Raw genomic sequence first — 50,781 nt, forward strand, 5'->3', positions numbered from 1 at the left:
GCCTTCGCAGTTCGGGACTTTCACCCTATAGATTGCACCCATGCCGAGCACACCAAAAAAGGTAGTCGAGCGACTACCTTTTTAACTTGCTTTATGCTCAAGTCTTAACCGATCAGCGACCATCGCGATAAATTCTGAGTTTGTCGGTTTCGCTTTTGACATGCTGACGGTATGGCCGAATAAAGATGAGATAGATTCCAAATTGCCTCGACTCCATGCCACTTCAATCGCATGACGAATCGCTCGCTCAACGCGACTAGCTGTCGTATTATATTTTTTAGCGATATCTGGATAAAGCACTTTCGTAATTGATCCGAGCAACTCGACATCGTTGTATACCATCGCAATTGCTTCACGCAAATATAAGTATCCTTTAATATGTGCAGGAACGCCGATTTCGTGAATAATGTTCGTAATACTTGCATCTAAATTTTTTGGTTTTCCTCCGTCACGAATTGGCGAAAGAAGCGGTCGTTTGAATACGGCTGGCTTTTTCCCACATACGTGACGAATTTGATTGACTAAATGTTCAATGTCAAACGGTTTTAAAATGAAGTAAGAAGCCCCAAGTTCAACCGCTTTTTTCGTCACATCTTCTTGCCCAAATGCTGTGAGCATGATTACGTTCGGTAATGGTTGTTTCATCATGCGTAGCTTTTCTAACACAGCCAAACCGTCTAAATGCGGCATAATAATGTCAAGAACAAGAACATCAGGATCGCGATCGCGCAACAATTGCAAGCAATCTTGCCCGTTATATGCAACGCCAATGACTTCCATATCTTCTTGGCTTGTAATGTATTCTTCAAGCAAATGCACTAATTCTCGGTTATCATCTACAATACAAACTTTTATTGTACTCACGAAATCCTTCCTCCCTAAAGCAATGATCTTTTGTCACATACGTGCTTAATTCGCCACAACGGACAAAAATCCTTTTTCTTTTGCAAAATTAGTCAAATAATTTATATTTTTCATAAAACATTCGTGCATGTTGTTTCTTTCATTTTACACTACATGTTTACGTCATGTCATGATAAAATATGACAAATTGTGTGAGAAAACAAAAAGCAAGCTAATATTAGCTCGCTTTTTGTTCGTTTCGATCATAAATGTTAATTCCAGCTTCATGTAGCATCCATTCGATATGCACACCGTAGCCAGATGTCGGATCGTTAACAAATACGTGCGTCACAGCTCCGACAAGTTTTCCATCTTGAATAATCGGGCTGCCGCTCATCCCTTGTACAATTCCACCTGTTTTTTCTAACAGTCTTGGATCAGTTACTTTGATCACCATTCCTTTTGTAGCAGGGAATTTTTGCGGTGTGACACTAACAATTTCAACATCAAACGCTTCTACCCGATCTTGTTCAACAACAGTTAATATTTTTGCGGGTCCTTTTTTTACATCTGTCGACAAGGCAATCGGCATTGGCTTATCAAAAATACCGTTTTGAATCGGCTGTGAAAGCTTGCCGAAAATACCGAACGGGCTGTTTGTTTTAATGTCACCAATCACTTGTTTATCGCTTGAAAATCTCGCTAATTTTTCGCCTGGACTTCCATTTCTTCCTTTATCGATGGCCGTTACCGTCGATTTGACGATCGTTCCATCACGAACGACGATCGGCTTTCTCGTATCCATATCAGAGATGACATGTCCGAGTGCCCCGTATATATTTGATTTCGGATCGAAAAACGTCATTGTCCCAATTCCTGCTGCTGAATCACGGATGTATAACCCGATACGATACGCCCGATCGTTTTTATCTTTCAACGGAGTGAGTGTGGTTTCAAACGTCTGATGGTCACGAGCAACGGTTAATCGTAAAGGTTTCCCCGTTTTTCCCGCTTCTTCAATGAATGGAGAAACATCTGTCATTTTTTCGATTTTTTGTCCGTTAATGTGAGTAATCGCATCCCCCACTCGAATGCCAGCCGTTTCACCTGGAGATTGTTTTCCTTGTTCCGTCTCCACTAAATGGTGACCGACAACGAGAACCCCAACCGTATTTAACTTGACTCCAATCGATTGACCGCCAGGAACAACTTTAAAATCTGGTAATACTTTCACATTTACTTGTTTAACCGGAAATCCTGCCATTTGTAAAATGACATCACTTTCCCCAACATGCTCTCCGGTAATTGCTAACTTTTCCTTTGGATGAACAGAAACAGCGTTTGTCGTTATCGTTTGAACAGAACCAAATACAGGTACATGCGCCGTTTGTCCTTGAAATAACACAAGTTGTTTCGGAATGTTTACATATTTTCGAAATGGTGTTGCCATACTTAGAACGATAAAAGAAACAAGGAGAAAAGCACCTATTCCTTTTCTTAATTTGTCAAAATCCAAAGTCTTCACTCTCCTCGTTCCTACGTACACACCGAATCCTACATTATTTAATGTTGCCTGAAACAAATGAAATATAACCGAATAAAACGAAAAAACAATGCCAATGTCGGTATTTATATTGTTTCGTTTTTAATTTTTTCCGCTAATTGTAACAACTCACGCGCATGCTGTTTCGTTAGTTCTGTAATTTCTACTCCAGAAATCATACGGCTAATTTCGTTAATTTTTTCTTCTTCATTTAACGCTTCCACCGTTGTTTTTGTCCGTCCATCCCTCGTTTCTTTTGCAATAAATAAATGAGTATCCGCCATCGCTGCCACTTGTGGTAAGTGCGAAATACATAATACTTGCGAATGACGTGCAACGCGATAAATTTTTTCTGCAATGGCTTGAGCGACACGACCACTTACACCTGTATCGACTTCATCAAAAATAATGGACGTGACACCTTGATGTTTAGAAAAAATACTTTTTAAAGCAAGCATCATGCGCGACAATTCTCCACCTGATGCAACTTTGGCAAGCGGCTTTAACGGCTCTCCTGGATTTGTCGAAATGTAAAACTCAACTTCATCCATTCCGTTCACCTGCAACTTGACAGGTGTTCCATCGAGCAGCGGATCATCGTACGATCCTTGACGTTTCCGAAAGACGACATCAAACGTCGTTTTTTCCATGTATAAATCTTTTAGTTCTTGATGAATGTCATCGATGAGTTGTTTCGCATATTTCATACGCAATTCACTTATATGTTTCGCTTCAACTAACAAATCCGCAGTAATAGATTGAAGTTCGGTCTGCAATTTATGGATATGATCATCGCGGTTTTGAATCGTTTCAATTTCTTCTTCCACTTTCGCCGCATATTCTAAAATGTCACGTACCGTTTGACCGTATTTCCGTTTCAAGTGATTAATTTCGTTTAAGCGACTTTCAATTTCATCAAGCCGAAGTGGATCATATTCTAACTGATCTAACTGTGTACGTAGTTGGTGAGCGACTTCTTCTAACAAATAATAGCAATTCGATACAACTTCTTGAGCTTGTTTCACTGATGCATCGATATCACTCACATGGTCTAAATGGTTCATCGCTAATCCAATCCAATCAAGGCCGCGTTGCTCCCCGTAAAGCGCCTCATAGCTGCTTTGTAACGCCTCGTATACTTTTTGAAAGTTGACAATTTTTCGGCGCTCTTCCATTAGCCGTTCATCTTCATCTATTTGCAACTCTGCTTTTTGAATTTCATCTAGCTGAAAAGTTAATAAATCTAAACGATGTGCCATTTGTTGCTCATTTTCATTTAACTTTTGCAATTGACGCCTGATTCGTTCGTATGTGGCATATAACACACCGTATTCTTTCAATGCATCGCGAATACGGGTGCCTCCATATTCGTCTAATAAGTGCAAGTGTTTACTTTCATCGAGCAACTCTTGATGTTCATGTTGTCCGTGGATATCAACGAGCGTGGAGCCAATTTCACGCAATGTCGCAATCGTGACTAATTTCCCGTTTACACGACAGACACTCTTTCCATTTATTGTTAGTTCTCGGCGAAGCACAATCATCCCATCGCTTATATCAATGCCGAGTTCGGCACATTTGCTGTAACATGGATGATCGTCTTGTTCAAGCAAAAAAAGACCTTCAATTTCTGCTTTTGCTTCCCCGTATCGAACAAATTCTGCCGAACCGCGTCCGCCAATTAACAAATGAATAGCATCAATAATAATTGATTTTCCCGCTCCCGTTTCTCCAGTTAAAACAGTTAATCCTTTTTCAAACGAAAGCGAAAGAGATTCAATAATGGCAAAATTTTTAATGGATAACTCTGCTAACATCTTCCGCTCACACCTTTATTACAGCATGTCCAACAATCGTTTTGAAATAACTTCTGTATCTTCTGGCGTGCGGCAAATAATTAAACACGTATCATCCCCACAAATCGTTCCAACAATTTCATCCCATTCTAAATGATCAAGTAGTACACCGATGGCATGTGCATTTCCTGGCAACGTCTTCATGACAAGCAAATGACCGGCGCCATCAATTTTCACAAACGCATCCATAAGTGCTCGTTTTAACTTTTGAAGCGGATTAAATCGTTGATCCGCAGGTAAGCTATATTTATAACGTCCATCTATCATTGGCACTTTCACTAAATGCAATTCTTTAATGTCGCGAGACACCGTTGCTTGTGTGACGTTAAAACCTTCTTTGCGCAACATATCAACAAGTTCATCTTGTGTTTCAATATCATGGTTTGAAATAATTTCACGAATTTTAATATGACGTTGTCCTTTATTCAACGAAAACACCTCTTTCGTGTGTATAACATATGCATATTTATACTTCTATGTTACCGAACGATAGACGGGCAAACAAGAGGGAATAACCGATCGTTATTCCCCCACATGCTCTTTATTTTCTTTCAGTTCATCATGCGCCCGAGCAACTACTTCTTCTGGAGAAAACGTCAAGCGATTTTCTCCTACTTCTTTGCCTTCCCAACGTAAATGAAGTAAAAATTCAATATTTCCGTCACCACCTGTGATCGGCGAGTGGGTTAGTCCAATAATGTCGTATCCTTCTTGTTGGGCGAATGCCGTAATCGTTTCAAGGACGTGTATGTGCACACGTGCATCGCGGACAATTCCTTTTTTTCCGACAAACTCTTTTCCCGCTTCAAATTGCGGTTTGACTAAAGCAACTACATCGCTATGCGGCACTAAAATGTTTTTTAAGACAGGCAAAATTAATTTTAATGAAATAAATGACACGTCGATTGTTGCAAAATTCGGCAAACCGAGCTGAAAATCACTCGGTTTCACATAACGGAAGTTTGTCCGCTCCATGACTACAACACGCTCATCTTGACGCAGTTTCCACGCAAGCTGATTGTATCCCACATCAAGAGCGTATGACAACTTCACACCGTTTTGCAACGCACAGTCTGTAAACCCGCCTGTCGATGCACCAATATCAACCATAATCTTATCTTTTACTTCAAGCGAAAATACGTGTAACGCTTTTTCAAGTTTCAGTCCCCCTCGACTCACATACGGTAGTGCATTTCCTTTCACCGTAAGCGGAATGTCAACCGGCACTTTTTCTCCTGGTTTGTCGAGTCGCATTTCGTTCGAATATACGAGGCCAGCCATAATTGTCCGTTTCGCCTTTTCGCGCGTTTCAGCCAACCCACGTTCCACAAGCAATACATCTAAACGTTCTTTCTTCCCTTTCATCTCTCATGCCCTTTTTCTTTTTTTCGGAGTTAATAAACAAATCCGTTCCATTACATGTTCGGTTGTCAACCCAATTTCTTCAAGAAGTTGTGACACGCCACCATGTTCAATAAAACGGTCCGGAATGCCCATTCGATCGATAATCGCTCCATGATATCCATGATCATGAGCAAATTCAAGTACCGCGCTACCAAATCCACCTTGCAACACCGCTTCTTCAATTGTGAGTAACGGCATATTTTTTTGTAGCAGCGTGTGCAACATTTGTTCATCTAGTGGCTTAATAAAACGGGCGTTGACAACTTGTATAGAAATGCCTTCATTTGCAAGGCGTTCAGCAGCTTGAAGCGCCATCGGAATCGTTGTACCGAACGTTAAAATGGTAGCGTCTGTTCCTTCACGCAACACTTCCCATGTACCGATCGGGATTTTTTTCAATTGCTTATCCATCGGCACACCGAGACCGTTGCCGCGCGGAAAACGCATCGCAATCGGACCGTCATCATATTGAATAGCGGTATATACCATATGTTGACCTTCATTTTCATCTTTTGGCATCATTAATACAATGTTTGGAATGTGACGTAAAAAGGCGATGTCAAACACTCCTTGATGCGTTTCACCATCCGCACCAACGAGCCCTGCGCGATCGATTCCAAGAAACACGTTTAAGTTTTGACGACAAATGTCATGAACAACTTGGTCGTACGCCCGTTGTAAAAAGGTTGAATAAATTGCTAAAAACGGTTTCATTCCTTGCGTCGCTAAACCAGCAGCCATCGTTGCGGCATGTTGCTCGGCAATACCGACGTCATACATGCGCTCAGGAAACTCACTTGCAAATCCTTCTAATTTGGATCCAACAGGCATCGCTGGCGTAATTGCAACAATGCGACGATCCTCGCGCGCTAATTTACGCACCGTTTCACTCACAAGCGCACTCCAAGATGGAGCTGATTGCTTTGTTTGAATGAAATCACCTGTTTCAATTTTATACGGTCCTGTTCCGTGCCACGTTCCGACTTTGTCGCTTTCCGCCGGATGATATCCTTTTCCTTTTTTCGTTATGACATGAACAAGAACAGGCCCTTTCGTCTTTTTCGCATAATGTAAGTTTTCAAATAAATCTTCAAAGTTATGGCCATCTACCGGCCCAAAGTACGTAAAGCCTAACTCTTCAAAAAATACGCCTGAAACAAGCAAATATTTAATGCTATCTTTGACACGTTCCGCTGTTGTAGCAAGCTTTCCACCGACAGCCGGGATTTTCTTTAACAACATTTCTAATTCATCTTTTACCCAATGATACTTCCCTGCTGTCCGTAGTCGCCCGAGCACATTGTGCAGCGCTCCAACGTTTGGAGCAATCGACATTTCGTTATCATTTAAAATGACGATCATATCCTTTTTCTCATGTCCGATATGGTTTAATGCTTCTAGCGCCATTCCGCCGGTGAGTGCGCCGTCTCCAATAATCGGAACGATATATTCGTCCGTTCCTTTTAAGTCGCGCGCAATCGCCATGCCCATCGCAGCAGATAACGATGTCGAACTATGCCCCGTTTCCCATACGTCATGTTCACTTTCGCTCCGTTTTGGAAAACCGCACAATCCTTTATATTGTCGCAACGTATCAAACTGACTAGCACGACCGGTTAAAATTTTATGGACGTACGACTGATGCCCAACATCCCAAATGAGTTTATCTTTTGGACTGTCAAACACTTTATGCAGAGCAATTGTCAATTCAACGACTCCAAGATTCGGGCCAATATGTCCACCTGTTTTTGATAGCTTTTCAATTAAAAATTGTCGAATTTGCTCGCTCAATTGAACAAGCTGTTCATTTGACATTTGCCTTAAAAATTTCGGGTTTTGAATCGCTGTAACATCCAACGCGATCACTCTCTTTCATGTAAGCTAAAACAACCGATATCATACAGTTTTTATGTATTTTAATTATACAGATAAACATGTTTGTACGCAAAAAAGAGCCGCTTACACGAACGTGTGAACGGCTAACATTTCTTTTCCACTATACCACATGTTGCTTATTTCCTCAACGCTATTAATGATCACGTGTTTCGACAATATTACAAATATAATGTAATAAGGATGCATCCACCCCAACTTCGTCAAGAAGTTTGCGCGCCTCTTTCATATGATCATAAAGTTTTTTCTTTGCCCCATCAAGCGTCAAAAGAGAAGGGTACGTCGATTTATCATTTTCGATGTCGCTACCTACTTTTTTCCCGATTTTTTGTTCGTCTCCCTCAATGTCTAAAATGTCATCGCGAATTTGAAACGCTAAACCGAGATGGTCGGCAAATAATGTTAATAGCGTTAATTGTTTTTCTGTTGCTTCACCTAATATTGCACCTGCTCGGACGCTGTATTGCAACAACTTTCCTGTTTTATGACGGTGAATGTATTCTAATTGTTGCAAATGAATCATTTTTCCTTCTCCTTCAAGGTCGGCTACTTGTCCGCCAACCATCCCTTCAGGTCCAGCTGCTTTCGCTAATTCAGAAATGAGACGAACTTTTACGTCGGGTGAAATCGCTTCAGCATCCGCAACGACTTGAAAGGCGTATGTCAGTAACGCGTCGCCTGCTAAAATAGCATTGGCTTCACCAAATACTTTATGATTTGTCGGTTTACCACGCCGTAAATCATCGTTATCCATACTTGGCAAATCATCATGAATGAGTGAATACGTATGAATCATTTCAAGCCCACAGGCAACCGCTATACCGATATCAACTTGTTTACGAAACGCATGTAACGTCGCAAGCAATAAAAGAGGGCGAATGCGTTTGCCACCTGCTTGCAACGAATATAACATCGCTTCTTTGATCGTCTCAGGTGCCCGCAATGACTCAATGTATACGGGGAGTTGCTGTTCAATTTGCTCTTTATATTGTCGCAATAACCATTCCACGCCTATTCCTCCTGCACCGTAAACGGTTCAAGCTGTCCATCTTCTCGTAAAATAAATTCCATTTGTTTCTCTACTTGTTGTAGTTTGTCGTGACAAAACTTCGACAATTTCATCCCCTCTTGGAAAAAGTGAATCGCTTCCTCAAGCGGAACGTCCCCTTCTTCTAACTTTTGCACAATTTCTTCGAGTTTGCTCATCGCTTCTTCAAACGTCATACGTTTTCCTCCTCAATATCAGAAACAATACAATGTGCGCGTCCGTCTTGAAAACGGATATGAACGCGATCTCCTGCTTGCAATTGTGTTACTGTCTTAACGAGCTTGTTTTGCTCATCGTATGCAAGACTATAGCCACGTTCCATAATTTTCAATGGACTAAGTGCGTCGAGCTTTGCCATCATTGTTGCGAGCGACCATTTTTTTTGTTTGATCACATCGCTCATATTGCGAACGATGGTTTGTTCTAACATGCGAACACGGTCAGTCGCTTTTTCGATTCGTGATTGCGGATGGTGGGCCAACAATGTCAGCTGAAGTTGCTGAAGTTTGTTTTCTTGTCGTTTTAACATATCGTTCGTTTGCCGTTGCAATCGATCAACAAGCATATCTAGTTGTTGCTCTTTTTGTTCGTAAAGCCGTTTCGGATAGCGAAACGCATACGATGAACGTAACGATTGAAGCCGTTTTTGTTCTATATTCATTCGTTCTTTCATTGCTCGAATGAGACGTGCTTGTTGATCAGACACACGCGAAAGCAAATCTGCGACATGCGGCACTGCAAGCTCTGCTGCACCCGTCGGCGTCGGTGCACGCAAGTCCGCAACAAAATCAGCAATCGTGTAGTCTGTTTCATGCCCGACAGCAGAAATAATCGGAACGCGCGAGGAAAAAATTGCCCGCGCCACAATTTCTTCATTAAACGCCCAAAGCTCTTCAATCGAACCACCACCGCGTCCAACGATGAGCACATCAATATGTCCCATGTCATTTGCTTTTTGAATCGATTGAACGATCGATAACGGAGCTTGCTCCCCTTGAACGAGCGTCGGAAATAAAATAACTTTCGCTAGCGGATAGCGGCGCCGGATCGTCGTTAAAATATCGCGAATCGCTGCACCCGTCGGCGATGTCACAACGCCAATATGTTGCGGAAATTTTGGAATTGGCTTTTTATGCTCTTTATTAAATAGCCCTTCTTGCTCCAGTTTCTTTTTTAATTGCTCATACGCTAAATAAAGCGCGCCGACACCATCCGGCTGCATCTCTTTGACATATACTTGATACGTCCCGCTCGGCTCGTATACAGAAATTTCACCGCGTACAAGTATAGTCATTCCGTTTTCTGGCTTAAATGTCAGCTGGCGATTATATCCTGCAAACATAACTGCTTGAATGCGCGCTTGCTCATCTTTTAAAGTAAAGTACATATGTCCACGCGAATGATATGTAAAGTTGGAAATTTCCCCTTTAATCCATAAATCTTGCAAATGGGGATCGACTTCAAATTTCCGCTTAATGTACTTCGTTAACGCTGCAACGGTTACATACCTCATTTCTGTCACAAAAACAACCTCGCTTATTTATGTTGTTCACGCGCTGCTTGTACTGTATTGTGCAACAACATCGTAATTGTCATTGGTCCAACACCTTTTGGCACAGGAGTAATGTAGCTTGCTATTTGTTTTACATCATCAAAATCGACATCTCCACATAACTTTCCGTTTTCTAATCGATTCACGCCAACGTCGATCACAATTGCTCCTTCTTTCACATATTGTGACGTAATAAGCTTCGGTTTGCCGACCGCAACAATTAAAATATCTGCTTGACGTGTGATCGCTTCTAAATCGTTTGTGCGCGAGTGACAATACGTTACCGTCGCATGTTCGCGTAAAAATAGTTGACCAACCGGTTTACCAACAATGTTACTGCGTCCAACGACAACGACATGTTTTCCTGCAATATCAACTTGCAAAGATTGAACCATATATAAAATGCCATACGGTGTACAAGGTAAAAACGTTTGTTGTCCTGTCATCATTCGTCCAATGTTAAGCGGATGGAAACCATCGACATCTTTTTCAGGCGCGATCGCTTCAATCACATGTAGCTCATTAATTTGCGGCGGTAGCGGCAATTGAACTAAAATACCATGTACTGAACGATCTTCATTTAAACGAGCAATTTGCTCTAACAAAAACGCTTCGGATATGTCGTTTGGAAAAGTAAGTAAAATCGAACGGATGCCAATCTCTTCACATGCTTTTTGTTTCGCTTTTACGTACGATTGTGAAGCGGGATGATCTCCAACGAGGATGACCGCTAATGCGGGCTCAATGCCTTGTTGTTTTAACTGCTCGACTTCTTTTGCTAATTGTGCGCGTTTTTCTTTCGCTAGTTCAAAACCGTTAATGATTTGTGCTGCCATAAATCCTTCTCCCCCTTATTTGTTTAAGACAATGTTTCTTTTATTTTCGCAAGTACGCCGTTAATAAAGCGACTTGATTTTTCATCACCAAATACTTTGGCTAATTCAATGGCTTCGTCCATACTTACACTCAACGGAATATCATCCATATATTTCATTTCAAATACAGCCATACGTAAAATGGAACGATCGACGTTGGCAACACGCTCTAACGTCCATTTTTCTAAATGTTGGCGCAATAAATCATCAATTTCTTTTTGGTGGTTAACTACGCCAAAAACAAGCATCCCCATAAACGGATCTGTTTCTTCTTCAATGACGTTGGCAACCGCTTCGTGTGGTTCAATGCCTCCCACGTCAATTTGAAACAATGCTTGCAACGCTTTTTCTCTTGCTGTATGCCGTTTCATGACCAAAACCCTTTCTATTCATATTGTCGAAAATTATATCATGATCATACCATATTTCGACGAAAGAGAACACTCACCCATCGAAAAAGGGCGATCTCATAAACGAGATTGCCCTTTTTCGTTACTCGACTTCCGTCTCTACTTTCGGTGTTTCAAATTGAACGCCAACAATATGAACGTTTACTTCAGCTGTTTCTAATCCTGTCATCGTCAACAACGCTTGGCGAACGTTTTCTTGAATTTTTTGAGAAACAGATGGAATGGATACGCCAAAGTTCATCACACAATAAATGTCAATGACAATGCCGCGGTCCGTTAAGTCCACTTTCACACCTTTACCGTGATTTTTTTTTCCTAGCCGCTCAACGACACCTGCAGCAAAATTACCGCGCATTTGCGCTACGCCTTCAATTTCAGAAGCCGCAATGCCTGCGATCACTTCAATCACTTCCGGTGCAATTTCTACTTTACCTAAACTGTTATGGCCATTTTCCATTTCTAATACGTGTTCAGACATAACAAATCCCCCTCCTTCATCATTAAGAGTTCATTACATCGTATGTTTCTAAAAACTTTGTATTAAAGTTTCCTTCGACAAATTTTTCATGTTCAAGCAATTTTAAATGAAATGGAATCGTTGTATGAACCCCTTCGATCACAAATTCACTCAGAGCGCGTTTCATACGTGCGATCGCTTCTTCGCGCGTCGGTGCATGAACGATCAACTTCGCAATCATCGAATCATAATATGGCGGAATCGTATAACCTGGATAAGCAGCAGAATCGACTCGCACCCCAAATCCTCCTGGTGGTAAATACATTTGTATTTTCCCAGCCGATGGCATAAAGTTTTTCGCGGGATTTTCTGCATTGATTCGGCATTCGATAGACCAGCCGTTGAACGTCACATCTTCTTGTTTCAACGTTAATTTCTCACCAGATGCTACGCGAATTTGCTCTTTAATTAAATCTACACCTGTCACCATTTCCGTCACCGGATGTTCCACTTGAATGCGCGTGTTCATCTCCATAAAATAAAACTGACGGTTGCGGTAGTCGTAAATAAATTCGACCGTTCCTGCTCCTGTATATTGAACGGCTTGCGCTGCTTTGACAGCTGCTTCTCCCATTTTTCGACGCATTTCTCCATCAAGTACAGGAGATGGTGTTTCTTCTAATAGTTTTTGTAAACGGCGTTGGATTGTACAATCGCGCTCACCAAGATGAATGACATTTCCGTATGAATCTGCTAGCACTTGAATTTCTACGTGACGGAAATCCTCGATGTATTTTTCAATATACACCCCCGGATTTCCAAACGCTGTTGCTGCTTCTTGTTGCGTGATCGTAATTCCTTTAATGAGCTCTTGTTCATTCCGAGCGACTCGAATGCCTTTTCCACCGCCACCCGCAGTTGCCTTAATAATAACAGGATACCCGATTTCGTTCGCTAGCGCAATTGCTTCATCAATGCTTTCAATAATTCCTTGTGAACCGGGAACGATCGGAACCCCAGCTTGTCTCATCGTCTCACGCGCAACATCTTTTGTACCCATTTTTGTAATTGCTTCTGGACTTGGTCCGACAAACGTAACGTTACATTCTCGGCATAGTTCAGCAAAATCAGCGTTTTCAGCTAAAAACCCGTAACCTGGATGAATAGCATCACATTGAGTTAAAGTTGCCACGCTCATGATGTTTGTGAAATTTAAATAGCTGTCTTTAGACGTTTTTGGACCGATACAATATGCTTCGTCGGCTAATTGAACATGAAGTGCTTCACGATCCGCTTCAGAAAATACAGCAACCGTCTCTATGCCAAGCTCCTTGCACGCCCGAATAATCCGAACAGCAATTTCCCCACGATTGGCAATTAACAATTTTTTCATCATCACGATCGCTCCTTTATTCAGGCTTCACAAGGAATAAAGGTTGTCCATATTCAACGAGCTGGCCGTTTTTCACAAGCACTTCTACAATTTCTCCATCCACTTCCGCTTCAATTTCATTAAACAATTTCATTGCTTCAACAATACATACAATCGTATCTTTTTTCACTTTATCGCCAACTTTTACGTACGGTGCGGCATCTGGTGATGGCGCTGCATAAAACGTACCGACCATCGGTGATGTAATCGTATGTAAGTTTTCTGTTGCAACAACTTGTTTTTCCGGCTTCGCTTCTTCTTTCACTTCCACCTTCTCAACAACTGGTGCCACCGATGTTTGTTGTTGAACGACAGCTGTTTGTGGCACGTCCATTTTTGGTGTAGCAACAACAACTTGTTCAGCTGCTCCAGCTTTTTTCATTTTAATTTTTGAGCCGTCGTGTTCATATACAAACTCGACAATGTTTGACTCGTTTACTAATCGGATTAATTCGCGAATTTCTTGGATTTTCAACATTGACTTACACCCCTCGCCCCATCATTTGTAGAAAAAGATTATACAATACCATGATACGACACACCTTTTCCATTATTCAATAAAATGATAAGAAAATGTTAGAAAATTTATATCTGGTCATAAAAACAATTATTATTATATAGTATTATAAAATTTATTTTCAACCGAAAAAAATAACCGGTTTCCCGGTTATTTTTGAAAACGAACAGCTACATCTTGTACGCGGCCGATCTCGCTTTGAACGAGTTGGATAATTTCATTCGCTGCTTTTTTCGAATGTTCTTTTGCTTTCACTGTAATATGCACTTGATTTTCGTGAACGCGAACGAGGGCATCGTCATATCCTTTCGATTTAATTAATGTTTCTAACACCGCTTCTTTTTCTGCAATATTGGAAAGCTGTTGCAACTGATCAATCGCTTTGCTTTTTTCTTCGGCAGATACGTTATTGGAAGCGACAATGGCGTTCAACTCTTGACGTAACTTGCTTCGCTCATCTTCAATTTCAAGTCGAAGGGCTGTAAATAAATCATCGCTTCCTGTATTCGTTTGTTCGACAGTCACGTCTTCCTCATTTGCAACTTCTTCTTTCATCGCTTCATCTGTCGGTTTTAAGTCTTTTTCATTGTTTGCCTCTTCCTTTTGTTCAAACGCTACTTGCTCTGTGAGCTGAGGACTTGTTACATAATACACCGATAAAACGACAACTAAACTAAACATTGTTAACAACCAAACTGTTTGCTTTTTCAACATATGTTCTCCCCCTTACTTTTTTGGTAAAACAGCAACGCGATGGCTTGGAACGTTCAACGTTCGCGTCACTGCTTCGACAATCCATTTTTTTACTTGCACTTGATCGGCTCCTTTCGCAACGACAAGCACACCTCGAATTTCTGGTTTTTTCGTTTGCAAAACGAGAGGTGTTTCTTCGTCCCCTTTGCGCACGATCACAATTTTTTCGTCTGTTGATTCATCTTGAATTTCACGCTTTCCGCCTTCTTTATCTTCTTCCGTCGTTCGTTTTTTTTGAACGATTGCATTTTTTTCAAGTACATTTTGTTCTGTGGCATCGACATTTACGATCACTTTTACTTCACCGACGCCAACAATCGCCTCAAGCGCTTCTTTTAATTGTTGTTCATATCGCTCTTCATAGTCTGCAATTTGCTTCAATTTTTTTTCTTCATCTGTTTGACGAAATACAGTTTGAGTCGTTTCCTGTTGAACGCGTTTGGATGCCGAAAAGTTGAACACGTTGCCAAAGATCATAAATGATAAGCCGATGATTAACAGAATGGCAATCAATCCGTTTTTTTCAATCCATTGTTTCACCCCTCCCTACTCCCTCCTTTCTAAATGAATCGTGATCAGTTCTGGATCTACTCCCCACATATGTGCTAAAAAGTGGGCAATGTCGTCGTGTTTTTCCGTTATTGCTGGCGATGATTGAATGCGAATCGGTTTCACAACAGAAGTCGTTTCCTCTGCCAACTCTACTGTAATCGCTTCAATCGGTGGAGGGGTTTGTTCCGACTCCCCGATCGTTAATGAAATATCCGTCACCGTTAACCCATATGTGTACATCAACTCCTCAGCCGCTTTGTTCTTTAGCTGGACAGCCATTTGTTCTAAAATATATGCACGTTGTGAGGCTTGTATTTCTTTTTTCTTTCTTTCGATGTCATTTTCGAGCGTTTCATTTTGCTGGTGTTGAATTGAAGCAAACCACGTATCTACATTCCCATGAAATAAACGAAGAAGTGGAGAAAATAAAATAAAAATAAACAGTAAACCAACAACCATCTTTATATATTTTTGAAATGAACCGTTTGGTAAAATCAAATCGATGATCACGGCTAACAAGATAAATGTAATAAGATGGGAAACCCATTCCGTCAATAGTCCCACAGCCTCTATTCTCCTTTCAGCGAACCATCATCGTTAAATTTCCTGCCGCGATAATGACGGTCATACTTAAAAAAAACATAAGCGATACGATCATTAGAGCAACAAGCACATACATGATGCTCTTGCTCATGATGCTCAAGCAGGAAATGACGATACCTCCTCCCATCGGTTGTAATATAGCAGCTGCTAGTTGATAAATAAGCGCGATGACTAAAATTTTGATCGCTGGAAACGATGCAATAAGAAGCAACAGAGCCACTCCGAACAATCCAACTGTATTTTTTAATAAGACCGAAGCGGTAACGACTGTATCGGCTGCGTCGGTAAACATCCGCCCGATAATCGGAATAAAATTTCCTGCCATAAATTTAGCTGCTCGTATCGCCACTCCATCTGCAATAGCTGTTGTCGCTCCCTTGACCGACAATACACCGAAAAAGATCGTCAACATTACACCAAGTGAACCGACGCTAATGTTGCGCAACAAATCGGCTAATTTTGTTACTTTGTAATGTTCGCTTAATAAGCTAACAATGCTTAAAATTGTCGCTAAAAACAAAAGTGGTAATGAAAAATGCTCAACGATCGTTCCTGTGATATTCATAAAAAACAACACAATGGGGTGAAAAAAGGCTACGGATACAACACCACCAGACGACGCCATAAGCGCAAGTAAAATCGGTAAAAGAGCAATCATAAAACTCGTCATCGTTTGAATGGCCTCTTTTGCGTACGTCACCGCAACATGAAAACTATTTAGCGCAATAATCATCAATACCATATAGACAACCGCATGCGCTACTTTGCTCACAGCGTGATGTGAAAATGCGTTTTGTAACGATTGTAAAAATAAGCTAAATACCGTTAGTAAAATAAGCATACCAAGCAATTTTCCATTCGCCATAAGCTCGTACAATAAAAACTTGATAAACGCCTGTAACCATTCACTAATCGATAGTTCTTTTTCGCCATTTATAAACTGCCAAAACGATCCTTTTTGACTTTCTGGCAATAGCCCTCCATACTGTTGAACAATGTGATCCCAATATTGTTTCAACGACTCTACACCAACTTGTTCCGCGTGTTGTTTCACTAGTTCATTCGTTGGCGGTGAAGCTTGTACGAGAGAAGGCAAGAAAAAAAGAAGAAAGAGAAGTAAGATAGGAGCGCGCTTCATGTCATCACCCCTTCATCGGAAGAAAACTTAAAATCGTTTCGATGAGAGCAGTTAAAATCGGGATGGCCATCGCTAAAATCAAAATTTTTCCACCTAACTCAATTTTTCCAGCGATCGCTCCTTGGCCTGCATCTTTCGAAATTTGCGCGCCAAACTCCGCAATATAAGCAATGCCGATAATTTTTAAAATCGTTTCGACATACACCGTTTGAACGTGCGCTTCATTTGCTAACGTTTGGACCATACGAAAAATGTCTTGAATGCGGTCAATTAAAAATAAAAAAATAGCTGTTCCAACAAAAACGGTTAACAAAAGCGAAATATTCGACTTATGTTCGTTTAAAATCGTCACTAAAAACGTGGCAATAAGTCCAAGTCCGACAATTTGTAAAATATCAATGAGTGTTCCCTCCTAACTTTGAAACAAAAAAACAGATTTAATTTTTTGGAATAAGTCTTGAACGATTGAAATGACTAAAAATAAAATATAAATAAACCCTAATAATGTAATCCATTGTGCATATTCCTTTTTTCCAATTCCTTCTAAAACAGCATGCAAAAAAGCAACGACGATACCTACACCAGCAATTTGAAAAATTAAATCTACGTCAACACCCATTTCGAATGTCCTCCTCTATATGAGTAAAAGCACGATGAGAATGCCCGTTAATACACCTAAACTTTTCATCATTTTTTCATAACGTTGTTGTTTTTCAGTCGCATCTCCTTCTTCTCTCTCTAAATGCACCATCGTTAAACGAATATAATTTTGCTGAATTTCATGATCATATTGTCCAAGCGTCTCGCCAAACTGTTTCATAATTTCCAATTCCCCTTCTTTTAAGGCGGTCATTTTCCATACTTCGTGTAAACTTTCTTCCCATGCTTGATGTGCGTTCATCGTTCCTTTTTGCAACTTTTGCGCAAACGATTCAAACAGCCATGATAACGGTTTCGATAGTTGCTGAGATAATCGAAACGCGGCGTCCATTAATGGCGTATGCCCATACATAATTTCTGCTTCAAGTGACTGCAACGCCATTTTTAACTGGCGCAACTGTCTTGTACGCTCTCGTAAAAGTCGCGACGCTTCAAAACCTGACCATGTCGTCGCCATTATAATGCATATCGCTCCAATCCATTTCATTTACATCACACTCATCTTTCGATATACATCACGACCGTTTGAATCACGAATGGCTTGAATCGTTCCAGGACGTCCGATATTCGTCAATTCAACAAATCGTTCAAATACAGCTTGTTCTATAATTGGGCGCAGTGATGGACGTTTCATCGTATCGTCTAGTTGACGACCGTGCGCTGTCATAAATAAGCCCACTCCCGCATGAACCGCTTCTAAAATCGCGATGCAATCCGCTTCGCTTCCAATTTCATCGACAACAAGAACGTTTGGGCTCATCGAACGGATCATCATCATCATCCCTTCTGCTTTCGGGCATGCATCGAGCACATCAACGCGATAACCGAATGTAAATTGCGGAATGCCTTTGACACAACCAGCAATTTCTGACCGTTCATCGACGATGCCTACTTTTTGAGGTGCAATATGCCTCTCTTTCACTCCGATGCTTACGATGCGTGCGATATCGCGAAGAAGCGTTGTTTTTCCTGTTTGTGGTGCCCCAATGATCATCGTATTGAGCCATCGTCCATCGTATAAATAAGGAAGAAGCGGCTCAGCCATGCCGATTTGTTGCCGAGCCATCCGAATGTTAAATGACGTAATATGTCGGATCGCTTTTACTTTTCCGCCTTCTGTAATTACTTTTCCAGCTAAACCGACTCGGTGTCCGCCTTGAATGGTGATGTAGCCTTTTTTTAACTCTTCCTCGATTGTGTAAAGAGAATATTGGCTTAGTTTATTTAATAGCTCGACACCTTCTTCCGTTTGTACAACATGCGGACATATGTACGACCTCCCACCAGCAATGACTTCCAGCGGCCGTTGAATACGAATGCGAATTTCTTCAATCGTAGACTTGTGAAAAATAGAAGACGATTGAATAGCATCAACGAGCGTTTTAGGCAACATCTCAAACACTGCTTGCATCCTCTTCCCTCCCTCATTTCACGACATAAATACCGATTAATATGCATACAACCCCAGCGCCGATCCATACGAGTTTAAACAATGACAACTCATTCGCTACTGCAACAAGCCCAATTATCATGACAACGAAAAAAATCGTCGGACCAACAATCGCGAGCAATGTATTGACCGCAATCGCCTTTTTTACATCATTGAGCGACAGCATAACAATCGCTGCGCTTAATTCAATCGCCGCAGATAAAAAACGTAGACCAGCCATCGTCCAAACAGTCGCATCAATTTTCATCGCATCCTCCTTGTACAACGGTGCTAGTACAACGTATGCGGAAATGGCGGGATTCAGAAGTATAGAAAGGAAAATTTATAGTGAAAGATGTTTGCAGATAGAGAGGGGAAGTCATACAATGTTTGTATAAAAAGTAATAATTTAAAAAGATGTAATGAAGGGAGGGAACGGTTTGAATTTAAAATACGTTATCGGTTTATTTATTTGCCTAATTCCCACTCTACCAATTATGAATTTTGCATTGAAACGAGTGGAAACTTCTAATATAAATTCAAAACAAATCGATGCTATATTATACATAAACTTGCCGATTTTTCTTTATTTTTATTTATTTTATATTTTTCATAAAAATGAACTGTCATTTATTTCTTCCGCCCTTATCTTTCTTTACTCTCTATTTTTTGTTACTTTATTTATTGCTAGTGCCATTAAAGAGGGGATTGCACGAAAAATCATAAACATTTGGAAAGATTTATGGTAAAAAACCTTTTGCTAATTCTTTGAATGAAGGAGGGCACAGCAAAATCGGTATACTAAACAACAATGGAAGGGGATCGAGATGGCATACGTCATTCGCAAAATGAAACAAGAAGATATAAAACAAATTCAATATATAGCGAAAATAACTTGGAATGTTACTTACGAAGGAATTATTCCTTCAGATGTGCAAGAAAATTTTTTAAAATCGGCTTATAGTGATGAGCGAATGAAACAACGATTAGATCGTTCTATCCTCTTTGTTGCTGAAATGGATGAGAAAATTGTCGGGTTTGCTAACTTCTCTCCGATAGGGAAAGATGGAAGTGTTGAATTATGGGCTCTCTATGTTCATCCAAAACAACAAGGCAAAGGAATCGGTTCAGCCTTATTGCAAAAAGGGATACAAATAGACGGTGTAAATGAAATTTATGTAAATGTGGAAAAAGATAATCAAATCGGAAAGACCTTTTATGAAGCTAAAGGTTTTGAAGTTGTGAAAGAGTTTGTCGAAGAATTTGATGGTCATACGTTAAAAACAATTCGAATGGTGCTAAAACTTAAAAAATCCCATATACAAAATTCAGCTTGTTGACAAAGCCAACAAGCTGAATTTCTCACTTTTTACAATTTTCCATTACGCACGTGATACATATGTGCCATCTGTTGTGTTAATAATTAATACATCGCCTTCGTTGACGAAGAACGGTACTTGAACAACAAGGCCTGTTTCTAACGTTGCTGGTTTTGAACCGCCTGATGCTGTATCGCCTTTAATGCCTGGCTCGGTTTCAACAACTTTTAATTCAACTGTGTTTGGCAATTCGACACCAATCGTTTCACCTTGGTACATCATAATAAATACTTCCATGTTTTCTTTTAAAAACTTTAATTCATGTTCAATTTGTTTTGCAGGTAGCTCAATTTGCTCATATGATTCCATATCCATGAACACGTGTTGATCGCCGTTTGCATATAAATATTGCATTTTGCGGTTGTCGATTTGTGCTTTGCTTACTTTTTCACCTGCGCGGAACGTTTTTTCTTGAATTGCACCTGTGCGCAAGTTACGAAGTTTTGAGCGAACGAACGCCGCACCTTTTCCTGGTTTCACATGTTGGAATTCGATGACGCGCCAAATGTCACCATCGACTTCAATTGTTAAGCCTGTACGAAAATCGTTTACTGAAATCATGTTCATTTCCTCCTACGTCTATAAAGTAATGAGATCTTTTGGTGAAAGAGTGAGCCGCTCATTGCCGTTTTCTGTAATGACGATGTCATCTTCAATGCGAACACCGCCTAATCCCGCTATGTAAATGCCCGGTTCCACCGTCACAACCATTCCCGGCTGTAGCACTGTATCCGAACGCATCGAAAGCGCCGGCATTTCGTGTACTTCCATGCCGAGACCATGACCAGTGGAATGCCCAAAATACTCACCAAATCCGCAAGCAGAAATGTAATCGCGTGTGAGCGCATCTGCCTCTCGCCCTGTCATCCCTGGACGAATATGTTCAACACCACGAAGCTGAGCTTGCAACACGACATCATATATGCGCTTTAACTCGTCACTTACATCTCCAACTGCAACCGTTCTCGTAATATCAGAGCAATATCCTTTATAATATGCCCCAAAATCAAGCGTGACGAACTCACCTTTTTCAATGACTTTATCTGTCGCCACTCCATGTGGCAACGCTGAGCGCACGCCGGATGCAACGATAATATCAAACGATGAACTTGTCGCTCCTTGTTTGCGCATAAAAAATTCTAACTCATTTGCCACGTCTATTTCACGCACACCTGGGCGAATAAAATCGAGAATATGATGAAAGGCGGCATCGGCAATTTCGGCTGCTTCCTTTAATATCTTAATCTCTGCTTCTGACTTAATCAAGCGTAACTTTTCAACTGCACCGGAAACAGGAACGAGCGTCGCTTTGATCGCTTTTTCATATGCTGAAAACGTTGCATACGAAAGATCGTCTTGCTCAAATCCAAGCTTTTGAATGCCTAATCGTTCGACTTGTTTCGCTACTTCTTCAATGAGCGTTTGCGTATGTTGCACAATTTCATATCCTTCAATTTGTCTTGTCGCTTGTTCAACGTAACGAAAGTCAGTAATAAATACGGCATCCGTTTCGCTAATTAAAGCAACACCAGCTGTTCCAGTAAAATTCGTCATATAGCGACGGTTATAATCGTTTGTAATGAGAAATCCGTCAATGCCATGTTCGGCAAATTGTGCACGAAGTTTTTGTACTTTATTCAATGTTATTTCTCCTTCCCTTCAACGATATCAAGCAACGCTAAAATCGCCAACCGATATCCGTTCACACCAAGTCCGACAATTTGTCCGGCCGTCACCGGAGCAAGAACAGATTGATGACGAAACGGCTCTCTTGCGTGAATATTTGAAATATGTACTTCAATAACTGGCGTTTGTATGCTAGCAATCGCATCACGCAAGGCGTAACTATAATGCGTAAACGCCCCAGGATTGAAAATAATTCCATCGTATAACGATTCCGCCCGATGAATTTGGTCAATTAACGCCCCTTCGTAGTTGCTTTGATAACACGTTAACTCCGCCCCATACTCACTAGCAAATTCCGTTAGCTGTTTTTCTAGTTGTGCAAGTGTCGTATGGCCATAAATATGTGGCTCTCTCATTCCGAGACGATTTAAGTTCGGACCGTTTAAAAGGAGGAATCGAACCATTCCCCTCTCCCCCCTTTGCTGATGAAAATACATATGGTTATTTTACCACATCGACCTGTTTTTGTCGCCTCATCTCTGCTACTTCGAATGAAATGGAATAACCGATAAACATTCCATATAAAATGTAAAAGCATACCATCGTGACAACCGTATTTCGCTCAAGTTGTGGAACGGCTTTTAACTGTGGAAAAATTGGATTTAAGACGTAAAAAACAAGCACCCATAACCCGATGCCGAAAGCGACGCCTGGCCAAATGCCTTGACGATTTTTTAAAAAAGCATAGTATACAAACGCGGCAACGACAGAAGCAATCCCAATGAACAAAATCGCAATCGTCTGACCAAGCGCTTCGTTTTTCCAATCACCGATCGCCCACGGTTGCAAAATGAAGTTTGGCGCGACTTCTGTAAAATGAAAAAAATAAGCACAGTATGCGAGGAAACTCCAAAATACACCTCCAATAAAACCGATCAGCGCGACTTTTGCTAAAACGGGCATTGGTTTTTCTCTTTTATTTTGTTCCAGTTGTGCGTCTTGTTTCATTTTTGTTTGCACAGCAATCACCTCCGTTTTTATCTTGTCCAAAATGTTGCATCTCATGTGTATGAGCTCTCATTTTTGGCAACAATACAAATACAAACAATACATCGACCTAGAGGTTTTTATCGTTTTCTTGTAGAATATAAGAAAAAAGAAAATAGGTTGGTGTCTTCTTATGAGCAAAAACGTATACGGTGGGCAGGCAGTCATTGAAGGCGTCATGTTTGCTGGACGCAATCATTCCGTCACGGCCATTCGCCGCAAAGACGGTGCGATTGAGTATTTTCACGTTCCACGCGAAACAAACAGAACGCTTGCTTCATTTAAAAAAATTCCGTTTCTTCGCGGCATTTTTGCCATTATTCAAGCAAGCGCAAACGGATCGAAACATTTACAATTTTCAAGCGAACGATACGACCTCGATCCGACCGAAGATGAAACGTTGCAAGCGGAACCTCCGTCCAAATGGACGATGATTTTAGGTGTTGCACTGATCGGCGTGTTGTCGTTTCTATTCGGCAAATTTATTTTTACCCTTATTCCTGTATTTTTGGCTGAATTAACGAGACCGATTTTCCCATCGGACACAGCTCAAATACTTGTAGAAGGATGTTTCAAACTTCTTTTACTTTTAGGTTATATTTACTTTATTTCGCTTACGCCACTTGTCAAACGACTGTTTCAATATCATGGAGCAGAACATAAAGTAATTAATGCCTATGAAAATGGTTTACCATTGACGGTTGAACATGTACAACAACAATCTCGCCTTCATTATCGTTGTGGCAGCAGCTTCATTTTATTTACTGTCATCATCGGCGTATTCGTTTACATGTTCGTCCCGACCGAACCGCTTTGGGTGCGCGTGTTAAATCGCTTAGCGCTCATTCCTGTTGTATTAGGACTATCGTTTGAAGTATTACAAATCACAAACGCGTTGCGGCATGTTCCTGTGTTGCGTTGGTTAGGCTATCCTGGTTTATGGCTACAACTATTAACAACGAAAGAACCGACTAATGATCAAGTGGAAGTAGCGATCGCATCATTTCAACGTTTGCTTGAGTTAGAGGGAGAAGCGACGAACGAGCAAGAAGAAGTGGTGTAACATAAAGGAGGTGGATCGATTGCGTCGGCGCCCATTCCCGCTTGTCACTTTGCTTATTGTGTTCGCTATTGTTGGGTTTTCTTATCGTCTATGGAACGATCCGATGCAGTTGTTGAAACAAGTGTTTCTCATCGGATTGGTCGCAGGTGTCTTTTATGGCATATATAAATGGATACAAAGACAAAACTTTAGTCGTTCGTATCAAAAAGCGGTAAAACAATCGAAAAAGCTCCACCACCAGAAAACGAAGCCGACGTCGAAAAAACAACCGCGCCCAACCGCTTTAAAGAAAAAGCACGCTACTCATTTAACAGTCATTGAAGGAAAAAAAGGAAAGAAAAAAAATCGGGCTTCTTTTTAACCCGATTTTTTCTTTTAATACGTCCACGTTTTTAAAAATTGTTTGGTGCGCTCTTTTCCAAACGAAATGAGCTTCTTTTTTTCTTCATCCGTCACTGAGAAATCGGTGGCAACGACATGTTTGACAGGAAGGAAAACGATGTTTTTTTCATGGCGGCGTGAAATGTACCGTTCATCGTGCGCCTCGCGCATCGTTTGAAACAACGCTTCATACAAATCAATGGCATTATTAATTTTCTTTTTGGCTTTTTGCGCCTGTCTTGCGCTTAGTTTGATGCCTAGAACAGGTCGTTTTTTCCGTTCTTCATCAAATAAAAAAATCGGGAAATTGCTTAGTAAGCCACCATCAACGACAATATGCTTCCCTTCGTCTGTCTTTAACCGCACAGGCTCAAAAAAATAAGGGATGCCGATGCTCATTCTGACCGCTTTGGCGACAGGAAAACGGAGAGGATCAATGCCGTATTTCGGTAAATCATCTGGCAAAATAAGCATCGTGCCATTCGTTAAATCAGAAGCAACAACGCGTAATCGTTCGTGAGGCAAATCAGCAAACGTGTACACTCCTTTTTTACCTAGCTGCTCACTTATCCATCGTTCGAGCTTTTCTCCTTTGTATAATCCTAATTTCCAATAAAGAACGAGCCATTTTAACCACGCATACGGAATGATCGTACGTCGCTCATCGAGAAAATCCATTAAATTCATATCGTCCATCATGCCTATCATTTCCTTGCTTGTAAATCCCGATGCAATAAACGAAGCAATAAGTGCCCCTGCGCTCGTACCAGCAAGCCGTTTAAAGCGAAAACCTTTTTCCTCAATCGCCTCGTATGCCCCAATCAATGCGAAACCTTTAACGCCTCCACCGGAAAATACACCATCAATCTCCATGCTCTTCCCTCCTCGCCATATATGTATGAAAAATGGGAGGGATTGAGCATAAAAAACAAAAAAGAACAAGCGTTTATGCCTGTTCTTGCTCGTTTTGCCTTTGAATGTTGCGAAGCGCTTCAAGACGTGACCGATCTTCCTCAAAGTATTGTACTAAGTCACCGATGCGGTCAATTGCATTCCAGCTTAAGTGATGTTCGATTCCCTCAACATCGCGATAAATGTTTTCTTCATCTACACCAATGAGACGCATAAATTGTTCAAGCAACTCATGGCGATACACAAGCCGCTTGCCGATTTTTTTTCCTTTCGGAGTAAGTACGAGCCCTCGGTATTTCTCATATACTAAATATTCGTCTTTATCAAGCTTTTGAACCATTTTTGTCACAGAGGAGGGATGAACAGATAACGCTTCAGCAATATCCGATACGCGGGCGTATCCTTTTTCTTCGATCAATATATAAATTTGCTCAATATAATCTTCCATGCTTGGTGTTGGCATATGTGTCCCTCCTAAACAAACATCCGCAATCATTATGATTATAACATGTTTACCAAGCATGACAACTATTTACGTAAAATATTCAATGGTTGCTTCGGGAAAAAATTGTGCAATATAGGAACGAATCGTGTCATTCAACCGATTGGCTTCTTCATCTTGATACACATATTTTCCAATTCCGTATCGTCCCCATTTATATTTTCGTTTCGTTTCATCAAGGTCCAGTTTCGTCTTCGGATATCGTTTTTGAATGACTGTTTTCGCTGGTTTTGTAAAGCGATGTTGAATTAATTCAAACGTTAAATTTGTTAGGTCGATGCCTTGCAAGTTTTTGTTCAGTCGTTCAAACAGCTCAAAATATCCTTCTTCCCAATCGTCATGCATATAAATCGGAGCGACGATAAATCCGAGCGGATAGCCAGCATGCGCCACTTTTCGCGCCGCCTCTAGCCGTGCGTCAAACGAAGACGTCCCCGGTTCAAAGTTTTGAATAACATACCGTGAATTGACGCTAAAACGAAAGCGTGTTTTTCCATTATGTTTTGCATCAAGCAAATGATCGACATGTTCATATTTTGTGACAAAACGAAGTCGACCATATTCCGTCGCACCAATAAATTCAATCGTTTTTTTTAACGCATGCGTCAAATGGTCGATGCCGACAATGTCGGACGTACAAGCCGCTTCAAAGCGCGTAATTTCCGGAGCGCGTTCATCAATATATTTTTTCGCTTGAGCAAAAATATCATCCAGATTGACGTACACACGAATGTAAGGTTTGCTTCCAAGCGTCGTCTGTAAATAACAATAATGACAATGCCCCATGCATCCCGTCGCTAGAGGAATCGCATATTCTGCCGATGGTTTAGATGTATCAAATTTTAATGTGCGCCGAACACCGACAACAAGCGTTGATTTTGCATTGCGATATTGCTGAAGCTCGTTATCTCCCGGAATGCCGCGCACTTGGTTATGCGATGTCGTTTCGCGAATGTCGATATGCATACGTTTAAATTTTTCATATAACTCTTTGCCGAGCGGATAATGAAGCGCTTCGGGCTCAAAATAAACAAGCTGGGGAATAAATGGCTTCATACAATCACCTCAATGTTAGTATGGTTTATTCGTATGAGGTGATGAAATACAATTTTTGTAATAAAATAAGGAACGGGTTTTCCCGTCCCTTTTTACGTTATAAACCACATTTTAATTGGGCACCGCAACTTGTGCACGTGTTGCAGCCACCGATTTCTTCGACCGTTCCTTCACGGCATACTGGACAAACGTTTCCAACTTCTGAACCGATCGTAACGTCCGTTGCGCGTAAATCTGGAATCGTTTCAACAAGGGCAACAGCCCGCTTTTTCGGTTCTTCTGGCAGAAGCTCTAGCTGCTCTTCGACCGCATGTTCTTCTGCTTTTAGTGTTAATACTTGCGCATCGCGGCTACCATCGACATAGACTGTTCCACCTTTTGCTCCACCTCGCCATAACCGCTCGTACACTTTTTGCACTTGCTCGACCGTATAGCCGCGCGGTGCATTCACCGTTTTTGAAAGGCTTGAATCGACCCAACGTTGAATAATGCACTGGACATCGGCATGCGCTTCTGGCGATAAGTCCATGGCGGTTACAAACCAATGCGGCAAGTTGTTCGGATCCGCTTCTGGATGTTTATCTAAATATTCTTGAACGATATCCGCCTTCACTTCAATAAACTTGCCGAGACGGCCGCTTCGATAATAAGAGAAGGAAAAATATGGTTCAAGTCCTGTGGACACGCCGATCATGGTCCCTGTGGATCCAGTCGGAGCAACCGTTAATAAATGCGAGTTGCGAATGCCGTATGTTAAAATATCTTGGCGAATATCGTCCGGCATTTTTTTCATATAACCGGTGTGAATAAACGCTTCACGCAATTTCATCGTTTCTTCTTCCGTTTCGCCAACTAAAAACGGAAAGCTTCCTTTTTCTTTCGCAAGCTCAATCGACGCACGATACGCCGTTGCCGCAATTGTTTTAAACAGTTCGTCAACTAACTGGTTTCCTTCTTCCGAACCATACTCTTTCTCGCAATAAATGAGCAAATCCGCTAGCCCCATGACGCCAAGACCGACGCGGCGCTCCCCAAGCGCTTGCTTTTTATTTTCCTCAAGGAAGTATGGGGTTGCATCAATAACGTTATCTTGCATACGGACACCGACTTCAACCGTCCGCTTTAATTTTTCATAATCCACAACTTTATTTTCTTTATCGACCATATTCGCCAAATTAATTGCAGCTAAATTACACACAGAATAAGGTGCGAGTGGTTGTTCACCACACGGATTTGTTGCGACTACTTTTTGTCCGTACGCTCTTGCATTCGTCATGTCGTTGGCGTTGTCGATAAAGAAAATGCCTGGTTCTGCAGAATACGTTGCGCAAATGTTAATGAGCTTCCATAGCTCGCGGGCACGAATTTTTCGATAGACGCGAACGCGATAGCCCATTTTCTCCCATTCGCGCACATCGCCGACTTCGTGCCATTTTTCATTGTAGATGCGCATTTCTTCTTCCGAGTACGTTTCAACATCCGGGAAGCGCAATTCGTATTCTTCATCGTTTTCTACTGCCTGCATAAACTCTTTCGTTAAGCAAACAGAAATGTTCGCTCCTGTTAAAAAGTCCGGATTGTGCACGCTATACGTACCGCCTGTCCGCAACTTTTCTTCCGCATCTTTAATAATTTTTTCTGAAAAGCCGCCGTATCCTGGGATGTTTTTGTAGTTGACGATCCCTTGATACATCGCGCGCTCTTGTTCAGTAAGTGGCGTAAACTTTAATTTTTCTCTCGCTGCTTTTTGAATACCTTCATCTTCTGTATTTTCAAGCAAATAGCGCAAAATGCGCGGATTTTGCATTTTTGAAATAATAAATTCAATAATGTCCGGGTGCCAATCGGCTAGCATAATCATTTGAGCGCCACGCAATTTGTTACTCACTCATTTGAGTGGGCTAGGTCATTTCTGCCTAGCTCTCTGTCTTTCGAACAGAGATCAGACTATATCATCAAAGAAGAGAATGTTTCATATTTTCGATTCAATTTTATATCTCCATGTTGATAAAGGTGATGGAACAATTTGTTCACATCTTTAATGCTGGATATATGAAGATCAAAGCATCCTTCTTTCTCAGTTAATGAATGGACATTTTGCGCAATATCTTTAGACTTCAAAAACTTCAAGATTCCTTCTAACAATTGCCTCGATCCAGTAATACCAAATCGTGTTTTTAAGTAAGTTTTATCCCTTTCTTGGTAATATCTCTTATATACTCTTATATGTCCATCAGCATCAAATACTCCACGCAAGAAGCTCCATTGCAACTTGTCGCTATTAAACTCTATCCAAGTTTCATTCCCTGTTTTTTTAGGAGTTATTCCCAACCCCATCAAATCATTACACATTTTTGTAGAATTAATAGTTAATGAATATTTGTTTTGCTCATTAGGTGCATTTCTTTTTCTAAACTTGATCGCCTCTTGCATGTTTAATTCTTTTGCTATATCGTAAATCAATTGTCTATCTTCTTCTGCTAAAGTTAAGACAAGGCGCTTTGATTTTTTACGATCAAAAATTGTGCCATCACCTAAGATATAGCCAACTAAATATGCTTGATTCGGAGTTTTTATATCAGAGAAATAATTTTCACAATAATTATATTTTTTGTTAGCTAATTTACCTGCTTCCCCAGGATTTCTGATTTCAAACATTTTCGTTTCTTCATTCCATCTTCTTAAAGTTCCTCTACTTACACCTAATATTTTGGCTATTTTAACTTGGCTATATCCTTCTTTATGGAGATCTTTTGCTTTTTTCAATATCTCTTCTTTGTCTCGCGCCTCGTAACCTCGTTGTCGAGTGTTACGATTTACTCCTTCCATGGTTCCCCTCACTCCAAACATTTTTATTTATTACATTCATTGTATGGAGAACTGTAGGAAGTTTCAATAGTCGTTGAACCTTCATCTCCGTTTCCAGAGATGCTTGGCTGCTGGTCGCCCATTGTTCCATCCAATTGATTTTTACACCGTCACGCTTGCCGTTGCCAGCTACGTTGTGGTTCAATTGGCTTTAGGGGGTTCCAGCAATTCGCGAGATTTTACTCCCGCCAATGGCACTACTTTAACGGGAGCCACCTTGTTCGACAAGATGGGTTAGTTTTGCAATGTCGTCTAGCCATGACACCGATCCGGATGATTTTCCGTTCACTCCGCGCGCGAGTGTATTGCGTGGACGAAGGGTCGAACCGTTCGTTCCGACACCGCCACCGCGGCTCATAATTTCCATCACTTGTTTTCGATGTTCGGAAATGCCCTCGCGAGAGTCTTTCACAAACGGCATGACGTAACAGTTAAAGTACGTCACTTCTGTCCCAGAACCTGCCCCGTACAATACGCGTCCAGCTGGAACAAAATTTAGGCTGACGAGCTGTTCATAAAACTTTTCAAACCACTCTTTTCGTTTTTCTTCTGTTTGCTCCACAGCGGCTAGCCCGGTTGCGTTCCGCTTTGCAATTTGCTCATAAAAAATTTCAAGTGGCTTTTCAATGACATCGAGGGAACGAACAACAATGCCTGTTTTCGCTTCCCCTCCTTCCAACACATGACGATATTCTTCTTCAACAAGCACGTGTGCTTTTTTATTTTCCCAGTCCAACTCAACGATAAATCCAAGGCCACGCGCTGGAAATTTCGGATCTTCCTTTACCGTTAAAACGACAAAGTCTCCAATGCTTAACGTCAACTTTTCCGTATCTTTAAACGAATAGCGATCAAGCATCACTAAACGCGACACACCCTTATATGTAATGTGCATCTCAGGAGTAATCGGGTGCACTTGTGGGAATAGGCGAATGTCTTCGTTTAGCTTGTCCACATTCACCGTCATTTTTTCAGAAAACGCAACCGTCATTTTTTACCTCTCCTCTACCAACATAATCTTACTACATTAAACTACCATATATCGACAACAATAATCAATAAAAAAATCAATATGTAGTATGATTTTTTACAAAACGCATACTACATATTGATAATTAAGTCAAGCGTTTTTTATTTGTCAAGAGAAAAATTTACCGTTTGAAATTCCATTCATCTGTTTCGTATTTGTTTTTCGCTAGCTGCTGAACGTAAAAAAACTCATCGTCTGTTAATTCATATCGTTCCAACTGAATGTTTAAACCTTTTTCAAACCCTTTGAAAAATGCTTCTTTCGCCTCATCGATCGTCACTTTTCGATCGGTTAGCTCATTGATCGCAACCGCTTTGTTTTTAAAATTTTGTCGTAACCGCTCTTTTACTCGTTCGCTCGGATACTTAAACAAGCTAAAAAGCATCTCTTCATCTAAATCTAATAAAATCGAGCCATGTTGTAAAATGACCCCTTTTTGTCGCGTTTGGGCGCTTCCTGCCACTTTTCTTCCCTCGACAACAAGTTCATACCAGGATGGTGCATCAAAACAAACAGCCGAGCGCGGATTTTTTAAATCTGCTTTTTCTTCTTCTGTTTTTGGCACGGCAAAATACGCATCAAGTCCTAGAAAGCGAAATCCTTCTAAAATGCCTTGCGAAATGACGCGATACGCTTCCGTCACCGTTTGAGGCATAGCTGGATGCGCTTCTGATACGATAACGCTATACGTCAACTCTTGATCATGAAGCACACCGCGTCCACCGGTTGGACGTCTCACAAAACCAAGACCGTACTTTTTGACCGCTTCCATATCAATTTCTTTTTCGACTTTTTGAAAATAGCCAATCGAAAGCGTTGGTGGATTCCAACCGTAAAAACGAATGGTTGGCGGAATTTTTCCTTCGCTATGCCATTCCAACAACGCTTCATCAAGCGCCATATTAAACGCTGGGGAACAGTTGCCTGAGTCAATAAAACGCCATACTTCTTTTTCCATCTACTACACCCTTTCCTCTATCATTTTATAGTGTAGCAAACATAATAAGTCAATGGAAAATGCTTTGCTTCTTGTCTAAAACATTTATATAATAGACATGGCAACGATGAAAAGAAGGAGGGACATCATGACAATCGCTCTTATTATTCTCGGAGCAATTATTGTGTACGCGGTCATTACATACTTTTACCAGAAACGAATCGTTCAAACGCTGACGGAAGAAGAGTTCCGCGCAGGCTATCGAAAAGCGCAACTCATCGATGTTCGCGAACCCGATGAATACGCTGCTGGTCACATTTTAGGAGCACGTAACATTCCGCTTTCACAATTACGTTTGCGCATGAAAGAATTGCGTAAAGATCAACCCATTTACTTATATTGTCAAAGTGGAATACGTAGCAGTCGCGCTGCGCAAATGTTGTATCGCAACGGCTATCGAGACTTATACCACTTAAAAGGTGGCTTTAAAATGTGGACAGGGAAAGTGAAGAAAAAATAAGGTGCCAAGCCAACAAAGCTGGCACCTTTTGTTTTATTTCTGATAACGTAAAATGGGTTTGCGAGCGGCCGTTGTTTCATCTAAGCGTCTCACGACCGTTGTATGCGGCGCTTCTTGGACGATTTCTGGCGTTTCTTCCGCTTCTTTTGCGATTTGAATCATTGCATCGATGAACGCATCAAGCGTTTCTTTTGACTCGGTTTCAGTCGGTTCGATCATCATGCACTCTTCAACGATGAGCGGGAAATAAATTGTCGGTGGATGGTAGCAGAAATCAAGGAGACGTTTCGCAATATCAAGCGTACGTACTCCTAATTTCTTTTGTCTCTTTCCTGACAAAACAAATTCGTGTTTGCAATGACGGTTGTATGGTAAGTCGTAATATTCAGCCAATCGGCGCATCATATAGTTGGCGTTTAATACCGCATATTCTGTCACTGCTTTTAAGCCGTCTGGGCCCATCGAGCGAATATACGTATACGCGCGAACGTTAATGCCGAAGTTTCCATAAAACGGCTTCACACGCCCAATCGCTTGCGGTCTGTCATAGTCGAAATAGTAGCCGTTTTCCCCTTTTTCCACCGTTGGCTTCGGTAAAAACGGAATGAGATCCGCCTTCACGCCGACAGGACCTGAACCAGGGCCACCGCCGCCGTGCGGACCGGTAAACGTTTTATGAAGGTTTAAATGCACAACGTCAAAGCCCATATCGCCAGGGCGCGCTTTGCTTAACACCGCATTTAAGTTGGCTCCGTCGTAATACAGCTTTCCGCCTGCTTCATGCACGATTTCTGCCATTTCTAAAATGTTTTCTTCAAAAAGACCGAGCGTATTTGGGTTTGTGAGCATAAGCGCGGCTGTATCTGGACCGACGACGCGGCGTAAATCGTCTAAATCGACTAATCCTTCTTCGGTCGACTTTACCGTCACCGTCTCAAAGCCGGCAACCGTTGCCGACGCTGGATTTGTCCCATGGGCTGTATCTGGAACAATCACTTTCGTTCGATTGTAGTCGCCATTTGCTTCATGATAAGCGCGAATCATCATCAGTCCTGTCCATTCGCCATGCGCCCCAGCGGCTGGCTGCAACGTCACTGCGTCCATGCCGGTAATTTCTTTTAAATGCTCTTGTAAATCATACATTAATTCAAGTGCCCCTTGCACCGTTTCTTCCGGCTGAAGCGGGTGAATGTGAGCAAATCCAGCAAAGCGGGCAACGTTTTCGTTTATTTTTGGATTGTATTTCATTGTGCAAGATCCAAGCGGATAGAAGCCCGAATCGACCCCGTGATTGCGCTTCGATAGCGCTGTATAATGTCGCATAATGTCAAGTTCCGACACTTCTGGGAGTTCTGGTGCTTCTTTTCGAATATAGTCGGTTGGAACGACTTGTGCGACATCAATGGCTGGTACGTCTAGTGCTGGTAAGCTATATCCGATTCGTCCTGGCTTGCTTAATTCAAAAATAAGCGGCTGGTCTTTATGCATGACAATCCCCCAATTCTTTCACAAGCGTGTCGATTTCTTCTTTCGTGCGTAGTTCCGTCACTGCAATTAACATACAGTTTTGTAGTTCTGGATAATCACGTCCGAGATCGTAGCCACCAATGATTTCTTTTTCTAGTAACTTTTTATTCACTTCCGCTATCGGTTTGTTCATACGAACGACAAACTCGTTGAAAAACGGACCTGTAAATACGACATGAAAACCATTGTTGACAAACGCCTCTTTTGCATAGTGTGCTTTTTGAATATTCATCGTTGCCATTTCTTTTACGCCGTTTTTGCCAAGGGCAGTCATCGCTACCGATGCAGCGAGTGCGTTTAACGCTTGGTTGGAGCAAATATTTGATGTAGCTTTGTCGCGGCGGATATGTTGCTCGCGCGCTTGTAATGTCAACACAAAGCCGCGTCGCCCTTCTTCATCCGTCGTTTGTCCGACAAGACGTCCCGGAATTTTGCGCATAAGCGCCGATTTTACCGCAAAATAACCGCAATGTGGACCGCCAAATTGCGTTGGAATCCCGAACGGTTGAGCGTCACCAACGACGATGTCTGCACCGAACTGGCCTGGCGGTGTTAATACCCCTAACGCGAGTGGATTGCTTGCGACAACGAACATTCCTTTATGTGCATGAACGATGGGCTCCATATCTTTTAGCGGCTCGATTTGTCCGAAAAAGTTTGGATATTGCACAATGACGCATGCCACGTCTTCATTCATTTCTTTTTGCAAGGCATCCACATCCGTCACGCCGTTTTTGTGCGGAATTTCTACTACCTCAAGCCCCGGTCCTTTTGCGTACGTTTTCACAACATCGCGATATTCCGGATGCACCGTATTTGATAATAACACTTTTTTCTTTTTCGTATGCGCTGCGCTTAATAACGCTGCTTCTGCTAGCGCTGTTCCACCGTCATACATCGATGAGTTCGCCACATCCATGCCCGTTAATTCACAAATCATCGTTTGAAACTCGAAAATCGCTTGCAGTTCTCCTTGTGAAATTTCTGGCTGATACGGTGTATATGCGGTATAAAACTCCGAACGAGAAATGACGTGATCAACAATCGTCGGAATGTAATGATCGTACACCCCCGCTCCTAAAAACGAAATGTGTGTCTTCATATTTGCATTTTTTTCCGCTAATGCCATCAACTCTTTCATTAACTCCGGTTCTGATTTTGCCGGTTTAATGTTGTACTCACCTTGAAAACGAACGCTTTCTGGAATGTCAGAAAACAGTTCATCAATCGACTGCACCCCAATTGTTTGTAACATTTGTTGCTTATCTTCTTCTGTCATCGGCAAATAACGATGAAGCATAGCTCTCTCTCCTCACATTATTTTGTGCGCTTATAAAACGGTGTTGCCACCACTTTCGCCTTTAACCGCTTCCCACGAACGTCTACTTCTACTTCTGTATCAAGTGCCGAAAACGCAGTAGAAATAAGTGCTAATCCGATATTTTTTTTGAGCGTCGGTGATTGTGTTCCTGTCGTGACAACGCCAACTTGCTCATTATTAACATATACCGCATATCCGTGACGAGGAATGCCTTTGTCAATCATTTCAATGCCGACAAGTTTCCGTGGCGTTCCCTCTTCTTTTTGTTTCGTCAATACTTCTTTTCCGAAAAAGTCAACGTCTTTATTCGTTTTAACCGCAAATCCAAGCCCTGCCTCGATTGGCGTAATGTCCTTTGCCAACTCTTGCCCATAAAGCGGCAAGCATGCTTCAAAGCGAAGCGTATCGCGTGCACCGAGCCCGCATGGAAGCACTCCTTCTTCTTTTCCTGCTTCTAAAATGGCTCGCCAAAGCGTTGGGGCATCTTCTGCGTCGCAATATAGTTCGAACCCATCTTCTCCTGTATATCCTGTCCGGGATACGAGCGTTTGAACACCAGCGACATTAACGTGATCGACAAAAGCAAAAAATTTGATTGTCGATAAATCAATAGTTGTTAATGGCTGTAACACTTTTTCCGCAAGTGGTCCTTGCAGTGCTAGTTGTGCGATATCGTTTGAAATATTGACTAGTTCAACATCCCCAAATACATGCGCTTCAAGCCATGCAAAATCTTTTTCAATATTTGCGGCATTTACAACAAGAAGGTAATGATCGTCTCCTTTTTTATAAACAAGTAAATCATCAACGGTTCCCCCTTCTTCATCGCACATAAGCGTATACTGGGCGTGACCGTCTGTTAATTTGGCGACATCGTTTGTCATCATTTTTTGTAAAAAAGCAAGACTATCTTTTCCTTTCACTTCAAACTCACCCATATGTGACACATCAAATAATCCTGCGCGCATCCGTACAGCTTCATGTTCTTCTTTAATGCTAGAAAATTGCACAGGCAACTCCCAACCGCCGAAATCAATCGTTTTTGCGCCATACTCTGCATACAACGAAAATAACGGTGTTCTTTTTAACATACGCTTCCTCCTTGTTCATAAAAAAAAGACAGACGACCCCCATATTGTCATATGGTAGTCTCTGTCCTTTCACCTGAAAGTTTCCCTAATATTACATAGGTGTCCTCGTGGGTGGTTCACGTCTGTGAACGCTCTCCAGAGCCGCGTCAAACAAGAGTTCTTTTGCCTGAGAGATTCGTGTTGCCACTTGCTCCTTCGGCGCTACATCTCGTAGTCTCTCCCCTTGTTCTCATCCGCCCGTATACAATTGTCGCTCTTGTGCCACACTACATGTAAACATATAATGAAACAATTTTACAAACTTTCTTACGTTTCTTATTATCTTATAACTTCTCGTTTGTCGCAACACCTTTTTATAAATAAAATACGTAAATTTATTTCGTTTTAACTAAAAATGTTCGGAAAATGAGGGATGCTTGATGAACGTCACTATGCATTGGGAGAGAAGTTGGAAGGATGAATTTGTCACACGTATCGAACGTGACGGTCCGTGGTCGAACTGGGAACTGTATGAATTAGCGCTTGAAGCAACGAAAGCGTTAACCATCCCTCAGTTTGATGGGTTACAAGCGCCAAAACATTTGCCGCATATCACCATTTTACCTCATCAATACGACGTTGCCCGTCAAGTGGTCGAACAAATGAACGGAAAAGCCATTTTAGCTGATGAAGTCGGTCTAGGGAAAACCATTGAAGCTGGATTAATTTTAAAAGAATATATGATTCGTGGGCTTGTGAAAAAGGCGCTTATTCTCGTTCCAGCTTCTCTCGTTTCACAATGGGTACAAGAATTAAATGAAAAATTTTTTATTCCTGCTGTTGCCCAAAAGAAAAGTTATGTATGGGAGCAGTGCGATGTTGTCGTTTCATCGATAGATACCGCCAAAAAACAACCACATCGGGACATCATTTATGAACAAACATACGATATTGTCATTATTGACGAAGCACATAAATTGAAAAACAATAAAACGAAAAACTATGAATTTGTTCAAGGGCTGAAAAAGAAGTTTTGTTTACTATTAACAGCAACCCCAATTCAAAATCGTGTAGAAGAAATTTTTCATCTCGTTTCCCTGCTGAAACCAGGACATTTAGGAAATGCCGAACAATTTCAAAAAAGATATGGAAAATTGCGCACATTACACGATGATGCTCATTTAAAAGAGCTTATTCGCAAAGTGATGATTCGTCACCGTCGCCACGATACAGGAATTGAATGGACGAAACGGCACGTTGAAACGATTTTCATTGAGTTCTCGGAAGCGGAGCGAAATGTATATGAAACAATTCAGCGGTTCAAGTCTCCTTTGTTAGATACATCGCTGTCACATATGACGTTATTGCGTGAAATATGCAGCAGTAAAGAAGCGCTTTTTTGCACGTTAAAAAACATGCTTGAACAAAAACCTCATCTTGAAACGACAATTAGTGCATTGTTACAAAAAATGAACGATATCAACGAACATACAAAAGCGAAAAAAGCGTTAGAGCTTATTCAAACAATAAACGATAAAGTCATTGTATTTACAGAATACCGAGCGACTCAATTGTATTTGCAATGGTTTTTTAAACAGCACGGCATCTCTTCCGTACCGTTTCGCGGTGGATTTAAACGTAGTAAAAAAGATTGGATGAAAGAGCTGTTTCAGCATCGTTCCCAAGTGTTAATTGCAACCGAGGCAGGGGGGGAAGGGATTAACTTACAGTTTTGCAATCATGTCATTAACTATGATTTGCCTTGGAACCCTATGCGTTTGGAACAGCGAATCGGACGCGTCCATCGTCTCGGACAAACGAAAGATGTCCACATTTATAATTTTGTCGTGCGCAATACGGTCGAAGAGCATATATTTACGTTACTGTACGAGAAAATTCAGCTATTTGAACGGGTCGTCGGTGAACTAGATGATATTTTAATGAAGCTACAGTCTCCTGCATTTTCAAACCATTTAGAACGCATAATTGCTCAGTCGAAAAGCGAAGGAGAACTGAAAATAAAAATGCAAAATCTTGTAGAAATTTTAGCGAATACGGAGGAACAGACACATGCAGCAAGATGACATCCAATCTTTTCTTGAACGTTTTTTTACCGCCGCCCATTGTCCCATTGTCGAACGTAGCGATGGACATATACGTGTTCAACTCACCGTTGAGATGGATAAACAACTCATGAATCGCCCGTTTTATTGGCATTATGTTGAGCGCATCGGTGCTATAGGTGAACCGTTGCAACTATCACTCATCACGAAACGATCGATTCACGAAAAAAAGGGAGAGCATATTCATTTTGGTTCGCCACGCCTTCATCAAATTTTTTCGATCGCTAAAATGAACGGACGGTTCGTTCGACTCTATGAGCAAGTATTCGAACGATCTGCCGCTCTTCATCCGTGGCTTCATACAAACATATTGCTTTCATATGAATGCGACCGGAAGCAAGATCGTTTATTATCGTTAGGTATTCATCTCATTAGCGGAACAATCGTCGAGTCGTTTTACGACGTGTTAAAAGAAAAACAATGGGGAGTCACTGTTCCAGATTATTGCTTTACGATTTCTCCACTTATTAAGCCAATTAGTGGACTTGCGCGTCTTGAAGCTTTTGTTGAACGTCTCATCGCCTCCGAAACGCATGAGTGGGCAGATGCGGCGCGCGCGCGTTGGGAAGAAGACTTAGCATTACTGAAACATTTTTACGAGGGGATCGAAGAAAAACAAGAAGAGTATGAAAAAGAAAAAGAAGCGTTGCGACAAAGGTATGAACCGAGAATTCACATTTCCATTATCAACGGTGGTGTATTTTATTTGGAGGCGAAATAAGGCTAGCATTAGCCTTATTTCCGCTTAAATAAAAGCATAATGGCATACGGAATAACACCGAACCAGCGATATAAAAACGGCTGCTTTTGTTGTTTTTTTAGCTGTTTCTTCTCTTGTCTTTGTCTTTTCCGTTCGTCTTTCGGTTGGTCTAAATATTTTACAACTTGCTCAGTCATAAATTTAACATAATCGTTTCCTGCCATCGTTCATCACCTCGATGCTAGTATCGTCAAAAACGAGGTGATTTAAGCAAAGATACAATGTTTTCTACGATGTCATCTATCGTGCGATTTGTTGTATCGATCGTCATATGTGCTTCACGATACCATGCAAGTCGTTGTTCAAATAGCTGTTTTATTTGACTTTGTTTATTTTCTTCCATCAGTAGCGGTCGGGTCTCATCATCAGCTAAACGCCGAAACAATTCATGTAGCTCACAATGCAAATAAATGACGATTCCATGCTCACGCATAAATTGACGATTTTCTTCTTGAATGACAATTCCGCCACCTGTTGTAATAATCACATCTTCCTTTGGAAGCTTCTTTAATGCGTCTCGTTCATACGCCCGAAACGTCTCTTCCCCCTCTTCCGCAAAAATCTTTGTAATCGTTTTTCCAACTTGTTGTTCAATATATGCATCCGTGTCTATCACAGATAGCTGTAATACTTCTCCTAATCGTTTTCCAATTGTCGTCTTTCCTGCCCCCATAAATCCTGTCAAGTAAATCGCCCTCATATTCTCTTCCTCTCTTAGTATAGTTCTTTCCACTCCGAAATGTCGTTTGTTAATACATGAAATTGAAACTGAACATCATAGCGAAATTGAGCATTCGTTACACATGATACATTGACAGACCAAACATCCGCTCCGTTTTTTGCTGCCCTATACGTTGCCCGCCCGCGAGAAAATGAAATCGTTTGGCTTAATGATGTCACGTTTTCTGGTGCATTGGCAAGCGTTTGTTTCACATCATTGAGTGTTTGTTTCATCAAATAGTCTGCTTCGTACCATTTCTTTTCCTCTTCAAAAAACTGTATTTCTGTATGATACAATGCGACAGAGTGAAGAAAAAGAGCGCTCATTAATAACGCGCACATGATGGTAAAGGGAAAAATAACGCCCCGTTCATTTTTCATGTTAACGAAAAAATGGGATAAACGCTTCATATGATTCTCCTTTATCTGTGAATACATGGATACGAATGCCTGTTTGTTCTTTTTCATACGATATATGTTGAATAAATTGAAGCATAATTTCATGACCAGTATCATTTACGCGCCTCCGAATGATCGTTCCATACTTTTCGTACGTCACGCGCTCACCCGTCCATTTATTGAATTGAATCGTTGTGCCGTATATATGAACGTCTTTTGATTCTCTCAGTTCTATTTTTGCTTGTTGGATGAAAACAACCCATTCAAAATAGTCAAAGTTTCCGCGTTTTGTTGTATAGCTCAACGATAAATGAAATGCTTTTGTCAATAAAGATAAAATGATGAAAAAAACCGTAAGCGACATTAATATTTCTATTAACGTAAAGCCTTTTTCTTTTTGAATCATTGCAACAATGTCTCACATCTTTCTTTTGTTCTTTTCAGCCCATCTTTCCAACGAACACATCGCTCATTCGATCGCATAAATAATGAAAATGTGCGTTTCCCACGAACGACAAGCGTTTCGTTTTCACGTTGTTCATTCATCATTGCTTCATATAAAATTTGATTTGCGATCATTTCCATTTTTTTATTTTCCCGTTCTACAACAATCGTTGTCCAATGAACAAGGAGCATAGCGATCAAACCGCTCCATAAACTAAGCGAAACGAGCAGTTCAATAAACGTAAAACCGTTACAATTTTTGCGCATACAATCGTCCTTTCCCTAATTGAAAAACGATTTTATATTTTTTACTTCCATATGCAACAAGAAGCGTCCCAGCTTTATTCACATTGCCATTCGGATAATAATAAAGCGGCGGCGATAACGTAGCCATTTGAAATTGAAACGGGGAGGGAAAAGAACGAGCAAATAGCTCCTTTCCAAACGTCCCTCCTTCTTTCACCTGATAACGGCATGTATCGAAAGAAAATATAATCGCTACCGTCTTTTTCCTACTCATTGCATATTGTTGGGCATATAACATATCGTTTTTGAATTGTTCTAAAAAATATTGTAACTGCCGTTCAGCTAATACTTGCTGAAGGGGTGGAACGGTAAACGACATGATGCTTGTCACAACAAAAAGAACGATTAACATTTCGATCAACGTAAATCCTCGTTCATTCACTTTCTAAAACGTCCCCTTCACTCGTAATAACGATCTCTTTTCCATTCGGACAACGGTTACTTTCAATATATTTCCCATCTACTAACTGTTGCACCGTCGGAATCGTTCCTTGCTCCATCTCATATGCTTTGACTTGAGACTGAACCATTTTGATAAAAGCTGAACATCCTTTCTTATTAATCATACTGTTATGTTTTGTCACATTTGGGATCGTAATTAAAATCAAAATGGTAATGACCATCAACACAATTAACATTTCAATTAACGTAAATCCTTTTTCATTTCTCATATACATCCCCCTCTATATATGATTTAACAGTTGAAAAATAGGCCACAACATAGCGATATACATCAAAATGACAAAAATACCGATACAACTAAGCAAAAGTGGTTGCGTAATATATACAATTTTTTTTAGACGGTTTTCTAATTTTTGCAACGAAAACTGGCTGTAATGAAATAATTCTTGCACTAATTCTCCGTTAGACTGACCATGACGAATGACGAAAGGTAGTTCTTGTTCGTAATACTTCCGTCGTTGAATGATTTCATCCAACTTTTCGCCTTCACATAACTGCTGTTTCATAATTTTCGCTTCCTCTTTCAGTAACGGAAGGTGGGATTGATGCTCAAAAATTTGTAGCGCCTCATAAATGGACAGTCCTCCTTTTAACAAGTGGCTTAATTGTAACGAAAACACTTGCGTATGAAATGACACAATCCATGAACGGACGAGAGGAAGCTTCATAAACAAATCCATTTGTTTATGAATAGGCCACGAACGAACGAACAGCAAATAAAACAATCCTAAAAAAGCAACGATGATGAACGCAACGGAAAGTATACGTGGAAGCCATATAGTGAAAGTAAAAAGGAATGTAGAAAAAGATGAACGAGCATGAAACGAAGAAAGAAGGTGAGAAAACTGTGGAGCTAATACTTGCTGAAACATGAAAAACATCATGATACAAAAACTAAAAAGAAATAATGGATAACGCAACATACGCTTCACTTGCTCGATGTAACGTGCCCTCATTTGTCCGATTTCCCCTGCTTCAATCAATCCATGAGCAAGTTGACCGTGTTTTTCAGCAAAAAACACATATCCTAAAAGATGAGAATGAAATTGCATGCGAGAAAAAGCTTCATGAATCGGTACGCCTGCTCGCAATGCATGTACACAATCGTCAAGATCGCGTTGCTTTGCAGGAGATTGCTGAATTTGCAAAAACTCAATCGCTTGAGCAAGCGAATACCCTTTACTAAGCAATTTTCCGAGTTGGAGAAAAAACGCGCTTTGCTCCTGCAACGTCCAATTACAACGTCGCTTCATCTAACAACCAACTTTCAATAACTCTTTCATGTAAAAAACCGAGTGCAATTCCTTTTTTAATCACATCTTTTAATCGAGTGTACATATATACCGCCTGCTCTCCTTTCGCTACTCTCATTGCTTGCGCTAGTTCATTTCCATATAGCAGTTCATAAACAGCTGCTCGCCGGACAGGTCGATACTGTCGACAAAAAGGTGAGCACTCTCCTTCACAAAACGGACATTTCAATTGCACAAGACGTTGCGCGGTTACAGCGACTAACGTTTGAGCCATTTCTTGAAATGGCACACCGAACTCAAGAAGGCGATAAATCGCTCCAACCGCATCTTTCGTATGCATAGTTGTTAACACGAGATGTCCTGTTAACGAGGCGCGAACGGCAATTCGCGCAGTCTCAGCATCACGAATTTCCCCAACCATAATGACATCTGGATCGTGGCGGAGAATCGCTTTTAACCCTGCCGCATACGTAATACCCGCTTTTTCGTTTACTTGCACTTGCAATACATCTTCCGCCCGCTTTTCAACCGGATCTTCTAGCGTAATGACATTTCGTTGAAAATGGTGACGACATACGTTTAACAAACTATATAGCGTTGTCGTTTTCCCAGATCCAGTCGGTCCTGTGAAAATCATAAGCCCATGAGAATAGTTTAATAAGGCGAGCAACTTTTTTACGGTTGAAGGAAAGAGCGCGAGTTGTTTAAGCGGAAGAAATGAGTGTAACGGAAGCAAGCGGATAACTAAGCTTTCATCATAGATGGTAGGCAACGTTGATAACCGAAGATGTATCGTCGTGTGGGTGAGGTTCATTTCCATCGCTCCGCTTTGCGGACGACGACGTTCTCCAATATCCATATCAGCGAGAAATTTAAAGTGGGCAAGCAAACGTTCACATGTCTGTTTCGATAACACATTTTTTGTAACGAGCATTCCCCCTAAGCGAAATTGTACGAGCGCATCTTGTTTGCGTGGAACGATATGAATGTCGGAAGCTTGAAGCATATAAGCTTCTTCAATTAGGCGATCAGCTAGCCGTTCAATAGCCTGCAACGCCATCCCCCTTTCTCCATTTTTTTCGCCTTCATTATTCAACATGTTTCGTCAAATTCCTTCTTGATTCGTAAAAAATTCAAAAAAAATATTCACCCATATGTGGGTGAAAGTCATGAAACACATGCGCGCTGATATTTTTTTGCGATGTTTTTTAACGCTGATGGGTTATAGCCAACAACGAGCCGCTTGCCATCTGTAACAATTGGACGCCGAAGGAGACGAGGTTCTTTCACAAGTAGCTCGACAACTTTCGATAACGGCCACTCTTCAACATTTTCAACAAGTTGCTTAAACGATTGACTGCGCGTCGCTAAAATTTCATCGATTCCTTCCGTCGTCAGTGACAATAAATGCAATAACTCTTCATAGGTTGGTGTTTCACGAAACAAATGACGCTCACGAAATTCAATATTGTTGGTGCATAACCATTTTTTTGTTTTCCGGCACGATGTACAACTCGGATGCATATATACAGTCAGCATAGCAACACACTCCTCCCTCCACTTAGTTATACATATTGTATAACATTTGTTTAACATTTGTATATAAATTTGTTTTAAAACTTTGTGAACGTTACAAAAAGATAGGGAAAAAGGCCTATATATGCATTTCCATTGTGGAAATACATGTATTATAATGTAAATGAATGAACATATAGGAGTGAGACATAATGGACCAAGTATTAAAAATTACAAGCGTCCTTGCTGATCCGACTCGTTACGAAATTTATCAGTATATCGCGAGAAAACATCAAGAAGTAACCGTTCAAGAAATTGCTGACGCTTTTCATATTCACCCAAACGTCGCTCGTCTTCATTTAACAAAACTAGAAGATGTCAATATGCTTGTATCCGAAACGAAAAAAACAGGAAAAGGTGGCAGACCGAGCCGATTATACCGTCTATCTGATGATGTGATTCAACTCCATTTTCCATTTCGTGATTACCAGTTATTATCGAAGATCACTATTCAGGCAATGATGAAACTCGGAGATGCAGGGAAACAAGCGTTGTATGAAACAGGGAAGCTATTCGGACAAGAACTTGTACAACAACACGTCCAATCGATGCAAGCGCTTGAACAGTTGAGTGTGGAAGAAAAAATGAGCATTTTACAAAAAGCTGCCGAAGCAGCTGGATTTTATCCGACATTCCATTACAGTGAAAATCAAGGGAAAATTTATTTTGAAATTTTCAACTGTCCGTTTAAAGAGCTCGCTTTTACACATCCAGACTCGGTTTGCTATATGCACAACGCCTTCTTGAAAGGAATGCTAGAAGTATTATTTACAAACGCTGAACTTGTGACAGAAGAAATTATGCCGTCAGGTTGTAATTCATGCACGTATCAAGCCATTCTTAAAAAATAGAACGTTTACACAACCATTTCAATTACATTATAATAAGTAAGGGAAACGGTCAGAAAAGGAGGGATACATATGGATCGTATGTTCCGCGTCTTGTCATTTTGGACAGGGATTTTTGCTGTCATGTTCTATCTTGGCCATATGCATACAACATCATTATTGTTCCTCGGCCAAACAGGATTCTTTCTTTTGTTAAGCTACTTAAAATTAACAGAAAGAATGTACATTTACATTTTCGGTGCGTACTTAACGGTCTTTTTTGCCGGATTTACGTACTGGACAACATTTATGATGGTTCCTGGCATGGGCGAGTAAAAAGCGATGAGTGCACCTCATCGCTTTTTTATGTAAAAATAGGAATATTCATGTTCTTTTGCTGCACCATCACTTGAAACGCCCTGCCGATATCGCTCATAACGAGTGAGCGAATGGCGCGATTGTGTCGACTTTGCTCAGAAAACGGATTCGGATCATGATGTTCAATGAGTCGATTTAAAATACCTGCCTGCAATAAAAACTCATCTTGACGCCATAAATGGGTAAATGCCCAGCCCGCTTGCTCCCCATAAAAACGTAACGCATCCCATTGAATATGCGTCGTGAGATCCATTTCTCCAGGATAACGAAGCGGATCATCAATAAGCTGATGACGATAATAACCACGCAAACTGCCTTGTTTTCGTGCTGGATGTTTCCACTCTTCATCTGTGTACCCATAATCAACTGTAAAAATAATCGCCCCATCAATCGCTTGATCAAGCTCAAAAATAAACTTTTTCATCGCTAACGGGATTTCAAATCGCTGCCCATCAACGAGCTGAATGTTCCGCTCTGTCAAATATTGAACGATCTCCTCGTTTTCAAGTAAATGATGTTGTTCAACAAGCTGATCGTCTTCTACTACAACGAAACATTCATATATTTGCCCGTTTCGTTTCTCAATGACATGAACAGGAAACGCATCAAACAATTCGTTGCTATATACAATACCAGACAAAGGAGAAGAAAGTTCAGTAAAACTAGAGATGATACGTACGTGATCCATAAACGGAGCAAGTATTTCCGCTTGTTTTTCCCTATGATATGGACTTGTTTCAATAATCATATATTGTCCTTGGGAAAACGTTTTCGGCGATTGACGTTTCCATTGTTCTAAAACGGCATAAGCAAATCGACCTGTTCCTCCACCGATTTCACATATCAGCGGCCGAACATGATATGTTTCTATTAAACGAATAAACACGCTCGCAAATACGTGCCCAACAATATGCCCCACGTTGCTCGTTGTTATAAAATCCCCCTCGCGTCCAATTTTTTCTTTCTGTCTCATATAATATCCATACTGTTCATCATACAATGCCCATTCCATGTACTCTGCGTATGACAAACGCTTATTTCTCATTTTTTCTAACATTTTTTTATTCGCACCCTTTTTCACTATTGACATAGTGTTAAATTTGTTATATTGTTAATTTAGTAGCTTAACTATATCCCCTCCCATTTTAGGAAATAAAACATCCCCCAAACCCCCTTCTCTGTATGGAGAAGGGATTTTTTTTGCCTAAAAACCATTCAAAAACGGATTCGTGTCCATCTCTGTCCCGATCGTTGTTTCTGGACCATGACCACATAACACAACTGTCTCTTCTGGAAGAACTAGAAGCTGGCGATGAATGCTTTGCAACAGCTGTTCGTAATTTCCTCCTGGCAAATCGGTGCGGCCAATGCTTCCTAAAAATAAGACGTCTCCTGATACGATCGCTTGAGCATCTTCTACGTAGTACGATACACTACCTGGGGAATGTCCCGGTGTTTCAATCACTTGAAGGGAGAAATCACCAATCGTCAATGTTTGCTCTTCTTCAAGCAACACGTCAGCTTCGTTTACAGTAATCGTTTCTCCCATAAATAATAAAGACCCGTTTTTCATTGGATCAGTTAGCCAATGTTGTTCTTTTTTATGTACATATACAGGAATAGACCAGTGATTTCTTACATCGTCAACTGCTCCAATATGATCAAAATGAGCGTGTGTAAGCAAAACAGCTAGGGGCGTCCAACCATTTGCTTCAATATGCTGAATGAGTTTTTCTCCTTCACTACCCGGATCAAAAATTAAACATGTCCCATTTTCATGAACAAGCACATACGCATTTGTTTGCAACGGTCCTAAAGGAATTCGTTCCCACTTCATCACATTTCCTCACCTTCCACACATATTCTATCTTAATTGTACACGAACAACATACGTTTTGCACCTCGACAAACGTAACAAAAACGATTACAATGGAAAAGGAATAATCGGTATACATAAGGAGGGGAAGTTATGCCAACAGGGATCATTTTAGTCGTGATTTTTACGTTAGTCACATTGCTCGCTGCTTACGGTGTCATTCGTTCGTTGCGCGAGAAAAATTTCCTCGGCGTATTGCTCGGGATCGGCACTGTTGCCGTATTCGGTTGGTTTACAATTATGACTGTTATTCATCACGGATATCCAGTTGCCCATTAAAAAGACGCCAACGTATCGGCGTCTTTTTACGTACGAGCAAGGGCGGTCATAAAAATACCGATGCTTTCATTGTAAATAGAATGAAACTGGGAAAACGGGAGCGGATTAACCCCTTCACCAAGCTCAATTGTATACCCACATCGCTTCCAATTGAAAATAAACCAATCACGGTATCCCGCATGGCTGTCAATATACCGAACAGGTACATAACCACTCCATTTCGCAAATTCATTTACTTCTTCCTCCGCTTCAGGTGGCTCACATTGTTCATATCCCCAATAAATTTCTTTTCCTTGCGTATGAAATGCGAGCACTTTTAAAAAATCGCGTTCTTTTGTCAACGTTGCCATTGCCTGCACTTCTGGTTCAGTTAGCGCAGAAAAACCAGGAAAGTCACGCGGTGCAGGTGCTTTTGGAATTTTTCTTTCTTTCTCTACTTCCCACTTTGCAGGAAATTGATTGTTTAAATCAACCCCTCGAATATTTGCTTTCCATTGTGAAAAATTTTCACTCCCCCCGTTTATGCGCACCACTTCATCTTCATAATGTTGTGCCGCTTTTTTTCCGTGTAATACAAGATCCACTCCATCTGGGTTTACCATCGGAACAACCGATAAAGTCGTTTTTTTATACAAATGTTGTACATCATAGCCACAAAGATGTTGTTTGTCTTGTAGCGCTTGCACATAGTCGCGAACAAACGCCATCACAACTGCTGAAGTAATCCATTCGTTTGCGTGAAACGAAGCATTCATATGCACATATGTTTCACCTTCACCAATTTGCAATTCCACAAGCGGTTTGTTTAACACACTTCTTCCGATTTCATGTATACGAACAATCGAATGATGTTGCAATTGATCGATATCATGCATTAATGCCGAAAAATCGTACATCGCTCTCTCCCCCTTACTTTATTGTATGAATGATGAATTTGTCCATATGTATACCATTCATTCTCCGTCGAAGGCTTTCATATGCCTTCCCCATAAAAAAAGCTAGCCCTGTTGTAAGAGCTAGCTTATTGTTTATTTTCTTGTTGTTTATTGTAGAAGCGCAACAAGTCCCCATATACAATTTTGTCAGAGTAATCAAGCTCTTGGCGCGCCTTTTCCATATATGGTTCACAGTAAGATCCATCGACTTCTATTCCCGTTTTCTTATCATAACATGCGTTTTTCGTGTATACATAATCTTTTGTCACGAAGCTACCGTCACGAAGAACGACAAAGTCGAGCTTATCTTTTGAAAATAAATCTTCACCAAAATGAATTTGATTGCGCGTATCAATACCGAGCAAGTGGAGCAATGTTGGCTTCACATCAATTTGCCCAGAAACTTTTGAAATCACTTTCGGATGTTTATCCGTCACACCCGGAATATGAATGATCAATGGAACACGTTGCAATTGAACGTGGTCAAATGGCGTAATTTCATCCTTACCTAAATATTGAGCCATCGCTTTATTATGGTTTTCAGAAATACCATAATGATCTCCATACAGAATGATGATAGAGTTGTCGTACAATCCTTCTTTTTTCAATTGCTCAATAAATACTTTTAACGCCTCATCCATATATCGAACCGTCGGGAAATAACGGTTTAACGTCCGGCTATTTGATGTATACTCTGGAACCATTTTATCCTCTTCCCCTAATTCAAATGGGAAGTGGTTCGTTAATGTAATGAACTTTGTATAAAACGGCTGTGGTAATGTTTTTAAATGTTGTACAGATTGTTCAAAAAACGGAATGTCTTTTAAACCCCAACCAACTGAATTTTCCTCCGTAATGGTATAGTCCGTCATTGAGAAGAAGCGATCATACTTCATTGATTGATACATCACATCACGATTCCAGAAACTTTTATTATTTGCATGAAATACGGCTGAATAGTAGCCATAGTTTTTCAATATTTCTGGCGTCGCGTTATACTCATTTGTCGCATGTGTGAAAAAGACAGCACCCCGACCAAGTGGATATAAAGAGTTCTCAATGAGAAACTCAGCATCAGATGTTTTTCCTTGTCCTGTTTGATGATAGAAATTATCAAAGTAATAACTTTGTTTAATAAAGTCATTTAAAAACGGCGTAATTTCTTGTCCATTTACAGTGTTGTTAATCACGAAACTTTGTAACGACTCCATCGAAACGATGATCACATTGCGACCTTTTGCAATACCGAACAATTGTTTATTCGGTGCTTTCTCGTTTGCATTAATGTAGTTTTGAATATCCGCTAATTCACTACTATCTGCTAATGCACGTTGCGCTTTCGAACGCGACTGCAAAATAATATCGTATACATGATAATTGTATATACCTAAGTTTTTAATTAACATTTCACGGTCAAACGTGCGCGTTAACAGCTCTGGGCGCTCTGTTTCCGCTAGTCCTAGGTTAAACAAAGCGATGGCTACTGTCGCAAGAAAATACGTACGGCGAAAACGTTTTGTCGCTGGCACATATTGAGCAATAGATACTTTTTTATATGCCATCCAAGCAAGCAATGCAACATCAAGGAAAAAGAAAATATCAGAAACGTTCATCAATTCAAATATACTATTTCCTAAGTCGCCCATGTTGTTCGTTTGAAATAGCACAGGAATGGTAATAAAGTCACTAAAAAAGCGATAAAACATAACGTTCGCATACAAAACAAACGAAATAATAAAACTTGTAATGACAATATAGCGATTGCGTCGCTTCTCACTCATAAATAAAGCAAGCCCAAAAATAAATAACAGGAAGCTTAACGGGCTAATGAACAAAATAAACTCCTGCTTCCATGACTCAATTTTTATATCGAAACTATTTTTATAGACTAAATACGTCTTCATCCATAAAAGTAATACCGCGAAAAGAACGAAACGGTATTTTTTCATATGTCTCCCTCCTTTAATCCATCCACATCCGATGCTTATTCTATGCTGTATGAGGTATATCCGTTTTTTTACATTTTTTTATCTTAACCAAAGACAATATTAATACTTTCTTAACAAAAAAGCAACTGTTATCTTAAACTATGAACGATATAATAGACAAGTCGCTCATCCACATATGACTGTTTTACACCTTTTCTTTAAAAAAGGCAAGACGTTTTTTGCCGACAAATTTTCGAATCGAGTAGGAGGAGGTGATTAACCTCCGTCCTCTCACACCACCGTACGTACGGT

Annotated in this window: 58 protein-coding genes, 3 pseudogenes and 1 riboswitch; of the genes and pseudogenes, 10 read left to right on the top strand and 51 right to left on the bottom strand. The window is 40.8% G+C overall.

Translation table 11 applies throughout. The features are described 5' to 3' along the window. Positions 1-81 precede the first annotated feature (81 nt). The 23 genes from spo0A to CS060_RS09500 form a co-directional block, all read right to left on the bottom strand. The gene (gene spo0A, locus CS060_RS09390; protein ID WP_035047702.1) at positions 82-864 is read right to left on the bottom strand and encodes a sporulation transcription factor Spo0A; all 783 of its coding nucleotides are present in this window, start codon (positions 862-864) and stop codon (positions 82-84) included. A 217-nt stretch (positions 865-1,081) separates the two neighbouring features. After that, a complete protein-coding gene (spoIVB, locus tag CS060_RS09395) occupies positions 1,082-2,359 on the bottom strand; it encodes a SpoIVB peptidase (protein ID WP_035047700.1) in 1,278 nt (425 codons plus the stop codon). A gap of 113 nt (positions 2,360-2,472) precedes the next feature. Continuing rightward, entirely contained in the window at positions 2,473-4,203 is a 1,731-nt protein-coding gene (gene recN, locus CS060_RS09400) for a DNA repair protein RecN (protein ID WP_035047697.1), read from the bottom strand. A gap of 18 nt (positions 4,204-4,221) precedes the next feature. Beyond that, a complete protein-coding gene (ahrC, locus tag CS060_RS09405; protein ID WP_032100003.1) occupies positions 4,222-4,671 on the bottom strand; it encodes a transcriptional regulator AhrC/ArgR in 450 nt (149 codons plus the stop codon). Positions 4,672-4,764: 93 nt separating this feature from the next. Then, entirely contained in the window at positions 4,765-5,607 is an 843-nt protein-coding gene (locus CS060_RS09410) for a TlyA family RNA methyltransferase (RefSeq protein WP_035047693.1), read from the bottom strand. Positions 5,608-5,610: 3 nt separating this feature from the next. Further along, the gene (gene dxs / locus CS060_RS09415) at positions 5,611-7,503 is read right to left on the bottom strand and encodes a 1-deoxy-D-xylulose-5-phosphate synthase (protein ID WP_035047689.1); all 1,893 of its coding nucleotides are present in this window, start codon (positions 7,501-7,503) and stop codon (positions 5,611-5,613) included. A 172-nt stretch (positions 7,504-7,675) separates the two neighbouring features. Next, the gene (locus tag CS060_RS09420; RefSeq protein WP_035047684.1) at positions 7,676-8,548 is read right to left on the bottom strand and encodes a polyprenyl synthetase family protein; all 873 of its coding nucleotides are present in this window, start codon (positions 8,546-8,548) and stop codon (positions 7,676-7,678) included. 2 nt (positions 8,549-8,550) lie between these two features. Then, a complete protein-coding gene (locus CS060_RS09425; protein WP_009373880.1) occupies positions 8,551-8,763 on the bottom strand; it encodes an exodeoxyribonuclease VII small subunit in 213 nt (70 codons plus the stop codon). Further along, the gene (gene xseA, locus CS060_RS09430) at positions 8,760-10,100 is read right to left on the bottom strand and encodes an exodeoxyribonuclease VII large subunit (protein ID WP_180271076.1); all 1,341 of its coding nucleotides are present in this window, start codon (positions 10,098-10,100) and stop codon (positions 8,760-8,762) included. The genes CS060_RS09425 and xseA overlap by 4 nt, the downstream gene beginning before the upstream one ends. A gap of 23 nt (positions 10,101-10,123) precedes the next feature. Continuing rightward, entirely contained in the window at positions 10,124-10,975 is an 852-nt protein-coding gene (folD, locus tag CS060_RS09435; protein ID WP_035047676.1) for a bifunctional methylenetetrahydrofolate dehydrogenase/methenyltetrahydrofolate cyclohydrolase FolD, read from the bottom strand. A gap of 23 nt (positions 10,976-10,998) precedes the next feature. Beyond that, positions 10,999-11,385, bottom strand: a complete 387-nt coding sequence (gene nusB / locus CS060_RS09440) for a transcription antitermination factor NusB (protein WP_035047672.1) — start codon at positions 11,383-11,385, stop codon at positions 10,999-11,001. A gap of 121 nt (positions 11,386-11,506) precedes the next feature. Then, positions 11,507-11,902, bottom strand: a complete 396-nt coding sequence (locus CS060_RS09445) for an Asp23/Gls24 family envelope stress response protein (RefSeq protein WP_099668903.1) — start codon at positions 11,900-11,902, stop codon at positions 11,507-11,509. Positions 11,903-11,924: 22 nt separating this feature from the next. After that, entirely contained in the window at positions 11,925-13,277 is a 1,353-nt protein-coding gene (gene accC, locus CS060_RS09450) for an acetyl-CoA carboxylase biotin carboxylase subunit (protein WP_035047666.1), read from the bottom strand. A 13-nt stretch (positions 13,278-13,290) separates the two neighbouring features. Further along, complete coding sequence (accB, locus tag CS060_RS09455; RefSeq protein ID WP_099668904.1) at positions 13,291-13,791, bottom strand: acetyl-CoA carboxylase biotin carboxyl carrier protein; 501 nt, start codon at positions 13,789-13,791, stop codon at positions 13,291-13,293. Positions 13,792-13,980: 189 nt separating this feature from the next. Next, positions 13,981-14,544, bottom strand: coding sequence for a SpoIIIAH-like family protein (locus tag CS060_RS09460; protein ID WP_035047661.1), 564 nt, complete (start codon positions 14,542-14,544; stop codon positions 13,981-13,983). Between the two features lie 12 nt (positions 14,545-14,556). Next, complete coding sequence (gene spoIIIAG / locus CS060_RS09465) at positions 14,557-15,123, bottom strand: stage III sporulation protein AG (RefSeq protein ID WP_035047659.1); 567 nt, start codon at positions 15,121-15,123, stop codon at positions 14,557-14,559. A 6-nt stretch (positions 15,124-15,129) separates the two neighbouring features. Next, positions 15,130-15,699: a stage III sporulation protein AF gene (spoIIIAF, locus tag CS060_RS09470; protein ID WP_035047657.1), complete on the bottom strand. Its 570-nt coding sequence runs from the start codon at positions 15,697-15,699 to the stop codon at positions 15,130-15,132. Positions 15,700-15,715: 16 nt separating this feature from the next. Beyond that, entirely contained in the window at positions 15,716-16,876 is a 1,161-nt protein-coding gene (gene spoIIIAE / locus CS060_RS09475) for a stage III sporulation protein AE (protein ID WP_035047654.1), read from the bottom strand. A gap of 4 nt (positions 16,877-16,880) precedes the next feature. Next, complete coding sequence (spoIIIAD, locus tag CS060_RS09480; protein WP_035047652.1) at positions 16,881-17,270, bottom strand: stage III sporulation protein AD; 390 nt, start codon at positions 17,268-17,270, stop codon at positions 16,881-16,883. Positions 17,271-17,288: 18 nt separating this feature from the next. Next, on the bottom strand, positions 17,289-17,495 hold the full coding sequence (gene spoIIIAC / locus CS060_RS09485) for a stage III sporulation protein AC (RefSeq protein WP_035047649.1): 207 nt from the start codon (positions 17,493-17,495) through the stop codon (positions 17,289-17,291). A 15-nt stretch (positions 17,496-17,510) separates the two neighbouring features. Then, on the bottom strand, positions 17,511-18,023 hold the full coding sequence (gene spoIIIAB, locus CS060_RS09490) for a stage III sporulation protein SpoIIIAB (protein WP_035047647.1): 513 nt from the start codon (positions 18,021-18,023) through the stop codon (positions 17,511-17,513). Beyond that, positions 18,024-18,947 carry a stage III sporulation protein AA gene (spoIIIAA, locus tag CS060_RS09495; protein WP_099668905.1) on the bottom strand — a complete coding sequence of 308 codons (924 nt, stop codon included), beginning with the start codon at positions 18,945-18,947 and terminating at the stop codon, positions 18,024-18,026. A gap of 13 nt (positions 18,948-18,960) precedes the next feature. Beyond that, the gene (locus CS060_RS09500) at positions 18,961-19,233 is read right to left on the bottom strand and encodes a YqhV family protein (RefSeq protein ID WP_035047645.1); all 273 of its coding nucleotides are present in this window, start codon (positions 19,231-19,233) and stop codon (positions 18,961-18,963) included. A gap of 172 nt (positions 19,234-19,405) precedes the next feature. Between CS060_RS09500 and CS060_RS09505 the strand changes: the two genes are divergently transcribed. Both CS060_RS09505 and CS060_RS09510 read left to right on the top strand, forming a co-directional pair. Beyond that, complete coding sequence (locus tag CS060_RS09505; protein ID WP_099668906.1) at positions 19,406-19,714, top strand: hypothetical protein; 309 nt, start codon at positions 19,406-19,408, stop codon at positions 19,712-19,714. 78 nt (positions 19,715-19,792) lie between these two features. Then, the gene (locus CS060_RS09510; RefSeq protein ID WP_035047640.1) at positions 19,793-20,305 is read left to right on the top strand and encodes a GNAT family N-acetyltransferase; all 513 of its coding nucleotides are present in this window, start codon (positions 19,793-19,795) and stop codon (positions 20,303-20,305) included. A 42-nt stretch (positions 20,306-20,347) separates the two neighbouring features. On the opposite strand, the gene efp is transcribed toward CS060_RS09510, so the two are convergent. Genes efp through CS060_RS09530 form a run of 4 tightly spaced genes read right to left on the bottom strand, consistent with a single transcriptional unit; the run spans position 20,348 to position 23,035 of the window. Continuing rightward, entirely contained in the window at positions 20,348-20,905 is a 558-nt protein-coding gene (gene efp / locus CS060_RS09515) for an elongation factor P (RefSeq protein WP_003394108.1), read from the bottom strand. Positions 20,906-20,923: 18 nt separating this feature from the next. Further along, positions 20,924-21,985 carry a M24 family metallopeptidase gene (locus tag CS060_RS09520; RefSeq protein WP_035047637.1) on the bottom strand — a complete coding sequence of 354 codons (1,062 nt, stop codon included), beginning with the start codon at positions 21,983-21,985 and terminating at the stop codon, positions 20,924-20,926. 2 nt (positions 21,986-21,987) lie between these two features. Continuing rightward, entirely contained in the window at positions 21,988-22,434 is a 447-nt protein-coding gene (gene aroQ, locus CS060_RS09525) for a type II 3-dehydroquinate dehydratase (protein ID WP_035047635.1), read from the bottom strand. Between the two features lie 37 nt (positions 22,435-22,471). After that, on the bottom strand, positions 22,472-23,035 hold the full coding sequence (locus CS060_RS09530; RefSeq protein WP_035047633.1) for a YqhR family membrane protein: 564 nt from the start codon (positions 23,033-23,035) through the stop codon (positions 22,472-22,474). A gap of 115 nt (positions 23,036-23,150) precedes the next feature. Between CS060_RS09530 and CS060_RS09535 the strand changes: the two genes are divergently transcribed. After that, positions 23,151-24,080 carry a DUF1385 domain-containing protein gene (locus tag CS060_RS09535; protein WP_035047630.1) on the top strand — a complete coding sequence of 310 codons (930 nt, stop codon included), beginning with the start codon at positions 23,151-23,153 and terminating at the stop codon, positions 24,078-24,080. A gap of 19 nt (positions 24,081-24,099) precedes the next feature. Further along, a complete protein-coding gene (locus CS060_RS09540) occupies positions 24,100-24,441 on the top strand; it encodes an SA1362 family protein (protein ID WP_099668907.1) in 342 nt (113 codons plus the stop codon). Between the two features lie 14 nt (positions 24,442-24,455). Here the strand turns inward: CS060_RS09540 and CS060_RS09545 are convergent, their stop codons facing one another. The 7 genes and pseudogenes from CS060_RS09545 to lipM form a co-directional block, all read right to left on the bottom strand. After that, positions 24,456-25,334, bottom strand: a complete 879-nt coding sequence (locus tag CS060_RS09545; RefSeq protein WP_099668908.1) for a patatin-like phospholipase family protein — start codon at positions 25,332-25,334, stop codon at positions 24,456-24,458. 73 nt (positions 25,335-25,407) lie between these two features. Next, complete coding sequence (mntR, locus tag CS060_RS09550; protein ID WP_004889573.1) at positions 25,408-25,836, bottom strand: transcriptional regulator MntR; 429 nt, start codon at positions 25,834-25,836, stop codon at positions 25,408-25,410. A gap of 69 nt (positions 25,837-25,905) precedes the next feature. Continuing rightward, on the bottom strand, positions 25,906-26,931 hold the full coding sequence (splB, locus tag CS060_RS09555; protein ID WP_099668909.1) for a spore photoproduct lyase: 1,026 nt from the start codon (positions 26,929-26,931) through the stop codon (positions 25,906-25,908). 97 nt (positions 26,932-27,028) lie between these two features. Beyond that, positions 27,029-28,804 (bottom strand): annotated as a pseudogene (locus tag CS060_RS09560) (vitamin B12-dependent ribonucleotide reductase); the annotation flags it as partial. A 74-nt stretch (positions 28,805-28,878) separates the two neighbouring features. Next, complete coding sequence (locus CS060_RS14140; protein WP_069201718.1) at positions 28,879-29,760, bottom strand: LAGLIDADG family homing endonuclease; 882 nt, start codon at positions 29,758-29,760, stop codon at positions 28,879-28,881. Between the two features lie 244 nt (positions 29,761-30,004). Continuing rightward, positions 30,005-30,790, bottom strand: a pseudogene (locus tag CS060_RS09570) (ribonucleotide reductase N-terminal alpha domain-containing protein); the annotation flags it as partial. A gap of 160 nt (positions 30,791-30,950) precedes the next feature. Next, complete coding sequence (gene lipM / locus CS060_RS09575) at positions 30,951-31,787, bottom strand: octanoyltransferase LipM (RefSeq protein WP_035048315.1); 837 nt, start codon at positions 31,785-31,787, stop codon at positions 30,951-30,953. Positions 31,788-31,914: 127 nt separating this feature from the next. Here lipM and CS060_RS09580 point away from each other — a divergent pair, with 127 nt between their 5' ends. After that, the gene (locus CS060_RS09580) at positions 31,915-32,286 is read left to right on the top strand and encodes a rhodanese-like domain-containing protein (protein WP_035019487.1); all 372 of its coding nucleotides are present in this window, start codon (positions 31,915-31,917) and stop codon (positions 32,284-32,286) included. Between the two features lie 33 nt (positions 32,287-32,319). Here CS060_RS09580 and gcvPB read toward each other — a convergent pair whose 3' ends face one another. The 3 genes from gcvPB to gcvT are packed head-to-tail and all read right to left on the bottom strand — an operon-like array spanning position 32,320 to position 36,225. After that, entirely contained in the window at positions 32,320-33,774 is a 1,455-nt protein-coding gene (gene gcvPB / locus CS060_RS09585) for an aminomethyl-transferring glycine dehydrogenase subunit GcvPB (protein ID WP_035048317.1), read from the bottom strand. After that, positions 33,767-35,113, bottom strand: coding sequence for an aminomethyl-transferring glycine dehydrogenase subunit GcvPA (gcvPA, locus tag CS060_RS09590; protein WP_035048319.1), 1,347 nt, complete (start codon positions 35,111-35,113; stop codon positions 33,767-33,769). The genes gcvPB and gcvPA overlap by 8 nt, the downstream gene beginning before the upstream one ends. 17 nt (positions 35,114-35,130) lie before the next feature. Next, a complete protein-coding gene (gcvT, locus tag CS060_RS09595; protein WP_035048321.1) occupies positions 35,131-36,225 on the bottom strand; it encodes a glycine cleavage system aminomethyltransferase GcvT in 1,095 nt (364 codons plus the stop codon). Positions 36,226-36,369: 144 nt separating this feature from the next. Then, positions 36,370-36,458, bottom strand: a riboswitch (glycine riboswitch). A gap of 186 nt (positions 36,459-36,644) precedes the next feature. On the opposite strand from gcvT, the gene CS060_RS09600 reads away from it, so the two are divergent. Together CS060_RS09600 and CS060_RS09605 are read left to right on the top strand one after the other, a co-directional pair. Beyond that, entirely contained in the window at positions 36,645-38,288 is a 1,644-nt protein-coding gene (locus CS060_RS09600; protein WP_035048323.1) for a DEAD/DEAH box helicase, read from the top strand. Continuing rightward, positions 38,275-39,048 carry a YqhG family protein gene (locus CS060_RS09605; protein WP_035048325.1) on the top strand — a complete coding sequence of 258 codons (774 nt, stop codon included), beginning with the start codon at positions 38,275-38,277 and terminating at the stop codon, positions 39,046-39,048. The genes CS060_RS09600 and CS060_RS09605 overlap by 14 nt, the downstream gene beginning before the upstream one ends. 14 nt (positions 39,049-39,062) lie before the next feature. On the opposite strand, the gene CS060_RS09610 is transcribed toward CS060_RS09605, so the two are convergent. The 10 genes from CS060_RS09610 to CS060_RS09655 form a co-directional block, all read right to left on the bottom strand. Further along, on the bottom strand, positions 39,063-39,251 hold the full coding sequence (locus tag CS060_RS09610) for a YqzE family protein (RefSeq protein ID WP_019416934.1): 189 nt from the start codon (positions 39,249-39,251) through the stop codon (positions 39,063-39,065). A gap of 26 nt (positions 39,252-39,277) precedes the next feature. Then, on the bottom strand, positions 39,278-39,787 hold the full coding sequence (locus CS060_RS09615; protein ID WP_035048327.1) for a shikimate kinase: 510 nt from the start codon (positions 39,785-39,787) through the stop codon (positions 39,278-39,280). 14 nt (positions 39,788-39,801) lie between these two features. Beyond that, positions 39,802-40,218, bottom strand: a complete 417-nt coding sequence (gene comGG / locus CS060_RS09620) for a competence type IV pilus minor pilin ComGG (RefSeq protein ID WP_035048329.1) — start codon at positions 40,216-40,218, stop codon at positions 39,802-39,804. Further along, positions 40,190-40,612, bottom strand: a complete 423-nt coding sequence (gene comGF / locus CS060_RS09625) for a competence type IV pilus minor pilin ComGF (RefSeq protein WP_035048331.1) — start codon at positions 40,610-40,612, stop codon at positions 40,190-40,192. Before comGF ends, comGG begins: the two co-directional genes overlap by 29 nt. Further along, the gene (gene comGE, locus CS060_RS09630; protein WP_035048333.1) at positions 40,609-40,917 is read right to left on the bottom strand and encodes a competence type IV pilus minor pilin ComGE; all 309 of its coding nucleotides are present in this window, start codon (positions 40,915-40,917) and stop codon (positions 40,609-40,611) included. The genes comGF and comGE overlap by 4 nt, the downstream gene beginning before the upstream one ends. After that, positions 40,901-41,338 (bottom strand): competence type IV pilus minor pilin ComGD, encoded by a 438-nt coding sequence (comGD, locus tag CS060_RS09635; RefSeq protein WP_035048335.1) that lies wholly within the window; start codon positions 41,336-41,338, stop codon positions 40,901-40,903. Before comGD ends, comGE begins: the two co-directional genes overlap by 17 nt. Further along, positions 41,331-41,633: a competence type IV pilus major pilin ComGC gene (gene comGC / locus CS060_RS09640; RefSeq protein WP_180271075.1), complete on the bottom strand. Its 303-nt coding sequence runs from the start codon at positions 41,631-41,633 to the stop codon at positions 41,331-41,333. The genes comGD and comGC overlap by 8 nt, the downstream gene beginning before the upstream one ends. 6 nt (positions 41,634-41,639) lie before the next feature. Further along, entirely contained in the window at positions 41,640-42,671 is a 1,032-nt protein-coding gene (comGB, locus tag CS060_RS09645) for a competence type IV pilus assembly protein ComGB (protein WP_099668910.1), read from the bottom strand. Next, positions 42,655-43,725: a competence type IV pilus ATPase ComGA gene (comGA, locus tag CS060_RS09650; RefSeq protein ID WP_082180280.1), complete on the bottom strand. Its 1,071-nt coding sequence runs from the start codon at positions 43,723-43,725 to the stop codon at positions 42,655-42,657. Before comGA ends, comGB begins: the two co-directional genes overlap by 17 nt. 113 nt (positions 43,726-43,838) lie before the next feature. After that, on the bottom strand, positions 43,839-44,210 hold the full coding sequence (locus CS060_RS09655) for a Spx/MgsR family RNA polymerase-binding regulatory protein (RefSeq protein ID WP_035048340.1): 372 nt from the start codon (positions 44,208-44,210) through the stop codon (positions 43,839-43,841). Between the two features lie 188 nt (positions 44,211-44,398). On the opposite strand from CS060_RS09655, the gene CS060_RS09660 reads away from it, so the two are divergent. Beyond that, complete coding sequence (locus CS060_RS09660) at positions 44,399-45,097, top strand: helix-turn-helix transcriptional regulator (RefSeq protein WP_035048342.1); 699 nt, start codon at positions 44,399-44,401, stop codon at positions 45,095-45,097. Positions 45,098-45,166: 69 nt separating this feature from the next. Further along, the gene (locus CS060_RS09665; protein ID WP_004889537.1) at positions 45,167-45,409 is read left to right on the top strand and encodes a DUF2626 domain-containing protein; all 243 of its coding nucleotides are present in this window, start codon (positions 45,167-45,169) and stop codon (positions 45,407-45,409) included. 28 nt (positions 45,410-45,437) lie between these two features. On the opposite strand, the gene CS060_RS09670 is transcribed toward CS060_RS09665, so the two are convergent. Continuing rightward, on the bottom strand, positions 45,438-46,541 hold the full coding sequence (locus tag CS060_RS09670; protein WP_052025545.1) for a class I SAM-dependent methyltransferase: 1,104 nt from the start codon (positions 46,539-46,541) through the stop codon (positions 45,438-45,440). A 114-nt stretch (positions 46,542-46,655) separates the two neighbouring features. Beyond that, a complete protein-coding gene (locus CS060_RS09675) occupies positions 46,656-47,288 on the bottom strand; it encodes an MBL fold metallo-hydrolase (RefSeq protein ID WP_035047578.1) in 633 nt (210 codons plus the stop codon). Positions 47,289-47,420: 132 nt separating this feature from the next. Here CS060_RS09675 and CS060_RS09680 point away from each other — a divergent pair, with 132 nt between their 5' ends. Further along, positions 47,421-47,606, top strand: a complete 186-nt coding sequence (locus CS060_RS09680; RefSeq protein WP_009373955.1) for a DUF2759 domain-containing protein — start codon at positions 47,421-47,423, stop codon at positions 47,604-47,606. A 26-nt stretch (positions 47,607-47,632) separates the two neighbouring features. On the opposite strand, the pseudogene CS060_RS09685 reads toward CS060_RS09680, so the two are convergent. Together CS060_RS09685 and CS060_RS09690 are read right to left on the bottom strand one after the other, a co-directional pair. Beyond that, a pseudogene (locus tag CS060_RS09685) lies at positions 47,633-48,548 on the bottom strand (M14 family metallopeptidase). A gap of 79 nt (positions 48,549-48,627) precedes the next feature. Then, complete coding sequence (locus tag CS060_RS09690; RefSeq protein WP_035047574.1) at positions 48,628-50,490, bottom strand: LTA synthase family protein; 1,863 nt, start codon at positions 50,488-50,490, stop codon at positions 48,628-48,630. Between the last annotated feature and the right edge of the window lie 291 nt (positions 50,491-50,781).

Source organism: Anoxybacillus flavithermus (assembly GCF_002742685.1).
GTDB lineage: Bacteria > Bacillota > Bacilli > Bacillales > Anoxybacillaceae > Anoxybacillus > Anoxybacillus flavithermus_E.

Excerpts from the sequence above, each read along its gene's own strand:
- CS060_RS09460 (WP_035047661.1), bottom strand. The coding sequence starts at position 14,544 with ATGTTGAAAAAGCAAACAGTTTGGTTGTTAACAATGTTTAGTTTAGTT.
- accB (WP_099668904.1), bottom strand. The coding sequence starts at position 13,791 with ATGTTGAAAATCCAAGAAATTCGCGAATTAATCCGATTAGTAAACGAG.
- spoIIIAB (WP_035047647.1), bottom strand. The coding sequence starts at position 18,023 with ATGAAATGGATTGGAGCGATATGCATTATAATGGCGACGACATGGTCA.
- comGF (WP_035048331.1), bottom strand. The coding sequence starts at position 40,612 with ATGATTCAAAAAGAAAAAGGCTTTACGTTAATAGAAATATTAATGTCG.
- CS060_RS09500 (WP_035047645.1), bottom strand. The coding sequence starts at position 19,233 with ATGAAAATTGATGCGACTGTTTGGACGATGGCTGGTCTACGTTTTTTA.
- comGC (WP_180271075.1), bottom strand. The coding sequence starts at position 41,633 with ATGTATATGAGAAATGAAAAAGGATTTACGTTAATTGAAATGTTAATT.
- comGB (WP_099668910.1), bottom strand. The coding sequence starts at position 42,671 with ATGAAGCGACGTTGTAATTGGACGTTGCAGGAGCAAAGCGCGTTTTTT.
- CS060_RS14140 (WP_069201718.1), bottom strand. The coding sequence starts at position 29,760 with ATGGAAGGAGTAAATCGTAACACTCGACAACGAGGTTACGAGGCGCGA.
- CS060_RS09610 (WP_019416934.1), bottom strand. The coding sequence starts at position 39,251 with ATGGCAGGAAACGATTATGTTAAATTTATGACTGAGCAAGTTGTAAAA.
- comGG (WP_035048329.1), bottom strand. The coding sequence starts at position 40,218 with ATGAAGCGTTTATCCCATTTTTTCGTTAACATGAAAAATGAACGGGGC.
- CS060_RS09660 (WP_035048342.1), top strand. The coding sequence starts at position 44,399 with ATGGACCAAGTATTAAAAATTACAAGCGTCCTTGCTGATCCGACTCGT.
- mntR (WP_004889573.1), bottom strand. The coding sequence starts at position 25,836 with ATGCCAACACCAAGCATGGAAGATTATATTGAGCAAATTTATATATTG.
- CS060_RS09510 (WP_035047640.1), top strand. The coding sequence starts at position 19,793 with ATGGCATACGTCATTCGCAAAATGAAACAAGAAGATATAAAACAAATT.
- CS060_RS09535 (WP_035047630.1), top strand. The coding sequence starts at position 23,151 with ATGAGCAAAAACGTATACGGTGGGCAGGCAGTCATTGAAGGCGTCATG.
- CS060_RS09690 (WP_035047574.1), bottom strand. The coding sequence starts at position 50,490 with ATGAAAAAATACCGTTTCGTTCTTTTCGCGGTATTACTTTTATGGATG.
- folD (WP_035047676.1), bottom strand. The coding sequence starts at position 10,975 with ATGGCAGCACAAATCATTAACGGTTTTGAACTAGCGAAAGAAAAACGC.
- gcvPA (WP_035048319.1), bottom strand. The coding sequence starts at position 35,113 with ATGCTTCATCGTTATTTGCCGATGACAGAAGAAGATAAGCAACAAATG.
- CS060_RS09445 (WP_099668903.1), bottom strand. The coding sequence starts at position 11,902 with ATGTCTGAACACGTATTAGAAATGGAAAATGGCCATAACAGTTTAGGT.
- gcvPB (WP_035048317.1), bottom strand. The coding sequence starts at position 33,774 with ATGCATAAAGACCAGCCGCTTATTTTTGAATTAAGCAAGCCAGGACGA.
- CS060_RS09670 (WP_052025545.1), bottom strand. The coding sequence starts at position 46,541 with ATGTCAATAGTGAAAAAGGGTGCGAATAAAAAAATGTTAGAAAAAATG.
- aroQ (WP_035047635.1), bottom strand. The coding sequence starts at position 22,434 with ATGGTTCGATTCCTCCTTTTAAACGGTCCGAACTTAAATCGTCTCGGA.
- CS060_RS09425 (WP_009373880.1), bottom strand. The coding sequence starts at position 8,763 with ATGACGTTTGAAGAAGCGATGAGCAAACTCGAAGAAATTGTGCAAAAG.
- spoIIIAA (WP_099668905.1), bottom strand. The coding sequence starts at position 18,947 with ATGCAAGCAGTGTTTGAGATGTTGCCTAAAACGCTCGTTGATGCTATT.
- splB (WP_099668909.1), bottom strand. The coding sequence starts at position 26,931 with ATGAAGCCATTTATTCCCCAGCTTGTTTATTTTGAGCCCGAAGCGCTT.
- CS060_RS09655 (WP_035048340.1), bottom strand. The coding sequence starts at position 44,210 with ATGCTGACTGTATATATGCATCCGAGTTGTACATCGTGCCGGAAAACA.
- CS060_RS09580 (WP_035019487.1), top strand. The coding sequence starts at position 31,915 with ATGACAATCGCTCTTATTATTCTCGGAGCAATTATTGTGTACGCGGTC.
- comGE (WP_035048333.1), bottom strand. The coding sequence starts at position 40,917 with ATGCGCAAAAATTGTAACGGTTTTACGTTTATTGAACTGCTCGTTTCG.
- CS060_RS09545 (WP_099668908.1), bottom strand. The coding sequence starts at position 25,334 with ATGGAGATTGATGGTGTATTTTCCGGTGGAGGCGTTAAAGGTTTCGCA.
- spoIIIAC (WP_035047649.1), bottom strand. The coding sequence starts at position 17,495 with ATGGGTGTTGACGTAGATTTAATTTTTCAAATTGCTGGTGTAGGTATC.
- CS060_RS09615 (WP_035048327.1), bottom strand. The coding sequence starts at position 39,787 with ATGAGGGCGATTTACTTGACAGGATTTATGGGGGCAGGAAAGACGACA.
- CS060_RS09665 (WP_004889537.1), top strand. The coding sequence starts at position 45,167 with ATGGATCGTATGTTCCGCGTCTTGTCATTTTGGACAGGGATTTTTGCT.
- CS060_RS09530 (WP_035047633.1), bottom strand. The coding sequence starts at position 23,035 with ATGAGATGCAACATTTTGGACAAGATAAAAACGGAGGTGATTGCTGTG.
- CS060_RS09600 (WP_035048323.1), top strand. The coding sequence starts at position 36,645 with ATGAACGTCACTATGCATTGGGAGAGAAGTTGGAAGGATGAATTTGTC.
- CS060_RS09675 (WP_035047578.1), bottom strand. The coding sequence starts at position 47,288 with ATGAAGTGGGAACGAATTCCTTTAGGACCGTTGCAAACAAATGCGTAT.
- accC (WP_035047666.1), bottom strand. The coding sequence starts at position 13,277 with ATGATGAAAAAATTGTTAATTGCCAATCGTGGGGAAATTGCTGTTCGG.
- gcvT (WP_035048321.1), bottom strand. The coding sequence starts at position 36,225 with ATGTTAAAAAGAACACCGTTATTTTCGTTGTATGCAGAGTATGGCGCA.
- spoIIIAE (WP_035047654.1), bottom strand. The coding sequence starts at position 16,876 with ATGAAGCGCGCTCCTATCTTACTTCTCTTTCTTCTTTTTTTCTTGCCT.
- recN (WP_035047697.1), bottom strand. The coding sequence starts at position 4,203 with ATGTTAGCAGAGTTATCCATTAAAAATTTTGCCATTATTGAATCTCTT.
- efp (WP_003394108.1), bottom strand. The coding sequence starts at position 20,905 with ATGATTTCAGTAAACGATTTTCGTACAGGCTTAACAATTGAAGTCGAT.
- lipM (WP_035048315.1), bottom strand. The coding sequence starts at position 31,787 with ATGGAAAAAGAAGTATGGCGTTTTATTGACTCAGGCAACTGTTCCCCA.
- CS060_RS09680 (WP_009373955.1), top strand. The coding sequence starts at position 47,421 with ATGCCAACAGGGATCATTTTAGTCGTGATTTTTACGTTAGTCACATTG.
- nusB (WP_035047672.1), bottom strand. The coding sequence starts at position 11,385 with ATGAAACGGCATACAGCAAGAGAAAAAGCGTTGCAAGCATTGTTTCAA.
- xseA (WP_180271076.1), bottom strand. The coding sequence starts at position 10,100 with ATGAGGTATGTAACCGTTGCAGCGTTAACGAAGTACATTAAGCGGAAA.
- CS060_RS09410 (WP_035047693.1), bottom strand. The coding sequence starts at position 5,607 with ATGAAAGGGAAGAAAGAACGTTTAGATGTATTGCTTGTGGAACGTGGG.
- CS060_RS09605 (WP_035048325.1), top strand. The coding sequence starts at position 38,275 with ATGCAGCAAGATGACATCCAATCTTTTCTTGAACGTTTTTTTACCGCC.